Origin of the sequence: Bacteroides sp. AM44-19 (genome assembly GCF_003603395.1) — a bacterium.
In the GTDB taxonomy this organism is placed as follows: Bacteria; Bacteroidota; Bacteroidia; order Bacteroidales; family Bacteroidaceae; genus Bacteroides; species Bacteroides uniformis.
In genome coordinates this window covers 748,269-805,939 of sequence record NZ_QTNB01000001.1, presented here as the reverse complement: position 1 = coordinate 805,939, position 57,671 = coordinate 748,269, and the positions used below count along the sequence as shown (strand labels likewise).

The following is a 57,671-nucleotide window of genomic DNA, read 5'->3' as shown; positions in this document are numbered from 1 at the left end:
CATTGTATCAGTTCTTCCCGAAATGCGTACCAGGGGAAGATGCCGTTGGAGTACGCCAGGATGAGGCGGTCAATGGATAGGTCACCGCCCACAGCGAGCAACCCGTCGGGGTCGCCGTAGTGAGGGTCGGGGAAAGCAAGTTTATCCGTCAGTTGAAAGACCATATCGTTATTCGGTTGCGGGTTGTAGTTTCAATGCTCCGTTTTCCACTTGCACGCGGACTTTTCCTCCTGCCTTCAATGTACCGAACAGAATTTCGCGCATCAGCAAGGGTTTCAAGTGGGCGGCTATCACGCGGTCCATCTCCCGGGCGCCGTATTCGGGAATAAAACCCCGTTGGAGCAGCCATTCGTGTGCTTCCTGGCTCAATACCATTTCCACCTGGCGGGAAGACAGCTTGCTGCCTAGTTCTCCGAGTTTCTTGTCGAGGATAAGTGATGCCATCGGGCGGTCCATGTCATGGAAGACCACCGTGGCAGAGAGGCGGTTGATGAATTCGGGCTTAAAGGTTTTCTTGACTTGTTTCAGCATGGCTTCTCCGGCGGTGACCTGACTGTTGAAGCCGATGGACGCTTGGCGGGCATATTGTGCTCCGGCATTGGAGGTCATGATGAGGACCACGTGTCGGCAGTCGGCTTTCCGTCCTTTGTTGTCGGTCAGTACGGCATAGTCCATTACTTGCAGCAGGATGTTGAATACGTCGGGATGCGCTTTTTCTATTTCATCGAGCAATAGTACGCAGTTTGGAGTCTTGCGTATGGCGTCGGTCAGCAGGCCGCCGTCCTCGTAACCCACGTAGCCGGCAGGCGAGCCAATCAGTTTGGCTACGGTATGCTTTTCGGTATATTCGCTCATGTCAAAACGTTGCAGGGCAATACCCAGCTCGGCGGCGAGCACTTTGGCAACTTCGGTCTTTCCTACTCCGGTGGGGCCTACAAAGAGCAGGCTTGCCAGCGGTTTGTTTTCGTCCAGCAGTCCGGCTTTGGACATTTGCACAGCTTCCACCACCTGACGGACGGCTTCTTCCTGCCCGTAGATGCGGGAGCTGATGCGTTCGTGCAGGCTTTCCAAGGCGACGGTGTCCTCCTCTTTCATGGCGAGGGCATTGACTTTGCAGGTACGTGCCAGTATGTCGGTTATCAGTGCCTTGTCCACGGTCTGTTCTCCGGAGTCTGCGGGGTGTATTTCCCGGTAAGCTCCTGCTTCGTCCACCAGGTCGATGGCTTTGTCGGGCAGGAAACGGTCGCTGATGTAGCGGGCGCTTGCCTTTACGGCGTAGGGGATGACGTCGGGCTCGTAGGTGACGCCGTGGTAGGTTTCGTATTTCTCTTTCAGGCCTTCTACGATATGTATGGCTTCTTCAATGTTCGGTTCCAGTATGTCTATCTGCTGGAAGCGGCGTACCAGTCCCTTGCTGCGTGCGAAGTAGCGGTTGTACTCGTCGTAGGTGGTAGAGCCGATGAAACGTATTGCCCCGGTTTCCAGATAGGGTTTCAGCATGTTGGAGGCATCCATAGAGCCTTCGCCCGTGCGTCCGGCGCCTATCAGGTTGTGTATCTCGTCGATGTAGACGATGGCATTTCCCTCACGACCGATGCCTTCCATGATACTTTTCAGCCGCTTCTCGAAATCGCCGCGATATTGTGTGCCTGCCAGTAGACTGCCCAAGTCCAGCTCATAGATGCGGAAGCCGGCAAGCCGTTCGGGGACGTTGCCCGCTTCGATACGGGCGGCAAGCCCATAGGCAAGGGCTGTTTTGCCTACACCGGGTTCGCCCACATGCAACGGGTTGTTCTTTTCTTTGCGGCAGAGCACTTGTATGGTTCGCTCCAACTCCATCTCCCTGCCGATAAGCGGGTTGTGGTCTGCCAGATGGTCGTTGAGGCAGGTCACGTAGTTACGCCACGGTTCTGTTTTCTCTTGTTCATCGGGAGATGGCATACCGCCTGCTTCTTCTGCCAGCTCCGCTTCTTCGTAGTGGGTAATGAGCAGACTGAGGAATTCGGGCAGGTCGCCGCCGACTGCTTCCTTTAGGAAATGGCATGCCCAGGAATCTTCCAGTTGCAGCAAGCCTTGTATCAGATGAGGAACATCCAGCTCTTCGGCGCTGGAATACTCTGTCACCGTATAGGCATGTTGCAGGAGTGAGCTGAGCTGGACGGAAAGTCCCAACTCGTATTCCACATTGTCGGGGACAGTGTCCACTTCTTCCGTCAGATAGTTTTCCAGCGAGATGCTGAGCTCCACATAATTGTAGAAGGTATCTTGCAGGGTGTGGATAAAGGGTTCCTGCTCTATAATGGCGCTCAGCAGATGTTCGGGCATGATGAACTCGTGCCGGTAAGACTCGGCCTTTCTTTGTGCGGAAGCGAATGCTTGGTTTACGAATATCGTATTTTTTATATCCATATTGTTTCTTTCTTCTTATTCTTCTTCCTCCGGGGTGACGGTGAGCCGGAGGGGGAAACCTTCATTGCGTGCCATGCGGGTGGCTTTCTGTACTTTGGAGTGGGCGATGTCGTATGAGTAGATGCCCACTACCGCGGAGTTGCTCTTGTGCACCTGCAGCATCAGTGTTTCCGCTTCTACCGATGATTTGTAAAAGACGGTGGTGAGTACTTTTACCACAAACTCCATGGTGGTGAAGTCATCATTGTAGATGGTGACTTTAAAGCGTCGGGGTTCCCGTAATTCTATGCGTTCTTTTTCTTTGAAAGAAGATTGCTGTTGTTCCATTTCTTTTTAAAAACTACTGTTAAGACATTGTTCTACCGTTGTGTGGGCAACGAAAACTCCTGCCAGTCATATTCGTCTCCGTACTCGTCGGCTATGGCTATGCGTATGGTGACGTTACCCGTCTTTATCCGTTCTCCGGCACTGATGTTGGCGGTGTATTTCACACCGTTGCGCGGAGTTATTTGCTCTATCATGACCGACGGCGATATGTAAATACGCTTCATGCCCGTGGTTTCCGCCACCACCGGCACTACGTTGTAGGCTGTTTTGTTTCCTTCGTTCATGATTTCAAAAATCACTTTACAGTTTTCGCCCGAATTGATGACGTGGTTGCGGCTGTCGTCAATGAAACGTATATTCCGTATCCTCAAGTGGTCGATGGCCGATGCTTGCGGCTGTCTTCCGGATTGCGGGGGATAGGGCTGTGTCCTTTCTATCCGGTAGCTGTACTCCTCCTGCTTTTTGGGGGCTGTGGCTGCATTGGCAATGGCAGCTCCCGCAATGGTTCCTATGATGGTGCCGATGGCAGAACCCCGGTATCCTCCCCGCCAGCCTCCGTTACTGTCACCTATCAGCCCGCCGATGGCACCGCCTACATTACTTCCGATGGCAGCTCCTGCGAGCACTGCGTTAGGGTCGCCTGCAGCCATCTGGCTTGTGCCGCATCCGCTGAGGATGATGGTTGCTGCCAGGATTCCTATAAAAGACTTTTTCATGTTCATATCCTATAATTATTATGTTGGGCAGATTGTTTTATAAAAGGGCTATTCCCAGTAAATCATCTTTTTGGTCATGCCTCCGTCAATGGTGATGTTTTCGCCATTGATGAAGTCGTTTTCGTCTTGACATAGGAATACGCACATACGGGCAATATCTTCCGGTTTACCAACCCGTCCGGAGGGATGTTGCGAATGGTCTTCTGCCCGTAATTGTTCATAATCGTGTGTCTGAATCCAGCCCGGAGAGATGGAGTTGACCGTGATGTGCCACTCTGCAAGCGATAAAGCCAACGCATGCGTCAACGAATAGATGCCTCCTTTGGAAGCTGCATATCCTTCACTGCCCGGTTCACTCATCAGATAGCGCGTAGAACAGAGATTAATGATTCTTCCGTAGGTATTCGTGTTGTTTTGACTTTTGCGGTGTACTGCCAACGCATGTGAAGTAATGAACACCGGACGTAAATTCACAGACAATATTTTATCGAAAGTCTCCACACTCGTTTCTGTGATGGGAGAGAATTCACTGATGCCGGCATTGTTTATAATGATGTCAATATCCCCCCATTCCTTGAAAATATTTTGCAGGCACAGTTCCAATGCTTCTTTGCTGTTTAGGTCGACGGGATAGAATTGTGCTCCGGTGGCTTGGGCGGTTTGCTGCCCTTTCAGTTCATTCTTGTCACAAAAGGCTACTTGGTAATTAAGCTTGCAGAAAGCTTCTACAATGGCTTTGCCAATACCCCCTGCACCTCCGGTAACGAACACTTTCTTTCCACCTTTTTTGAGGGGAAGTGTCGGCTTATGTAGCGTTTGTGCCTTACCGGATTTTTTCGCTTTCTCCCAAGCTGCTTTGCGTGCCCGGTATTGCTCGTACTGATTTTCAAGATAATTATCGGCCATATATGTTTCCGGTTTTATTGTTTAACTGCCTTTTCTCCGAATAAGTTCACTATATTGATACAAGCCTTCATCTCTCTTCCTCCTTTTTTCCTTGAATTCTCTTTACTTGTTCCTCTATTTCCTCAATCGAAGGCAGTTGACTTTTAATATCTTCGGGAATCAGCTTAGACAGCTCATACTCTGATATGCCGATAGGCTGATTTGTTGATTCCAGTGCATATTGCGCCATTACTTGGTTTTTTGTCTTGCAGATAAGCAAGCCGATGGTGGGGGTATCGCCAGGTTTACATTTTAGATGGTTTACGGCACTGATATAAGTACCGAGTTGACCTATAAATTCAGGTTTGAACTTCTGCACTTTTAGCTCGATTACGCAATAACAACGCAGTTCCAAGTGGTAAAAAAGCAAGTCGGGATAGATTGTTTCATCGCCTACTTCCAAAGGCATTTGACGCCCTACGAATGCAAATCCTTTACCCAATTCAAGCAGAAAACGAGTGATATTTTGTGTCAAAACCTTTTCTAACTCTAATTCTTGAAAATCTTTGGTAATGGTCAGGAAATCGAAGTTATAGGGGTCTTTGAGTGTCTGTAGAGCTAGGTCACTTTGCGGTTTTGGTAGCAGACGACTGAAATTGTTTACCGCTTTGCCTTGCCGCTCATAGAGATTGGTATCAAGAAAGTTGAGCAAAACGGCACGACTCCAGCCGTTTTCTACAGTTTCATTCAGATAGAATAGAGCCTTATCCACTTCCTTGCATTGGGAGATGATATAGAGATGATGCCCCCAAGGGATGGAGAAAAATTTCTCTTCACCTAATTTGGAAACAACTTGTTGCCAAATTGTATATGGCTCATTATAAAATAGATACCACTGCTTTATACTGCGTATGTTTCTATATGAGAACCCTTTCATATCAGGAAATTCTGCCATCAGCTCACGACTCAACTCTTCGAGAAATCCGCTTCCCCAAGTCATTTCTTTCTGCCGTTCTATAATTTCTGCCCCCAGTTGCCAGTAAAGGTGAAGCAGTTCGCTGTTCACGCGTACAGCCGCTTTAATCTGTGCACTACGAATGTCTTGTTTTAGGTGGTTTACCCAATCCTTGAACGGTTGATTTATAGATAGTGCTGTTTTCATATTTTTATTTTCTTCATCGTCATATTCGATGTTTCTATTTCACAAAGTTAAGAAAAAGAATTTATTTCAACTGTAATCCTTTCCGTCTTTTCTACCTCTCCACTTTTACCACACAATATACCATCTCCCCCTCTCTTTCCTTTACCTCATCCCGTGTTGCTGCAATATCCTTCCGAACACGTTCACCCGTTTTGCAGAGAATAGGTATCGCACTATGTCGCTGTATTTCCTCCTATATTTTCGCAGGCGATAATTATTCCCCTTGTAGGGCTTCAAAAGGGAATCCGTCTGTTTCCCTAAGGAGAACGGTTTGTTTCAATATGGAGAACAGTTTGTTTCATTAGTAGGAAACAGTTTGTTCCGTTAAAGAAAACAGTTTGTTTTATTGAGTGCGAACAGTTTGTTTCATAGTATGTGAACACTTTGTTTCTTACTGTTGTAACAAAGTGTTCACCGTTGTGAACTAAAGTGTTATCTATATTTTCAGTGATAAAATGACATGAAAAGGGGGCTGAAGATTACCTTTCTACCATTTGTATTCCTCGCTGTAAGAGTCGAAAGCCGGTTCTCCCGGAATGTTGTATTGGTGGAAAGTTCTGCGGATATAGTTCTGGTCTTCGGGGGAAAGGTAAGATTCTTCCCGGTAGAAGCGGTAGTATTTTCCGCGGCCGAAATGGGCTATCAACTGGCTTTTCAGAGGTTGGAGATTCTTGTAGGGAACTTCATCGAGCAAGTGGCTGATTCCCCATGCGACATGTATCTTTTGTGTCGATTGGAAATAGGCGCATTGGCTGCTATCCTCTGGAATACACAGTGGATTGATGATGCGGATGGACGGGTACTCGGGGGTATCGCGAAGGGCGGCTAAGCGATGCAGGCAGTTGTCGGCTTTCGGGCATTGGTTGTTGAAACAGCGTGAGTAGTTGGCAGGTGCTAAAGGTTTCTCGGAAGAATGTTTCATGTTTATATATACTTTGATGAAGCGACAAAGATAGCACTAACTTTTTGATATAGCCTTCTGTTCTCTTGTTTGAAATGCCCCCTCATTGAAAAAACAGCAGCCGGAACCACTGAATTCAGTAATTCCGGCTGTACCGTTCTTTCTTATAAGTATGGATGGACTATTTCACCTGGATGATGTCATAATTCAAGTCACTCACAGCTTCCTGCAGGCTGTCGTTGACAAGGCGCAGGGTTGTGTCGTTCACTACTACGAAGTACACCGGAGTGTCCCCGTCGTTCGGGGTCAGCTTGATGGCTGTTTTCTTCTTGTTGTCGACGTCTTTCTGGATAACTTCTTTCTTTCCTTTGGAAGTAAAGCTCTTGTTCTTTCCGGGGCCTTCGGCATCCAGATAAGTTGTTACCAGCGTGTAGCCGCTTTCTCCGTCGGGACCTACACTGTCTACGCTCAATACATACTGGATGCCCGGACCGTCGGCGGCGGGAAGGATTCCTTCGTATACGGCTACGGCAGACGAGTCATTGCCGGTAACAGCCATTACACTTTCGTCCATGGCGACGGCGTCATTGTTCTGAGTTCCTTTTGATTGGCAGGATACCAATGCAGCGGCAAGGGCTGCAATCATCATTACTTTTTTCATTGCTTTAATGGTTTAAGTTAATTATAAAGACGCAATAGCGTTTGTTATTCATCTTCTTCTTTCTTGATGACGAGCAGCTTGTCCACCCGTCCGCGGTCCATATCCACCACTTCGAAGTCCAGGTTTTTGTAGCTGAACAAGTCTCCGGCTTTCGGCACCCGTCCTATCAAGAACATGGCAAGACCGCTCAAGGTGGTGAAGTCTTCTTCTTTCAGGTCATCATAGTTCATAATGCCCATCGCCTCCATAAAGTCATCCAGATTCATGGAAGCTTCCACCAGCATGGAACCGTCTTGACGAACAACGATTTCCTCTTCTTCCGTTTCATTCTCTTCGAGGATGTCTCCGAAGATGCTTTCCGTCAAATCGTGCAGGGTGATGATACCTTCTGTATTTCCATACTCGTCTACAACAACTCCGAACTTGTTTTTGTTCTTCTTAAACAGCTCTAAAACTTTCTTTGCATACAAACTTTCCGGAATAAACAAAGCAGGGCGTGCAATACTACGTAAGTTGAAGGGTTGTTCGCCGCCCATCATCAAGATGATGTCCTTTACGGAAACCACACCGATAATCTCGTCCTTTCCCCGCTCCACCAGGAGATATTTGCTGAAGTGTTCTTCGTGGATGATACGCAGCACCTCTTCCGGTGTGTCTGTGGGATGGAGCACGACGATGTCGCGGCGATAGGTCATCAGGTCATTCGCTCTTTTGTCCGAGAAGCGGAACACGTCACGCAACATTTCCGTTTCGTCTTTGTCGATGACGCCTTGTTCCGAGCTTTGGTGCAGAATCATCTTCAGTTCGTCTTGTGTCATTTGGCGTTCTTCGCCGCTGTTCAGTCCGATGAGTTTGTTCATCAGTTTGGTGGAAGCGCTCAGCAGGCATACAAACGGATAGGAAATCTTGGTCAGCACAATCATGAAGGGGCTGAGCATGGTGGCCCATCGTTCCGGGTTGTTCAAGGCGATGGACTTGGGCACCAGTTCGCCTATGATGAGCGACAGATAGGTGATGATGGCTACTACGGTAATCATGGCGAGAGTCTTGGCATAGGCGGCTACTCCCGGAATGAGGGCGAACAGCGGTTCTACGTCATCAGCGATGGTGGCACCACCATAGGCACCGGATACGATACCGATAAGAGTAATACCGATTTGGATGGTGGAGAGGAATTTTTCGGGTTCTTCCAGTTGTTTCAATACTCCTTTGGCTCTTTTGTTCCCTTTTCCGACAAGAGTTTCAAGGCGTGCTTTACTTGAGGAGACTAAAGCGATTTCATACATGGCAAAAATGCCGTTCAGAATAAGTAAAAGTAGAATGATAATAAACTCCATAGTGGATTTTGAATAGTTTGTGAGGCAAAGATAATGATTTTTCAGTATTTATTGTTAATATTGCCATCCGTTAGAAAAAATAAACAATAAATAGATGAAAAAAAGAATTATTGCCTTGGGGCTTTTATGGTGTCTGTCTGCCGTAATGTTGCAGGCGGCACGTGTAGACACGGTGTTGGTAAGAAGTGCAGCCATGAATAAGGATGTAAAAGTTGTGTATGTATTGCCTGATAAGGCTATCGGCAAGCAGGCTTGTCCGGTGGTTTATCTGTTGCACGGTTATGGCGGCAATGCGCGGAGCTGGGTGCAACTGAAGCCGGAATTGCCGCAGATGGCGGATGAGAAAGGAATCATATTTGTATGTCCGGACGGCAAGAACAGTTGGTATTGGGACAGTCCGGAGAATCCTGCCTACCGTTATGAGACTTTTGTCACCTCGGAATTGGTGAAGTATACAGACGGGAACTATGCTACCATTCCCGATAGCAAGGCGCGTGCCATCAGTGGATTGAGTATGGGCGGCCACGGTGCTTTGTGGAGTGCTATCCGTCATAAGGATGTGTTCGGTGCGGCGGGCAGTATGAGTGGAGGAGTGGATATACGGCCGTTCCCCCAGAATTGGGAAATGAACAAGCAGTTGGGAGAGTTTGCTGCCAACAAGGCATCTTGGGATGCGCATACGGTGGTCAACCAGTTGGATAAGATTGTAAATGGAGACTTGGCGCTAATCATCGACTGCGGTGAGGCCGATTTCTTTCTTGAAGTGAACAAGGACTTGCACAACCGGCTGCTGGCAAGGAAGATAGACCATGACTTCATCACCCGTCCCGGTGGACATACCGGAACGTATTGGAACAACTCCATAGACTATCACGTCCTTTTCTTCGACAAGTTCTTTAAGAAGTAAGTAGTTTATTATTCGATGGTATAGTTCACGGTGCGTGTGTAGTCCTGCTCGTAGCCGTTCCTTATATGCCTGACGACTGCATGGCAGGAAGTGACGATACCCCGGTTATCTAACGTATAAGTATAGGTGGTGGTCTCTTCACTTTCTCCGTTGCTGTCCGGGATGAGTTGGGTAATCAGATAGTTTGCAGGTTCTCCCAATATCTTCCCGTATATGGCAACCGCATGCATGGAAAGCGGATACATGTCCGTAATGAATAGGCTTGGTATTTCGGAGATATTTGCAATTTCATTGCCTGATGGTGTGGTAGCCGTACTGTTGTGCTCAAAAGTGTCAACCTTTTGCTGTATGCGCAATGCCCGGAAGTTGCTGTAGTCTATTGTAATGAATGAGTATTCTTTTCCGTCGTCCAGCTTTTCTGTGATGTTTTCCAGATAGTATTTGTCTTCGGTGTTGATGAGGTAGGAGAAGGTGTAAGTACGGGTATTTCCTGCCATATCCTGACTGGTACAAGTGGTGGCATAACCTTTGTCATTCAGCGTGTAGGTTGATACTGTACCTGCTTCGTCGGTTATCACGGCTTGATGGTCCTTGTATTCGACAGTAGTGGTATTCTCTATCTCGAAGAGTTCGTCTCCTGCTGTAAAGCTCTGTTTGCCGGTGTAGCTGGTCAGCCTGCCTGCACTGTTGTAAAGGTAGGTGTGGGTGGCAGTAACCGGTTGCGCATCGCTCTCTATCACTTCTTTGAGTTCGATTTTGGAGAAAGGAGTGGTGGGGTAGGTTGACGGCTCCGGTTCTGGCGTATCATTGCCATTGTTATCATCGCTGCAAGCTGCCAGTCCGCCGAGCAACAGCAGGCTGAACATGATTCCCGAAAATCGGGTGATGATTGTAACTCTTCTGTTTAGTTTCATCCTATTGGTCTTTTTATTTGATGCGTACGGCATGGCTTGCCCGACGTTCAATGGAGTTTGCGAGAGTGGTCACTCTTAAAGAACGGGTATCTTCTTGTGCGGGCGGTTGTATGCTTCCGTCGATGGCGCCGAGTGCAGTGCTCAATAAGGCTTCGTTGGTATCTCCAAAGGGCAGGAAACGTGACATGTCGCTCATCTCATTCACTACATATCCCGAGTAGGCTGGTTGGAATCCGGATTCATAATCAGATTTCCCTTCCGAATTGTATATCTTGCAGACGATGGGATTCATCGTTATCATCAGTTCGGGGCTGGAGAAATTCCTGGAACCTACATTCTTGCCTACGGTAGTACCGCCGATGATGACAACATCCATATACGGGTCGAGGCAGTTAATCACCATTTCGGAGGCAGAGGCAGTCTGGCTGCTGGTAAGTACGTAGAGAGTATTCAGGTTTAGGTTTGCTCCGTTTCCGATGAGTCCGGAGTTCAGGGTGAACGGTACTATCTGCGGATTGAAGCGGTTGTTGAAGTCCAGGTATCCCAATTCTTGCCCCAAGGCGGAGGAAGGTGCGAGCATGGTACACAGCAATTCTGCGCAACTCAGTAATCCACCGTTGTTGTAGCGCAAGTCAAGGATGAATTCGTTGACTTGCTGTGATGCGAAATATTGGAATGCGCTGCGCAGGTCGTTGTCATATTCATTACTGTTGTCCGTGGGGCCGGAACTGAAGTGGTTGTAGACCAGATAACCTATTTTCTTGCTGCCTGATGTATATACATTCTTATAGTGCACCGGGTTGTCGTTGACGGGACGCGCCGATGCTATCTGTCTGGGTTTGTCGTAAGCAACGATGGCATTTTTCTCCACGTCGTAATAACCTACTGTAAGTTCCATGGCACTACTTCCATACAGTTTCTTATAATTCTGTTCAGTAATAAAGTTCCCGTCCATCTTCATAATCCAGTCACCCCGTTTCAGCCCGATTTCCGAGGCCGGGCTTCCGTCGGCAACGTAAAGAATCTGTGCAACAATGGCATTCTCTTCTCCTTCTACTTCTATCTGGTTGGTAGTGAACTGGAATCCGTAGCTGTAATCCGTATAGGGGATGCTGCGGGTAGTGGTGACGCTGACCAGACTGTCGATGGTGGAGAATTTGTCTTCTTCGGATTTGAGCGAGGCAAAGAAAGTGAAAGGGGCTTGAAAATAGTTCAGGTCGTTGGTATGGGGGATAGCGTCTACCCAATAGTACCACACACGCATGGTATCGTCAATCCAGCGGTCTGTCTGGGTCTGTCCGGCATACTCTTTCCAGCGGTCCACCCCGCAGGAAGTCAGATAAATGGGAAGAATCAGGGTTCCCAATATGAGTATCAGTATATTTCTTGCTTTCATGGGGGCAAAGATAGTGCAAATTGAGTGCAGAACTTTCATGCTTGCATGAAAAAGTTTTGCCGAAATGCAGTCTATCTTATCTAAAGATAGAAAATTGCTTGCTTATCTACCACAATTGTGGTATAAAATTCCCTAATCTGTGTCATTGTCTGCCCCGGCTTATCGCTCTATCTTTGCAACATCCGAATGAGAAACGGTTTATTCACCTAAAATACAAACGACAATGGAAACAAAGAAATTGCACTTTGAGACTCTACAACTTCACGTTGGACAAGAACAACCCGACCCGGCAACTGATGCCCGCGCCGTACCTATCTATCAGACAACTTCGTATGTATTCCGTAATTCGGCCCATGCGGCAGCCCGCTTTGGCTTGCAGGACCCGGGGAATATTTACGGGCGGTTGACGAATTCCACCCAGGATGTGTTCGAGAAACGTGTGGCGGCTCTGGAAGGCGGTGTTGCCGGATTGGCCGTAGCCTCGGGTGCGGCAGCCATCACTTATGCCTTTGAGAATATCACCCGTGCAGGCGACCATATCGTGGCAGCTAAGACCATCTACGGTGGAACGTATAATCTGCTGGCCCACACATTGCCTGCCTACGGGGTTACCACTACTTTTGTGGACCCGGGCAATCTGGACAATTTCGAGAAAGCGATTCAGGAGAATACCAAGGCAGTATTCATTGAAACGCTGGGAAATCCGAATTGCAACATCATTGACATTGATGCCGTTGCTGAAATAGCACACCGTCACCGGATTCCTCTGATTATAGATAACACCTTCGGTACTCCTTACTTGATTCGTCCCATAGAGCATGGGGCAGATATTGTAGTCCATTCGGCAACGAAGTTCATCGGAGGGCATGGTACGTCCTTGGGTGGTGTTATTGTAGATAGCGGCAAGTTCGACTGGGTGGCCTCGGGGAAGTTTCCCCAACTGACGGAACCGGACCCGAGTTATCATGGAGTACGTTTCGTCGACGCTGCCGGTCCTGCTGCCTATGCCATCCGTATCCGTGCCGTATTGTTGCGTGATACCGGTGCCACAATCAGTCCTTTCAATGCTTTCATTCTGTTGCAAGGATTGGAGACGTTGTCGCTTCGCGTGGAACGTCATGTGGAGAATGCCTTGAAAGTGGTTGAATTCTTGAAGAAGCATCCCAAAGTGGTTGCCGTGAACCACCCGTCCCTGCCCGAACATCCTGACCACGCGCTTTACGGGAAATACTTTCCGAATGGAGGCGGTTCTATCTTTACGTTTGAGGTGCGGGGCGGTGTGAAGGAAGCGCAGACGTTTATTGACAGTTTACAGATATTCTCGTTGCTTGCCAATGTGGCTGATGTGAAATCCCTGGTTATCCATCCTGCCACCACTACCCATTCCCAATTGAGTGCACGGGAATTGGAAGAACAAGGCATCAAACCGGGCACGGTCCGCCTCTCCATCGGGACAGAACATATCGATGATTTGCTGGACGACTTGTCCCAGGCATTTGACAGAATTTAAAAGAATAACAGTATACGATAGAATGAATATTGCTGTATTATTGTCGGGAGGTGTAGACAGCTCCGTGGTGGTACATCTCCTTTGCGAACAAGGTTACCGTCCTTCTCTATTTTATATCAAAATAGGGAGGGACGATGCCGATTATATGGACTGCTCTGCGGAAGAGGATATGGAGATGGCTTCTGCCATTGCCCGGCGTTATGGATTATCGTTGGAAGTAGTGGACCTGCACCGGGAGTATTGGGACCAGGTGGCGGCTTATGCCATTGATAAAATAAGACGTGGCTTGACTCCCAATCCGGATGTGATGTGCAACAAGCTGATAAAGTTCGGGTGCTTTGAGCAACGTGTGGGGAAGGATTTCGATATCACGGCAACCGGGCACTACGCCACTACGGTGTTGAGGGATGGAAAGACATGGCTCGGTACCGCTGCCGATTCCGTGAAAGACCAGACCGACTTTCTGGCACAGATAGATTATCTGCAAGTTTCCAAACTGATGTTTCCATTGGGCAGACTGATGAAGAATGAGGTTCGTGACATAGCCCTGCGTGCCGGATTGCCCAGCGCCAGACGTCGTGACAGTCAGGGCATCTGCTTTCTGGGAAAGATTGATTATAATGATTTTGTGCGCCGTTTCCTTGGCGAAAGGGAAGGGGATATTGTGGAGTTGGAAACGGGTAGAAAGTTGGGCAAGCATCGGGGCTATTGGTTTCATACCATCGGCCAGCGTAAAGGATTGGGGTTGGGTGGAGGACCGTGGTTTGTTGTCCGCAAGGATGTGGAGGAGAATGTGATTTACGTGTCCCGCGGATGTGATACGGCATTGCAATACGGCTATGAATTCCGTATGTACGATTTTCATTTCATTACGGATAATCCCTGGAAGGGAGCGCAGGAAGAGGTGGAGGTGACTTTCAAGATACGCCATACGCCGGAGTTTGTCAAAGGCAGGTTGCAAAAGGAGGCGGAGGGTTACCGCATTGTTTCGGAAGAAAAGCTGCAAGGCATTGCTCCGGGCCAGTTCGGAGTGGTGTATGATGCTGATGCCCGGCTGTGTGTCGGGAGCGGGGAGATTTATATATAATATTCCACCAAGTCTACGATGCCTGCCTTCATGGCATATTTGGTGGCTTCGTGCGCATTGTTTACACCCAGTTTCCGGAAGATATTCTTCCGGTGGCTGTTTACCGTATGGAAGCTGAGGTTTCGTTCGGCAGCTATTTCTTTGGTTGTTTTCCCCAGGGCTATCTCTTTTAGGATGCTCCGTTCGGCAGTAGTCAGTAAATCATCTTTGATGGTAGGATGAGTGGGGGAGGAGGAACCGTTGCCTGCGAGCAGCAGGTTACTGACGTGATTACAGATGAATCGCTCCTTGCGTGAGGCGCATTGTAGTGCGGTCAGTATCTCTTCTTTGGAATTATCCTTCAGCGCTACGCCGAATGCCATGCTGCTGAACAATACCTGGCGCAGGAACGGTAGGCTCAATTCGTCGGAAAAGAGTAGCCAATCGGCTTCCTTGAAGCGTTCGTGAAGTACCATTAGCTCTTCGGCTCCCGAAAAATCAAAAAGGGTATAGTCCAGAATGACAACGGCGGTGGGATGCAGGCGTAGTTGCTGTATCAGTTCTGCCTTGTTGTCGGCTTCCAGCAGCAGGGAGGTGTCTTTCTGTCTGCCCAATAGGAACATCATGCCTGCTTTGGTGATATCTTGATTGTCTGCAATGATAAATTCTCTCATGACATTGGTATATAAAAAACTCCGCTACAAATGTACACTTTTTAGTGTGATTTGTGGCGGAGTGGGAATATATATATTTATATAAGGGTTTTACCAGGAACGTCCCTTGAATATGTTGGATTGTTCCAGCGGAACCAGGTTCCCGCTCAAAGTCATGGTGTTGGAGTTGAAGTTCGGGCTGATGGTTACGGTTGCGTTGTTCCCGCCATCGGTCAGCGTAAGGAATATCTGGGCGGAAATGCCGATACCCTGGATGCTGAAGTTACAATTCACGTTGCCCCGTTTGTCGGTAGTCATTTGGATGTCCGATACGGTTCCGTCTACTGTTACACCGCCAATGCCGTTAGGACCTGGGTATACGGTGTTGAAGGCTACCTGCACGGTGCCACGTCCTTGGTTGACCAATACGAAGTTGGTGTTGGAGTTTACAAATGCGGTCTGTCCGTTGCGGAACATCACTTGGTCTGCCTCCATTACGAACTGGTGAGCTTTCAAGGCTGCCATTGCGTCATCGTACGAAATGGCATCCTGTGCTTGTTCTTCAGCTTTCAGGCGTGCACGTTCTGCGTCTCTTTGGGCTTTACGGTCTGCGCGCTTTTCAGCTCTACTCTCTTGTGCATACATGGTCGTTGTTGCCATGCTTACCAATACTACTGCTGCTAATGCAATAAACTTTTTCATAATCGAATCTTTTTTTGTTTAGGTTTAAATAAATTGTTCGTTATAAGTTTATTGCAAGAACAATGCCTATCCAGGATTGTTCACCGGTTTTTTAATTATTTTATATCCGATAGCAGCAATAAAGATACTCATTACCGGACTGATAAGGTTGAAGAAGCAATAGGGAAGGTAGGTCAGTGTGGGTACACTCAAAATGGTGGCTTGCGTCATGCCGCAGGTGTTCCATGGGATAAGCGGGGAGGTGACGGTAACGGCATCTTCCGTGGTACGGCTAAGTAGCCGGCTTTCGTAGCCTTTCTTTGCGTAAACGTTGCTGAACATGTTTCCGGTGAGGATAATGCTGATGTACTGGTCTGCCGTGGCAAGGTTCAGGAACAATCCGGAACATACGGTGGATGCTACCATGCTGGCTGTATTCTTCATGAAGCGGACGAATAGGGAAGTGATGCTTCCTAGCATGCCGCTTGCCGTCATGGCTCCACCGAAACACATGGCGCAGATGATGAGCCAGATGGTATTCATCATTCCTGCCATACCTCGTGTGGCAATCAGTTCTGTCAACATGTCACTGTCAGTTTGTAGACTGGTACTGCCATAGAATGTCATCATTATCCCTTTGAACATATTCCCACCTTCCGCTATCTCATTCAGTAGTCCCGGTTGGAAGATGAAGGCGAATATCCCTGCCAGCAGAGTGGAGAGAAAGAGTGTGATGACGGAAGGCACTCTCCGGGCAATCAGTATTCCCGTAATCACGGGAACAGCCAGTAACCAGGGAGTAATGTTGAATTTGGCGTCCAATGCTGCCGTAAATTCCGCGATCTGTTGTGTATTGTTCGTTTCGTGTGTGAGTCCCATTACTGTAAAGATGACAAGGGTGATGAGGAGAGAGGGGACGGTGGTGATCATCATATAGCGGATATGGCTGAATAACGGTGTTTCCGTTACGGATGAGGCAAGGACTGTGGTATCCGATAACGGTGAAATTTTGTCTCCGAAATAGGCTCCCGAAATGATGGCACCGGCTATCCATCCCTCTTCAAAACCTTGTGCCTTACCTATGCCCAAAAGGGCGATACCGATGGTGGCGATAGTGGTCCATGAACTTCCCGTCATTACTGATACCAATGCACAAATAATGCAGGTAGAAGCAAGGAAAAAATTCGGATGGATAATCTGCATACCATAATATATAAGGGTAGGTACCACCCCACTTATCATCCATGTGCCGCTCAAAGCACCGATAATCAATAGAATAATGATAGCTGTGGCAACACCTGAAATGTTGTTGGTGATGGCAAGTTCATAATCTTTCCAAGGGATGCGGTAGAAAGCCATGCCGATAAAGACACACATACCAGTGGTGGCAAGCAGGGAAATCTGGCTTCCTCCACTCAAGGCGTCACTTCCGAAAGTATGGATGGTGGCGAACAGCATTCCTACGAGAAAAGCGATGGGAAATAGAGAAACGAGTGGAGAGGGTATTTTCTTTGCTGAATTCATAGGGTTGTTTTTGACTATGCTTGGTTGACGAATCTATTATCAATCTGTCGTTTATAGTTTGATGCGACAAAGGTATAACAATTCTGTTCAATATCTTCCTTATCCTTTGCATGACAAATAAAAATTATCAAATCTTTGCGTTTGCTTGGAAAAATGATAGTATCCTTGTTATTTCTTGCTGTAAAGGGTGATGGACAACGATATTATTGTTAAAATAACGCCGGTGCCGACCACGCCACTCCATCCCCAAGTCTGCCAACTGCTTCCTGCAAGGAAGGTACCCAAAGAGCCGCCGATGAAGTAAGTGGTCATGAAAATCGTATTTACCCGATTGGAGGCAGACGGGTAGATGTCGAAAATACTGGTCTGGTTGCTGAGTTGGATACATTGCATGCCTATGTCTATAAGAATGACACCGGTAATGATACCTGCATAGTTGTTTCCGCAGAAAAAGAGCGAGGCCCATGCAAGCAGAATCATTCCGCAACCGATAAAGTTGAAATTGCGTATGCCTACTTTTTTTACATATTTTCCTACAAAAGATGCGGTTAAGGCTCCGGCAATGCCGCAGAGCCCTAGTATGCCGATGACATCGCTGGATGCATGGAACGGGGCTTCTCCCATTTTGAATGCAAGGCAGGACCACATGGCAAGGAATGAGCCAAAGGCCAGTCCCGCACGTATCGAGTAGATTCGTAGAGAGGGGTATTTTCTTACTAATGAGAAAAGAGACTTCATCAGCCCAGAATATTTGCCTTGGAAAGTCGGTTGTATGTCCGGTAGTACCTTTAATACAACGATAGCGCATAGTAACATCATTCCAGCGGCGATGAAGTACATTTCACGCCAGCCAAGCACTTCACCCACAAATCCGCTGACAACACGTGATGCAAGTATTCCAGTCAGTAATCCTGAGATGACGACACCTACATTCCGTCCCTTGTTTTCGGGGCGTGAGAATTGCGAGGCAATCGGTACAAATATTTGGGGTATCATGGAGCAGATGCCGGTAATGAGTGATGCTGCCCAGATGATGTAGATGTTCGGTGCCATGGCAATGGCTAGAAGGGAAAATATGAGTAGGAAGAAATTCGTCAGGATGATATTCTTGCGTCGATAGAGGTCTCCTAATGGGACGATGAACAATAATCCCAGCGCATATCCGATTTGTGTAATCATGGCAATGAGGTTCGTTTTGAATTCAGAAACTCCCAATTCATTCCGCATGATATTAAGCAGGGGTTGGTTGTAATACAAGTTGGCTACGGACACGCCAGCTACGATAGCAAGTGTCCAGAGTATATGTGCCGGTAATCCTCCGTTTTCTTTCAGTTCTTGTTTCATGCTGCAAAGATAATGTCTTTCTGTTTCATGCGCAAGATATGTGAGTATGATAAGAATATGTGTGAAGTGGTATCATCTTTTTAGCCTTTCCGTTTGTTATACTATTATTTTGTTTGAGAATAATTGATTGGAGCTATCTTGGATAAGCAGAATGTTGTATTGATATTTAAAGATATGTTGGGCATGGGAAATGAATGGTTTAGAGAGTTGCTGGGTATGAAATGCAGGTGGACGGAATGCAGGCTCTGCTAGCAAACGAGGGTTGGTAAGGTGAATTCGATGATTCAAGGAACCTGCCGTTCCCCCATTAGACCGCCTCCTGATGACATACTTGGGATTATCCTGTTATTGACTGAAAACTCGGGTATATATTAGTACGAATCATTATTACTTAAACTTATAATAGTATGAAACATTTATCGATAATAATAATAGTAGTGTCATTATTCATTTTCCTGCTGTCCATCGGCGTATATTATAAGGTTCCCTGGTCTGTTCTGCCAATAGTGGCTAGTGGAATCTGTATATTATGTTGGCTTTTGTTCCATTTGCTCTGTATCAGTGAAGAAAGAGATTTACTGAAAGAGGGAAATCAGTATTTCATTGATACCTTTCAAAACATACGTAATCCCATTTCTTTGATTAAGACACCGTTAGGGGCAGTTTACGAAGGAGACTGTCCGGAAGACATAAAGAAGGAACTGGCAGTTGCACTTCATCATATAGGCGGGCTGGAGCAGCACTTGATAGCGTTAATGGAGTTGAAACGACTATTTGGCAATTCTGGTAGCCTGGTAGTTGCAGAACATGAAATCGGCGCATTTATGAGGAAGAAAGTGTCTTTTTTACAGTCTCATGTGGATGGGTTGCAGATGAAGCTGGATTTGGTTCCGGATTTTGACTATGCAAGCGCTTGGTTTGATCCGGGAAAGATATCTCCGGTTATCGACCGGTTTGTATTGAGTGCCATCGAGTGTTCTCTGCCGGAAACGCACCTCTCGATGCAGGTTTCGTTGAAGGGAGATTACTGGGCAATCAGGATTAAGGATACAGGCAACAAGCGATTTCTGAAATGTTGCAGATGGTACTCGTCGCGGCTTCCTATTCTGCGACCTCTGCATGGCAAGCAGTATGGCATGGGCGGTGTGTTTTTTGACAAGTTGATGAATATGTGTGACGGGAAAATACTGACTTTGGAAAAGGAGGCTCTGCTTCGATTTCCCATAAGATGTTCGTGTGCGGTTTCGGGGGTGTATACATCCTTAAATATTCCGGACACTTTTCAGGTGAATGAATCGGAAATGGCTTTCCATGGTTTCTCGAAGAAAAAAAATATGGATAGACCTTTAGTGATACTTGCTGATAATGACAAGGGATTCAAGGATTATCTTGAGAAACGTTTATCGGAATGTTTTGTAGTGAGGAGCTTTGATGACGGTCAGGAAGCATTGGAGGTAATATGTGAAGAGTATCCGGATTTGGTGATTTGTGATATCATGTTGAAAGGTATGAGCGGTGAGGAACTTTCTTCTAAACTGAAGACGTCGAGGGACACCTCCTTTATTCCGGTGATATTGATGGGGGCGCACATTGATGTGAAACGGCGGGAAAAGCGTTGTTCTTCTCAGGCTGATCTCTTTGTATGTAAGCCCTTTAATCTGGAGGACCTTAAAGTGGAAATATCCATATTGATAAATAATAGCCGTTTTCTTCGGAAGACATTTCTTCAGAAAGTTTTTGGAGAAGATTTTTTAACGAAACCTATGGAGCGGGCTCAGCAGGATGCCAATCTGGCATTTTTGAATGAAGTGAAGCTTTACATTATGGAGAATATGGATAAAGAGGATTTGACAGTAGATGATATTGCCTCCAGGATGTGCATGAGCCGGACAACCTTTTATAATAAGTGGAAGTTGTTGACGGGAGAAGCACCCAAATATTTGATTTCGAGAATCAGGATGGAGAAGGCACGGGAACTTTTGGAAAGCGGAAAATTTTCTGTGACTATGGTTGCTGAAATGGTGGGTATGCGAAATATGAAAAACTTCAGAGGCAGGTATAAGGAGTATTTTGGAAAAACACCGAAGGAGTTTATGAAAAAAGTATGATATTTATCTGAAGAAAACTTTCATAGAAAGGCTGTCACATATTAGATAATGGACAGCCTTTGTTTTGAAATGGGAGATAGGAGAACTGAACATCCTAAGCTATCTATAAAGGAAAATCTCTCATCGTTTTGTTTTGGGGATAACTGGGTATATATGATTAGCTTTACTTGCCGATGCAGCATATTAGACCAGTTGACTACCAATGTTTTATAAATAAAATGGTAGAAAAGTCCGTTTTGCACTTCTTTTTCTTCGCTGAACGAGTACAAAATTAGTGCATTTTTTCGGATTATGAAAGCAAGTGAAAAACTTTGTGTGAAATCATTTTTGAAGGGCTGATTTGAGGTGTATTTGGGGATATATGGAATATGTTGCATCGCATTTTGTTGGTGGTGATGTTCGTGGTTATTTTGTTGACAATTTCTCCAAGGTTGAAGATGATGTAGCGTATTATAACGGTGCTGACCAAAAGAAAAAATAGTTTGCTTGCCGAATGTTTTTCTTTCTCCCTCTTTTTAACTTTACTTTAATGGACGTATATATGAATACGAGGATAAAGTAAAGTCGTTTTTTCTTTTGGTTGGCAAAATAGTTTTATCAAATCCTATGAAACAATGGTTGAAAATAAAACCGTTATAGGTGTCCTTCACTTATAACAGTTTAAAATGTAACTGTTATGGAAGATGTATATTCGTTCTCCGATGCTCACGCTGCGAATAAGTATGTAAGCCATATCTTTTGTTAAAATAGCCTTATTCCCATGGGGTGGTTTGAACCCAACCCATGGGAAATACTCTACTTGGTATATAGCAGTCATTAAAGTCAAGTTGGAAATGTGGTTACTCCTTTTGGGGTTGGCAAAATAGTTCTTTGACATGATGCGTGAATGAGGAACAGATTGCATCTATATAACAAACAATATTTCGTTAATTAGGTATATATAGCGATAATAAACAATATAATAGCACTTAGCTCTGGGAGTTTCTGCTCAAAATGGATTATGTGCATGGTTAATTATGCAATGATGTGTGTTTTTCTATGTGTAATACATCATTAAATAAATAAAAAGTATTATCTTTGCGTATTATATGATAGGTTGATTATGGCAAAGAATACAATGGGTACTAAGTTGCCCCGAAAATTGGAGCAGAAGATGCAGATAGTAGGGGAGCAGATTAAGTTGGCTCGCTTGCGTCGGAATTTGAGTGTGGCTCAGGTGGCCGAACGTGCTACCTGTTCTCCGCTAACCATATCCCGAATCGAGAAAGGTGCACCGACTGTGGCAATCGGCATTTATTTGCGTGTGCTGTATGCTTTGCAGCTTGACGATGATATTCTGTGGCTGGCGAAAGAAGATAAATTGGGGAAAGCCTTGCAGGATTTGAGTTTGAAGACAAGGGAGCGTGCATCTAAAAAAGAATAGGGATGAAGAAACTGTATGTATATGCTGATTTTGACTGGCTGAAGGAGATAGAACTCATTGGCGAGTTGGGCTACGAATCACTTCGTGGCTCTGACAGTTATTGCTTTACATTCAGCGATGATTGGTTGAAAAAGCATGGAGATTTGTTTTTGAGCGATGATTTGAACAATTATCCGGGACAACAATATACGCAGCCGGGGAAGGATATATTCGGATGTTTTTCTGATGCTTTGCCTGATCGTTGGGGACGGACTCTGTTGTTGCGACGTGAGCAGCTTGCAGCAATAGAAGAAAATCGGCCAGTACGAAGATTGTCTTCATTCGATTTCCTGACCGGCATTGATGACTTCTCCCGAATGGGTGCTTTCCGTTTTAAGGAAGACACTGATGGAGAGTTTATAAATGTAAGTGAGTCGTTGAAAATTCCGCCTTTGACGGATATTAGGGAATTGATTGCGGCCAGTGCGGAGATTGAGAGAAGCGAAGAGGATAATGTGTTGCCAGACAGAAAGTGGATTACGCAACTTGTGCAACCGGGTTCTTCATTGGGTGGAGCAAGACCGAAAGCCAGTGTGATAGATACGGATAAAACGCTTTATGTCGCCAAGTTTACTTCTCGTAATGATGATTACGATGCCGGACTTTGGGAACATTTCAGCCATTTGCTTGCAGCAAAAGCCGGTATAAATGCAGCAAAAACAAAAGTTATTGCCACAGGCGAAAAATATCACACCTTGCTTTCAGAACGTTTTGACAGAACCAAAGATGGAAAACGGATTCATTTTGCTTCTGCAATGACTTTGTTGGGACTGAATGACGGAGATAATGCAACTACAGGGCATGGTTATTTGGATATAGTGGATTTCATTATTCAAAACTGTACGGATGTTGAGTACAATTTGCAGGAACTCTATCGCCGTGTGGCTTTCAATATCTGCATTGGCAACAGCGATGACCATTTCCGCAATCATGGTTTTCTTTTGACTGCAAAAGGCTGGACGCTCTCACCTGCATACGATATGAATCCCACTCTGAACGAATATCAAAGTCTGCTTATTTCGGCAACTTCCAACAAGGCAGACCTCGGCATTTTGCTTGATGCTTGTGTGCACTATATGCTCAACAGAAAAACAGTTGAACATATTGTTTCAGAGGTTATTAATGTTGTGAAAGGGTGGCGAGGGTTGGCGGTACGGTTAGGTATATCTAAGCGAGAAATGGATATGTTTAGAGGGGTGTTGGATGAGAGGTGTAAAATGAATTTTTAGTAATGTTATTGTTTTGTAAATATGGCTTCAGAAACTAAGCGTGAAAAGACAAGAGTTTGTTGTCTAGATTTAGATGAGGATTGTTTGAACTTGTTAAAAGACAGATTTGATGTTTATGACGGAAGTTTGGGAAAACCTATTGATGTGTCTGGGAAAAATCATGGTGGTTTGAACTTATTACTCAATTATGAATTACCTCAAAATATACATGAATATGATATATTTATCGAGGATATGATAAGGCCTGATAGGATTCCGTATAATACAGAAGAAAATACGAGGACAGAGATTTTAGGTTCAAAAGCATATTATTTTATCAGTAATGCTCCGCAAACAATATTTGATCCATGCCCATATGGTAGTTCAATTCTGAATTATAGTCTTCATAAAGACAGAAATAGACCAGCCATAAGAATAGCATTTCAAGCCCCATATCAGTTAGTAAAATATGTCATTAGGGATATAAATGATTATTATTCCAGTCAGAGTATAGAGCATAATAACTATGAGCATTTGGTGGATTGTTGCTCTTCTAATATGGTTGGTACAGAGGTGAAATTATGTGATTGTATATTATCAAGAGTATTGTTTGAACCTTTTCTTAATGATGTTTCTTATTGTCAGATATATGAACATCCAACAGTATGGGATAATAACGGCGAAAAAAGAGTAAAAGATGACCAATTCTTACCTTTGTTAATGAATAGAACTGGAGGTGTTGTTTCTTACTTCTTTATGAGTAAGAACGATATAATTTTGGTATTGCCTCAAACAAAAAGGAAGCGAGAATTGTTACAAAAGGTAATGCAAGAGTTTCTGTTTAAATATTTTTCTGGATATTTTCCAGAAGTAGAAGAGTCGTTATGGTTAAATCAGTCAATTTATTATTTACCAGGGCAAGAAGAATTGCTTAGAGAAAAAGAGGAGTTAATTGCGGAATATAATGAACGTCTGATTGCTTTGGAAGAAAAAATAGAAATGAATAGTAACGAATATTCATTTTTGCATAAACTTCTTACTGCAACAGGGGATGAGTTAGTTGAAGCTTGTCTTGAATATTTTAAATGGTTAGGATTTAAAGATGTAATTGATAAAGACAAGGAACTCGATAAGGAATTCAATGAGGAGGATATTCAAATTAATACAGAAGATAAAGGATTGCTCCTTGTGGAAATAAAAGGTATTAATGGAACCTCAACAGATGCACAATGTAGTCAAATCTTTAAGAATGTTTTTCGCAGAAGGGAAGAACAACAAAGATTTGATGTCTTTGGATTGTATATTGTTAATAATGAAAGAGGTGTAGAACCTCTTTCCAGAACAATTCCTCCATTTAATCAGCAGCAGATCAAGGATGCGGTAAATGAAAAAAGAGGATTGTGCTATACGTGGCAATTGTTTAATCTGTATTTCGAGATAGAAGATGGGATCATAACTAAACAAGAAGCCCAAAGTATACTATTTAATAATGGCTTAATAGATTTTAGGCCAAAAGTAAATGAAGTGGCCGTGCCACATAAGTATTATGGACAACATACCATAGTATGCCTGAAAATTGACAACGTAAAAATTAGTGTTGGGGATTTTTTCTTTTACGAGGAAGATGGTAGGTGGAAGAAGTTAAAAATATTAACTATTAAAGATGGAGATGAAAAATTTCAATCCGTATCAAAAGGAAATTACGGATTTGAACTAGATAGGCGATGCCCTAATAAAAAGATGTTATACGTAAAGCAATAAAATATTATAGTTCTATTGTACAATAGGTGATTCTTGAGTTTTGGCTGTCAAACAACAACCTGAAAGTTGTGTAATCTCGATTATTTATAGTACCTTTGCCTACAAAATAAGGCAAAGGTATTTTTGATGCATACAATGGCTGAAGACAAGATAGACAACGCTTTAGGAGAAGGAATGAATATAATGGAAAATAAGAGCGAGGATTGGATTTGCCATTCACAGGCTATAGCAGCAATCATGTCAAACCGAATGGAGGAACTTGGTATGACACAACGAGCTTTGGCTGAGAAAATGAATTGTACCCAGCAGTATGTTTCTAAAGTGTTGAAAGGTCGTGAAAATTTGTCGTTGGAAACCTTATGCAAAATAGAAAATGCATTAGACATCAAGATATTGCAAGCTAGAATAAATAAGTAGTAACACCATAGCAGGACAAGAATATGTCAACACAAAGCGAAGCGGCGTTGGAAGCCGGACTGATAGCCACACTCCGACAAATGGACTATGAGTATGTCCAGATTGTCGAGGAAGATAATCTTTATGTTAATTTCAAACGTCAGTTGGAGATTCATAACAAGAAACAACTGGCGGAAGTTGGTCGTACTTCATTTACGGATGAAGAGTTTGAGAAGATATTAATTTATCTTGAAGGTGGAACTCGCTTTGAAAAGGCCAAGAAACTTCGTGACCTCTATCCGCTTGATATGGTAAATGGACAACGGATTTGGGTGGAATTTCTCAATCGTACCCAATGGTGTCAGAATGAGTTTCAGGTCTCGAATCAGATTACTGTTGAAGGACGGAAAAAATGCCGCTATGATGTGACTATACTTATCAATGGTTTACCATTGGTTCAGATAGAGTTAAAGCGCAGGGGAGTAGAACTCAAACAGGCATATAATCAGATACAACGCTATCATAAGACTTCGTTCCACGGATTGTTCGACTATATTCAATTGTTTGTTATATCAAATGGTGTCAATACCCGCTATTTTGCCAACAATCCTAATAGCGGTTATAAGTTTACATTCAATTGGACGGATGCAGCCAATCATCCGTTTAATGAATTGGATAAGTTTGCCGTATTCTTCTTGGAAAAATGTACGCTTGGCAAAATAATAGGGAAATATATCGTGCTGCACGAGGGCGACAAATGTTTGATGGTGCTTCGTCCTTATCAGTTCTATGCCGTAGAGAAAATTCTAGATCGTGTGCAGAACTCCAACGATAACGGCTATATATGGCATACAACAGGAGCCGGAAAGACATTGACTTCGTTCAAGGCTGCCCAACTTGTGTCAGAGTTGGATGATGTGGATAAGGTTATGTTTGTTGTTGACCGACATGACCTTGATACTCAGACTCAATCGGAATATGAAGCGTTTGAGCCGGGAGCTGTGGATAGTACTGATAATACGGATGAACTTGTGAAGCGACTTCAAAGCAATTCTAAGATTATCATCACTACCATTCAGAAACTCAATGCCGCAGTCAGCAAGACGTGGTATAGCAACAAGATTGAAACTATTCGCCACTCACGTATCGTGATGATATTTGATGAGTGTCATCGTAGCCACTTTGGGGATAGTCATAAGAAGATTATGAAGTTCTTTGACAATGCTCAAATCTTTGGCTTCACGGGAACACCTATTTTTACTGAAAATGCGGTAGATGGGCATACCACTAAGGAGATATTCGGAAATTGTCTTCATAAATATCTTATTAAGGATGCCATAGCCGATGAAAACGTGCTTGGATTCCTTGTGGAGTATTATCACGGCAACGAAGTTGTTGACAACGACAATCAAGCTCGTATGGAGGAAATCGCCAAGTTTATCCTTAACAATTTCAACAAATCCACATTCGACGGAGAGTTTGATGCCTTGTTTGCTGTGCAATCCGTGTCGATGCTCATACGATATTACAAGATATTCAAATCGTTGAATCCGAAAATCCGTATAGGTGCTGTGTTTACTTACGCTGCCAACAATAGTCTGGATGATGAACAGACCGGCATGGGTACAGGGCAGTATGCAAAAGAGGGTGTGGGTGAGGCTGATGAACTGCAAACAATTATGGACGATTATAACAATATGTTCGGCACTGCTTTTACTACAGAAAACTTCCGTGCCTACTATGATGACATCAATCTGCGCATGAAAAAGAAGAAAGCGGATATGAAACCGCTTGACCTTTGTCTTGTCGTGGGTATGTTCCTTACCGGTTTCGACAGTAAAAAACTGAATACGCTCTATGTAGATAAGAATATGGAATATCACGGTTTGCTGCAAGCATTCAGTCGTACCAACCGAGTATTGAACGAGAAGAAACGTTTCGGTAAAATCGTTTGCTTCCGTGACTTGAAAAATAATGTTGATACGTCTATTAAATTGTTCAGCAACTCTGATAATTCTGAAGATATAGTACGTCCACCGTTTGAGGATGTAAAAAAGGAATATAAATGCTTGGCAACAGAGTTCCTGAAAAAATATCCTACACCCAGCAGTATAGATTTTCTGCAAAGCGAAAATGACAAGAAAAATTTTGTTCTGGCATTTCGTGATATTATCCGTAAACATGCGGAAATCCAGATATACGAAGATTATAGCGAGGATGCGGAAGATCTTGGTATGACTGAGCAGCAATTCAACGACTATAAGAGTAAGTATCTTGACATTACAGTCGGGTTTATAGAACCGCCTGTAATTCCATCTGTAGTTGCAGAAGACCCTGTTCCGTATGGGAACAGTCAGGGATTAGAGGATATAGATTTCTGTCTTGAACTTCTACATAGCGACATTATCAATGTGGCTTACATTCTTGAACTCATTGCAGAACTTGACCCATATAGCAATGATTATTCAGAGAAAAGGCAACATATCATTGACACAATGATTAAGGATGCCGGGATGCGAGGCAAAGCCAAACTCATTGATGGCTTTATTCGGAAAAATGTTGATGAAGATAAGGAAAACTTCATGAGCGGACGTAGTAAGGCTGATGGTACAAGTGAATTGGAAGAGCGTTTGAATCAATATATTGTATCTGAACGCAATAAGGCTGTAAAAGATTTGTCGGATGATGAACAAATTCCTACCGAGGTGCTGAATCTATACATAAAGGAGTATGACTATTTGCAAAAGGAACAGCCGGAAATCATACAAAAGGCATTGAAAGAAAAACATCTTGGTCTTATAAAAACAAGAAAGGCGTTGACGAGAATCATGGAGAGATTGCGTAATATAATAAGAACATTTAATTGGGAGTAAATACGTATATGGTAAAAACAAATGAACCCGGATATGTGTATATCTTGACTAATCCAAGTTTTCGTGAGGATTGGGTTAAGATTGGCAAAAGCGCACGCCCTGTTGATATACGTTCCAAGGAACTTGACAATACGGCAGTTCCGTTGCCTTTTGAGATACATGCAACCATTAAAACGGTTAAATATAATGAGGTGGAAAAACTCGTGCATAAGATAATCGACAATTTGACTGATTTTCGTATTCGTCAGAACAGAGAATTTTTTAATGTCGCTCCGCAAAAAGCATTGGAAATTTTTAAAGAAATAGCACAAACTATAGATGATGCCGTAATAACAGAATATGAGAATAATCAACCTTTGCGTAGCGATAACTTTATATCTCAATCTGTTCAAAATGAATTGCCAAGAAAATGTACTAATAGCAGAAAAGACTATACAAAATATTCACTTAATGGAGTTGGTTCTTATGGGAAAGGTAGATTAGCATTAGAAGTAGTTCGACTTTTTATCGAGTCTACCTCTGTTGATTATAAAGAGCTAATTAATTTGTTGCCTAAACACTTAGTTAAAACCGTTGAAGAAGTCGGAAATTGGAAACTTAAAACGTCAGATACGCATAAAAGATGGTTTGAAAAAGATATTCTTATGTCTAATGATGGTGTCAGGTTTGTTGTATCATCACAGCATGGTAAGAATAATATAGGTCGTATTTTAGAGTTTGCGAATAAATTTGGTTTTGTAATTAAAGAATTATAATAAATATGAGCGAAGAACTGCAACAGAAACTCCGTGACCAGCTTTGGGAGGTCGCAAATCGTTTGCGTGGCAATATGTCGGCAAGCGACTTTATGTATTTCACATTGGGTTTTATTTTCTATAAATACTTATCTGAGAAAATAGAAAAGTATGCCAACAATGCCTTGGTGGATGATGAAATAACCTTTAAGGAATTGTGGGAAATGGATGATACCGATGTAGTCGAGTTACAAGAGGAAGTAAAGAATCAATGCTTGGAAAATATAGGTTACTTCATTGAACCGAAATTCTTGTTTTCGTCCGTAATAGAGGCCATCAAGCGGAAAGAGAACATTTTACCTATACTTGAACGTTCATTGAAGCGTATCGAAGACAGCACTCTTGGACAGGACAGCGAAGAGGATTTCGGAGGATTGTTTTCAGATATAGACTTGGCTTCACCTAAATTGGGTAAAACAGCCAATGATAAAAATACACTCGTCAGCAATGTGCTTCTTGCATTGGACGATATAGACTTTAGCGTAGAGGCATCACAGGAAATTGACATCTTGGGTGATGCTTACGAATATATGATTTCGCAGTTTGCGGCAGGAGCCGGGAAAAAAGCCGGGGAATTCTATACTCCGCAGGAAGTTAGCCGTATTTTGGCAGAGATTGTTTCCATTGGACACCAGCGTTTGCGCAATGTATATGACCCTACTTGTGGTAGTGGCTCATTGCTTCTTCGTGCTGCAAGTATTGGAAATGCGGTTGATATTTACGGACAGGAAAAGAATCCGACGACCTACAACCTCGCCAGAATGAATATGTTGCTTCACGGTATCAGATTCAGCAATTTCAAGATTGAAAACGGCGATACGCTTGAATGGGATGTCTTTGGCGACACTCAGTTTGATGCGGTAGTCGCAAATCCTCCATTCTCTGCCGAATGGAGTGCTGCCGACAAATTTAATACCGATGACCGTTTCAGCAAAGCAGGGCGACTTGCGCCAAAGAAGACAGCAGATTATGCTTTTATCCTACACATGATTTATCACTTGAACGAAGGTGGTACGATGGCTTGTGTCGCTCCACACGGTGTTTTGTTCCGTGGTAATGCAGAAGGGGTAATACGCCGTTTCCTGATAGAGAAGAAAAACTATATCGATGCCATTATCGGTTTGCCGGCTAATATATTCTATGGTACAAGTATTCCGACCTGTATTCTTGTGATGAAGAAATGCCGTAAGGAAGATGATAATATTCTGTTCATAGATGCGAGCAAGGAGTTTGAGAAAGTCAAGACACAAAACAAACTGCGTAAAGAGCATATTGACAAGATTGTTGATACCTATCGCGAGCGAAAAGAAATAGAAAAGTACAGCCATCTTGCCACTTTACAGGAGGTTGCCGATAACGACTATAATCTGAATATTCCTCGTTATGTCGATACTTTTGAAGAGGAAGAACCTATTGACATTAAAGCTGTAATGGCAGAAATCAAGGAGTTGGAAGCCAAACGTGCCGAACTAGATAAGGAGATTGAAGTATATCTTAAAGAATTGGGACTGGTTGAATAATAGTGTTATGGCAGAGATAGATAACATCCCGGAAATGCGTCCTTCATTCGACAATATCCGCCGTCACGATGAGAGCGAAAATGAATATTGGAGTTCACGTGACCTATGCGCTGCTATGGGTTATTCGGCTTATTGGAAATTCCAAAAAGTCATAGACAAAGCAATCAAAGTCGCAGGCATAAAAGGAATGAATATTGATGAGCATTTCAACCAAGCGGTTGATATGGTGAAGATAGGCAGTGGCTCGTTCCGTAAAGTCAGTATCTTCCGCTTGTCACGTATGGCGTGTATGATTATTGCTGAAAATGCTGATGCAAAAAAAGTATTGGTACAACAGGCAAGAGATTACTTTTCTCAAACCATATCTACTAACGAATTGGTGCTTAACTCATATAGTTCCAATCTGTTACTGTATAAAACCGCACAAGGAGAAGTTCGAGTAGAGGTAATATTCAATAGTGAAACATTCTGGATGTCGCAAAAGCGCATGGCGGACTTGTTTGGGGTGGATGTACGAACCATCAACTATCATCTTGGACAGATTTATGAATCCAGTGAACTTACCAAAGAGGCAACTATCCGAAAAATTGGGATAGTTCAATCCGAGGGAGAACGAGACGTGGAGCGTACACCGTTGTTCTATAATTTGGATGCTATCATAGCGGTAGGTTATCGTGTCAATAGCTATCAAGCCACTCAGTTTCGTATTTGGGCTACGTCTGTTTTGAAGGAATTTGTCATTAAAGGGTATGCTCTTGATGATGAAAGACTAAAACAGGGAAAGCATTTTGGCAAAGATTATTTTGATGATTTGCTGGAGCGTATTCGTGAGATACGCACATCGGAACGCAGATACTACCAGAAGATAACAGACATCTATGCGGAATGCAGTGCTGATTACGACCCGAAATCGGATTGTACTAAATTGTTCTTCAAAATGGTGCAAAATATGATGCATTTGGCTGTGACTAATCGTACCGCTGCTGAAATAGTGTATGAACGTGCCGACTCTGAAATGCCCCATATGGGATTGACCACTTGGAAGAAAGCTCCCGATGGTAGAGTTCAGAAGTCCGATACGATTGTGGCAAAGAACTATTTGTCAGACAAAGAGATTTCCGAACTTAACGGCGTAACTAACGCATTCCTTGAATTTGCAGAGCTTCGTGCCCAACGTCACATTATAACAACGATGGAAGATTGGAAGCAACGTCTTGAACAGTTTCTTGGCACTATGGATTATAAGGCACAAGATACTGCCGGTAAAGTTTCACAAGAAGCAGCACGAGAGAAGGCGTATGGCGAGTACGAGAAATATAAAGTGATTCAAGACCGTTCTTTTATCTCTGATTTCGACCGGTTTAATAATGGCGACAAATTGTTGCCGTTTGATATTAACCCTGATAAAGAATAATGATTATGGCAAATAATAACGAAAATAAAATCCTCAATGTTCCCCATTTGAGATTCCCAGAGTTTATAGAGGAATGGGAAATATGTAAAGTGTCTGAGCTATTGGATTTCTATTCAACCAATTCTCTGAGTTGGGAACAACTTGAATATGGGGAGAAAGCCATGATGAACTTACATTATGGACTCATTCATGTTGGGCTTCCTACTATGGTGGATTTGAGAAGAGATAAACTACCCAATGTCAAAGAAGGTAATATGCCTAAAAACTTTGAATTGTGTAAAGAGGGAGATGTAGCCTTTGCTGATGCTTCGGAAGATACGAATGAGGTTGCTAAAGCCATTGAGTTTTTTAATCTTGATAATAAGGATATTGTTTGTGGTTTACACACAATTCATGGGCGAGACAATAAAAATAAAACTGTTGTCGGCTTCAAAGGATATGCTTTTTCGTCATCTGCATTTCATAATCAGATTAGACGAATAGCACAGGGAACAAAAATCTATTCCATCAGCACAAAGAATTTTTCCGAGTGTTATGTTGGTATTCCATCCAAAGCGGAGCAAACTAAAATAGCTACACTGTTACGACTAATAGATGAACGCATCGCCACCCAAAACAAAATCATTGAGAAACTGCAATCCTTAATTAAGGGACTAAACAATACGCTGCAATATGATACTGGAGGAAAATCTGTTTGTCTCGGAGATATTTTGTTGGAACGGTCGGAACGCTCACAAACGAATAATCAACATGAGGTACTGAGTTCCACTGTTAAGGGTATATTCTCTCAACGAGAGTATTTTTCAAAAGACATCGCAAGTGAAAACAATGTGGGTTATAAAATCATTCGGCTTCATGATGTTGTTTTAAGTCCTCAAAATTTATGGATGGGGAATATCAATTACAATGATAGATTTGAAATTGGGATAGTTTCTCCTTCTTACAAAGTATTTTCAATAGCAGATGGTTACGACAATCAGTTTGTGGCTGCAATGTTAAAGACTCATCGTGCCTTATACAGCTATATGATGGTATCAGAGCAAGGCGCAAGTATCGTTAGACGCAATTTAAATATGGAGGCTTTCTCGCAGCTTGTATTCAAAATACCTTCTCTTGATAAACAAAGAGAAATAGGCTATGCAATATCATTATTGAAGTCCCAATTAAAAACAGCGAATAAGATTATTAAAGCTTATACATCACAAAAGCAGTATCTGCTCCGTCAAATGTTTATATAAACATCTGGCGGAGTAAGTATTGCTTCAACCTATTATAAGAACCATTCAATGCAATTTGGCTTGATAATTTTCTTTCTAAAGATTGCATTAATTTTGCTATATGGCATTGAATGCTCTTGTTGGGAATTGGTAACCTTAAATCACTGAGAGTCGATAGTACTATATAAGGAGTGTTGCTTGAACTCTTTTCTATTGCAATTCTTTTGGGCAGCAATACTTTCAACGCCCATTTAATGTACTGGATATTTTCGGAGAATATATCTAACACATAAGTTCTTTGATAAGCATTAAACTTTCCGTGATAATAATTGATATATCCTAAATTAGCGCCATTACCAGAGATTAGTAAAGCTTCTGTATCAAAAGCAAAGCTATCAATTTTGAATGGTTGTTCTGCACAAGTAAAAAATGGATAAATCCCATTATCTACCTGTGCATTTGCATCTAGTTTTCCTGTTGTAATTTGACAAATATCACCAAGTTTTACATATGTGTTTCCACTTGTTGATTCTTTAATGCAATGCTGTGCAATTCCCTTAATTAAGGATTGTTTGTGTTATAGGTCTGCGATTAGTAAACATTTGTTTGCACGAAAAGATTTGTTAGAAACTACTATATGCTTGTCGAATATTGCGACATTGAAAAATGGTTACGCATTCCAGAGTGGTAAGTATAATGCACTGGGCAAATGGAAAATCCTCACAATAACAAATGTGCCTGGCGAGCGATATATAAACGATGAAGATTGCAATTGCATAATCAACTTGCCGAACGATATACAAGACCACCAAGTATTAAAAGAAGGAGATATTTTAATATCTCTTACGGGTAATGTTGGGCGTGTTTCTCTTTGTAAGAATGGAGACTATTTACTCAACCAACGAGTTGGTTTGTTGCAACTTTCAAAAAATGTAAATCGAGAGTTCCTATATCAAATTCTATCTTCTCAAAGATTTGAGAATAGTATGATAGCTTGTGGTCAAGGTGCTGCCCAAATGAATATTGGTAAAGGGGATGTAGAAAGCTATGTGTTACCGTATTCCTCAAATGGTAATAACATTCTTTGGGTCGCAAAAATACTACACTCATACGATGAGCGCATCATTAATGAGCTACGAAGACTAACCTTGTTAACCATGCAGAAGCAATATCTCCTTACCCAGATGTTCATATAAACATCTGGGACAAAAGATAGTTCTTTTGCTTATTGAATAGTTTAAGTACTGATAACTCATTGTCGATTTTTACATCAATGCCTTGCAGTGTTGACGCAATTTCCATATTGCGACTATGTCCATAAATTGGAATCATTATTCCGCGAATAATATCAGCGTTGATATTGCTTTGTGTTCCAGTTTCAAGATACTTGTGGATGTAGCGATACTTAAAGTATGACAAGTAGTAGTACAGATAATCCAATAAACCTTTGTCTTTTAGTTGCATTGCAAACATTGCCTGGCTTGTTGTAGTAGGTATTTCATTTATAGTTACCAAGCCAACTGATGCGTACATTGACATTATTAAACTATACTTTGGAACTACCCATGCCGAAGAGTTTTCTAATCCACTTTGGCTCAAATGATTTTCTGTATATCGGACATACTTACCTTGTTTTGTTATATCGTTAATACTCAAGAATGGTATTTCTCCATTATAGTATTCTTTATTTGTGGAAGTCGGAGTACCACCAGCCTTGCCTTTTGAGAATAAAGTATCTAATCTACACCATCCATTAGGCTCTTGAGCAAATACCTGTTTACTAATCGCAGACTTTAGCTTTTTCAAATCCTCAATGATTTTGTTTTGAGTAGCAATACGCTCATCTATCAACGACAATAACTCTGCTATCTTTTGTTGCTCAACATCAGATGGAACTGACACTTGAATTTTACGAACTTCATTTGCCGAAATTTCTAAAAAGGTTGACCCACAAGACTTCCTGATTAGATCTTTCTTCTTTGTTTGTATCAGATAATAGAGAAAATCAACATTGCATTTTTTAGATACAAGACATTGAAAACCTTGGTTTGTAGCACATTCTCTGAGAGATAATGAGCATTCTCCAATGGTGGCACGAGAACTTAAAAGTATCGTATTGGGAGGCAAAAGTTTTGCGCTGGAATTGTTTAACCCCACTTCTGTTATGGTACGCAAACTTGAATCAACATATTTATTTTTACCTATTTCAGAAGGGGTAAACCATTGTATTTCTCCATCCCAATATGATTTTACAGTAGTATCAGGCGTTCCACCGCCAATAACAACCGCTAAATCGTTTATTGATTTTGTTACCCATTCCCCACTAAACTCAGGGAATCTCAAATGGGGAACATTGCCCATTATATTTCTCTAATTATAGGAAACCCCTAAAAAAGCAATTATGACAAAGAAATCAATTAGAGAAATTGCGATGGCTTGGCGAGAAGACAAGCGTCCGTATGTGAAGCAATCAACATTTGCAGCTTATATGTTGATTCTGGAAAACCATCTTTTACCATATTTTGGTGAAAGTGATGCGTTAAGCGAGAAAGCGGTACAAGATTTTGTACTACAAAAACTCAATGGTGGTATGAGTGTAAAATCGGTAAAGGACATTCTTATTGTGCTCAAAATGGTGATGAAGTTCGGAGTAAAACACGAATGGATGAATTATTCAGAATGGGACATAAAATATCCTACAACAGAAAAGAACAAGGAGCTGGAGGTGTTGACTGTAGCCCATCACAAGAAAATATTGGACTACATTCGTCAAAATTTCACATTCCGTAATTTAGGCATCTATATAAGCCTAAGCACCGGACTTCGTATTGGTGAAGTTTGTGCTTTACGCTGGAGTGACATTGATGTCGATAGCGGAACTATCAGCGTTCAGCGTACCATAGAGCGTATTTATATTATCGAAGGTGAAATGAAACATACTGAGCTGGTTATCAATACGCCTAAAACAAAGAACTCCTGCCGTGAAATTCCTATGAGCAAGGAGTTGCTTGCATTGGTGAAACCACTGAAAAAAGTGGTAAATGCGGATTACTACATACTCACCAATGAACCATTGCCCACAGAACCACGAACATATCGCAATTATTACAAACGGTTGATGGAGCACCTTGGTATCCCCAAATTGAAATTTCATGGGCTTAGGCATAGCTTTGCGACTCGCTGTATAGAAAGCAATTGTGACTATAAAACAGTCAGTGTATTGCTGGGACACTCAAATATCAGTACCACGCTCAATCTTTATGTCCATCCAAATATGGAACAAAAGAAACGTTGTATCGCCAAGATGTTCAAGTCGCTTGGCAAATAGCATTTTACTGGTATGTAACTTCTGTGCGATCATTTGGAGAAAAACGGTCTAAGTTAGCAAGTCCAAGTGAAAATGCACTAAGCTCAGTCATTGTTAAATAAAACGTAGAAGATGCCCGACATGTACCCGACAAGTTCAAAGAAAATAGCTATGTTGATTGAAGTATAGCTTGTATGCACTTTTAGTTCAAATGTCAAATCGCAGAACTATACAACAATTCCGTAACCACCGTAACAGTTACGGCGGTTACAGGATTGTTATAGCCTATGATACGACCAAACAAATGCCAATGATAGTTGCTTTCTAAAGATTCGTAAACTTTCAATTACGTCCATTTATCCAAAATCTTCGGTACGATTATAGCCATGGCAATCCCCAAAATTGCAATAAGAATATAGATAACGACTGCTTTCCATATCAACGCTGAATGCAATATTTCTGCATTGGCCACTATCATGCTGACGAAAAAAGAAGATAGGGCTACCAGTATTATAATGGTGATATAAAATGTGGTAGCCGGAATATGGATGGCATTGTCGGCTTTCTTTATTCTCCGCTCGGCTTCCTTGCATTTGCTTTCAATCTGACTGAGAAAATCACATAGAAGCCTTGCGCCAAATTCTACTGCCATCTTCTGCATTTCTTCAGAAATGATAGGTTTACACTCTCGTATAGAGTTGGACAGATTTTTAACATCCGTTCTCAACTTGAACACGTTGTCATTCAGCTTGACAAGTTCTTGTGCATTGATATCGAGTAGGCGATTTTCTTCCTCCTGATATTCATTCTTAGGATTGGACTTTATGGATTCCGCTTCTGCCATTTCTGCGGAAAAATCAAATTTCTTCTTCATGCGCTTATCGTTTTAATCCTATTTTCGTTTTCTTTCCTAACGAACGACTGGCAGCACGAGCGCATCTGCGAGCCCATTGCAAATCGTCTTCGTCTTTATCTCTCCATGGAAGCTCGCTTTGCGAACCTCCGCCACCTCCGCCGGTTGCTACATTCGACGTATCAAGCAGTCCGACAAAAATAGCCACGGCCATATCAGCCAGTTCATGCGAGTTGGAAACGAACCTGTAATTAAATTCGTCGTTGAAGCAGTCAAGCACTTTTTCCGGAATATAGAACTTGTGTTCCTTATCTTTATGGGTAAGGGTGTAGGGAATCATATCCGAATGGTCTGGGCGATATTGGGTGTAGTCAATAGGTGCAGCCTTATGTTCTGCTATTTGTTGAACCTCTAAGGGTGTATTGTTTCTAATGGCAATTGCTGGCTGATGGTACAGTTTCTCCCATGTCGCAGGAAGTTTCGAGACCATTAGGTTCCTGCCGACTCCCAATTCGGAAGCCTTGTATTTGGTATTCCCATGCACGAGTGCATATCCACGAAGAATACCCTTCTTGTCCTCTCTTTCATGGACGGTATAACCTTTCCGTATAAGAGCACTCTTGTATTCATCCCATGACCATGATGGCATTGCTTTCAACACCTCCATACAGTCCCGGTTCACTTGTGGAATGTTCCAATTTCGGATTTGCGCTGCAGTTGTCCAGCCTCGTTTCTTTGCCACTCGCTCGGCTGCACGTTGTGCACGAAGATGAATGTTATGGTCGTTGTTGATATTGCCATCTTCATCCAAACGGCAAATCGCAGCATGGAGGTGAGGGACTTCGCCTTTGGATTCCGTATGCAACCAAACTGAGTATTTGCTGCCCGCCAAATTGGTCGGACAGGAACGGACTTTTCCGTTCTTGCCAGTAATCACTTGTCTGTCGAACTCCTCGGCGAATTCCTGCCAAAGTGTTTGCCAATCTTCAATGTCATAGAATTGGGTATGTTCGGGCGATGGGCTCAACTCGATTCTGATTACAGAATTCTTTATAGGCCGATATTGGGATAAGGTCAACTGCATGGAGTTCCATATCCCCATAGCGTCTGGTTGAGAGGGTAACAGATTGTCCACTACTCGATAGATTTTCTCCGGATGTTTCTTGTGCTGTGATTCTCCGGTAATATAACGGAGGTCGTTTATTCCGTGCGATATTGCTTTGGCTTTTGCAATCATTCTTCTTTGGATTTAGGGTTAGACGGAATGTTGTTCTTCTCTTTTGCAGCATTCAAGAACTGGCAGACACTTTCGGCTACATTGCCAAGCTCCTTAAGCCAACCGACCATGAACGGAATCTGATTGAACATTATCATGCGTTGCTTTGTGGACATTCCATGAAGTGCAGATGTATATTTTACGAGGTCTGACCGACAATCGTCCAGATTCTGCAACAGAGCAGCTTCTTTTCTCGTGAGTCTTGCTTTGGGTTTGAAGTTATACGCGCGTGATAATATGTAGTCACTTACGGTCATGCCGCATTGTTCGGCCAGTGATTTTATATGTTCTTTCTGGCTGGGAGTGACTTTAGCTCCGATAAAGACGCTTCTTGTCTCGTCAGAGGAACTGGATGAATTTTCAATATTTTCTTTCATATAAATAGTTCTATAATGGTGAATAGGTGCGAGCTTGCGAGTACCGCACCGGCGGAGTCTATGAGCCGGCGAGAGCGCCAATGTACAACCGTAACGTAGTGAGGTTATACCTTGGCATATCTCGCAACAGTTACCTGTTGATACTTTCCGGCAAACCATATCGGATGTACATAGCGAACTGGCATCCGGATGGTATAAGATACATCTCTAAAAGAGGGGAGAGAATGAATGTTTTCAACTACTATCTTCACAACTTTGCTTTATCCTTATATGTATGCCCCGATAATAAAGTAAAGTCAAACTTAGTAATGGTATTCGGGGTTGATTTGATACTCTTTCCCCACTTTTATTACCATGCGTTTGTTTCTGAGAAAAGTAGCGACCTTGACCGCTTTGTTGTGACCGAGATTTACGTCTTGCAATCCATACCCTATTTTCAGTCGTTCCAGATAGTCATTGTAGTTGCTGATGTTGCCGTTTGCAAAGGCGGCATCCAACGCAGCCTGATGTACATTCTCAGGGATTTCCTTGTACGGTTCAAACGGCTCTTTGGTTGGTCGTCCGATCTTTTTCTCTTTGGGCAGATAGGACTCTACCAGTTCGGGTATGGCTTCCTCGTTTATGCGGAAAGCGAAAGGCTCAAACTCACGGTCACGGATATGGACGGCTTCGACCACGCTTACAGTCTTGTCCTCTTTATCCACTTCGATCTGCATGATGGTTTCCGCTTTGTTGTTAAGTTCCGTGCCGATGTGACCACGGGCATGTTCATCATTCTTGTTCTGATGCAAGACGGTATGAATATGGATTTGCCTGTCATCCGTCCACTGCATGAATTTGGAGATTATATTGGTGGCTTCATTCGGAGAATTGATGTCATACATAAAATCCCTGATGCCATCTATAATGACCAGACCCAAATTCGGAATTGTGCCAATGGCCTGTTCGACTATTGCAAGCCTCATTTCGGGAGAATATTTGCGCAGACCTAACATAATCAGATTGTCAGAATCGGCATCCTTTGGTAATCCGGCCAAACATAGAATGCGTTGTAGCACCTTTTGGCAATGAGGCTCTCCTTGTTCGGTGTCGATATACAATATCGTCCGTTTATTTTCCGGGAACGATGAACGGTAATGGAGTACTGTGCCATTGGCCAATGCGGAAGCGGCAATGGCTGAAACATTGAAAGTCTTCTTGCTTTTGGCTTTACCGATGGATGCACTGAAGTTGCCCAATGTTCCGATAATGGAGTTATCCACCATCAACACCACAGGCGACTGTTCATATGTGTTGGTTACGCTCACGGTAGCCTCCTTTATGTAAATAGCCAGTTCCTCGGCTGTCGGAATGTTATTGTTCGTCTTCTCCATAGCTTACCAATTTTTATTGTTTGGTTTACGACGATGGGAAGCGAGCAGCGCATCATTCTCTTCCTCGAAACTTTGCGGAATAACGGTCTTACGGGACGACTCCAACCATTTATCCAGCTCATCACGATAGATGTAGAGGTGCTTGCCTTGTTTTATAACCGGAATATCGTCCTTTTTAACTTTGTAATAAAAGGTCGATAGCGGCATTTTGAGATAGGCGCAAGCCTCCTGCACGGTCATGGGGACGTGCGTGTTCTCCTTGACCTCGTTCTGCTTGGAAAGTTTCTCTGTCAGCAGACTTTCCATACTTGCAATTCGGTCGCATAACTCTCCCAGCACTTCGGGAAGGTCATTGAATGTGAATTGATTCTTAGACATGATTCAAATGTTTTATTTGTTAAACATGCTGCAAACCAACACAATGATCCTATGCAGACCTTCGTCAGCAGAGGGTAATTTTCCCGTCAGCGACGGAATCATTTCAGTCGGTCAGAACCAGCTGTCTCATCGTCTGCTTTTTTGAGGCAATTGAAATAATACTCTCCTTTTAGGGGAATATCAAGTGGGATTTTACAAATACCTGTAGTCCGTAGATTTTTTGATAAATAAAACAGAGTAGCATTTTTCAATTCGTGTGGGAATATGGTTTTTATGAATTCTGCGCATTTTTCCACCGAGATATTCAACCTTATACCGATATTCCATACAAAATGCCGTATATCGAGAGTGTTTAATGGGTTGTCGAATTTGGAACGTATGGACTTGTATAAATCACATTGCCCATGGGCAAAGCACTCTATGTTTTCGTGAAGTGTAATAAGGTCGTCTTTTGAAAGGAACTCAGCCATACTATATGTGGTATATTCGTGCATAACACGCATAATGTCAGCTTGCTGCTCTGCCTTTTCCCGTTCTATTTCAGCTATGCGTTCGTCATAACCATCTGTGTAATCATTCCTTGCTGTCGGCACTTCTATAACTTCTACTTCCGCGGTAATGGTATCAGATGGCTGCGTGATTTCAGGTGGGATGGATTCTTTTTGCTTGCCAAAAGAAATACATACGTTATTCTTGATAAGGTAGCGATAGAAAAATCTTTGAGAGAACGCACATGAAAGAGTTAAGATCACAATACTCAATATAATAGGTGTGGTATATTCCATCAGGTTTATTTGATGGCAGTTGTAAAGATAAGTGGCGATTACCGAGTATGAAGTAACGCTTACCGCAAGTATGAAACTTGCCTTTTTTCTGTGAATTTGAATACTATCTGTCATAATCTATTGTTGTTTAGATGAAATGATAGTGCAAAGTTATAAGCACATTTCCAGATAGTTATAAATAAGTGCAGTAAATCGGTCAATTTTTAAGAAAATATAGTCTTAGAGTATGATAATCTCTCGAAAATCATACTCTAAGACTATGTAATGGGGCAAAATAGGGGAGTTCAACCCTTGCGTGTCAAAGTGATTTTCTTGCTGGCTTCACGCTTGTTGCTGTCCACGACTTTCATGTAACGCATCGTGGTGGTGATGCTTTTGTGCGCCATCAAGCTTTGTATGGTACGGATGTCTGTACCGGCAGCACCTTGGAGGGTTGCGAATGTTCTCCGATATGAATGGAATGTTATGTTCTTGGTTATTCCGGCAGAACGAATCCACTCTTTCATTGGTACTTGTGTCCAACTACGCATAAGTTCCTTGAATACCAGACCTTTCTTCTCAGAACTGTATCCTATCAGTCCTAATGCCTCCTCGCTGATGGGAATGATGTCTTCCGCTTTGTTTTTCTGTGTGATGATATGCACACATTTCCCTCCGGCAGAGTAGTCCACTATGTCTTCCCAGCGCAGGGCTAGGATGTCGCTGATGCGCAAGCTGGTCATACAGGAAAACAGCGATGCGATTTTCACAATAGGCTTTTTACATGGCGTTTCAGCTAACTGGTATAATTCTTCAACAGATAAAGCTTCTTTCATAGTGTCTTCTGTTTCAATCTTTTCCAAGAAGTCATTGACATTGGTCTTTATCATCCCTTTACGATATAGTATTTTCAAGAATCCTCTGAAAGTAGACCAGTATCCTGATGCTGAGTTTCGTGTGATACGTCCGTTGCGTCTTAGTTTCTTGGCGCTCAGCAGATATTCCCGAAACTTGTTGCACAGGTCGATGTCAATCTCTTCAAAAGTGCATTTGCCGTGTACGAAGTTCTTGAAATGGAGATAGACGAACTCCCATTTCTGGTCGTGCTTGCGGAGCTGCTGGCGATAGTACTCCAAGAAATCACCCTTTAGTTTGTACCTGTCGAAGAAATCATAGCGTTCATTTACAACCGATTCAAACCTACGGCAACGGATGGCTTCGGCTTTCTCGGTCATTACATCGTTGAAATTCTGCTCACGTTTGTTCTTCGGGTTGGCATAGATATAAATGCCAAGCGACTCGTGACGGATTACTTTCATCGTTTCCTTGTCTCTATATCCCGGATAATAATCCAGATAGAATGACAACATTTTGTTCTTTAGAGGTCTTGTCCTCAATGTTACAGTTTTACATTCGTGCATACTCTACTATATTATATTGTTGTTAATAATTTGCTGCAAACCAACGAAATGGTTCTATACAGACCTATAATCGTCAGGAGTAATTTTCCTGTCTGTATGGAATAATTTTTCAGGTGACGGATTTTTCAGCCATCACCTTGTCAAAATCCTCTTTCAGCAGGAACATGGATTTGCCGTGGTGCATTTTTCGGATGTTGTTATAGCGTGCATAGTTATAGACATCATCTCTGCGCAAACCATATTTTTCCATCGCCTCGGCTACGCTGTAATACTTTTCGCGTTGGTCGAAACCTCCGTTCTTGATAGTGTCGATATGGTCTTTGGAGTATTGAACCTTGCCGTAAACTACACGGGAGGGGATTTTGTGGCGATGCACAAACGAGCATCTGGCATCTTTGCTCATGTCGTATATTTCTTCCATCTGTTCTGCGCCAATCCATTCTTTGATATTGTCAGCTGCCTTATATTTGACGAAGAAACGGTTTACTGCCAACTGTTCGTAGTAGTTGAATCCTCCGTGACTGATTTTAGGAATGTCGTTTTCACGGCACAGCCTGCAAATAGTTTTCTTGGTCATCTGATATGTGACTGCAATCTGTTCTGACGAATAATATCCGTCGGGGATTGTAAAAGGTTCTTTCTGCTCCTGCTGGCCGGATTTGCTTTCGCGCTTCTTGGGTGTATATGTACCGTTCCGGTGTTCACGATATACCTTGTCAAATTCGGTGCGCAATACCATAGTCCGGCTTCCTTGTTTGAACCTCGTTATATCGTATTTGTTGACATAGTAGCTGATGTTTATCTTGGTAAGCCCGTATTTCTCGGTGATTTCCGAATAGGTATAATAGTCAGGATTCAACTTGTCCTGCTTTTCTTTGATAGCGTCTATATGGGCACGGGAATAATACACCTCGTGGTGGCGGTTGATTCGGGGAATATTGTGCCGCAGGGCAAAGGTGACAACGGCATTACGGCTCATACCGTATTTTCCCATGACCTGCTCCGGTGTGTAATAACAGTCCAGATTGATTTCTTCGGCAAGGTCGGCAAAATACTTGTCTATGAGGGTGCGGTTGTAGAACACACGGCTACCTTCTGCAACCTTTGGGATGTTGTATAGTCTGCAGCGACGGTACAGGGTTTTCTTCTGGATTTGGTATTTCTCCAAAATCTCATTCGTGGTGTAATAGAGGACGGTCTGCTTCCGTCCATAGCTGCGTTTCTTGTAGTCGGGCGCATTGTCGAACATCTTTTCAATGTCGGATTTGCGTATGATGGTACGCCCACGAAGTTGCAACGCCCGAATGATACCGGTAGCCATGTGTCGGTAGATGGTGGCACGACTGATACCTAAAAGGGTAGCGGCTTCGGCAGGGGAGAGGAACGGTTTGCCTCCCACAATGCCAACTTCCTGCATTGGCTGCTCGTTTTGCCTCGCTTCGTATTCCTGCAATTTCTGCTTGCGCTTCTTGTCTTTATACGCTTTTTCTGTACACGATTTGCTGCAAAACCGTGTTACCATCGTGTGTGCTATAAATGGTTTGCCGCACCACTGGCATTTTCTCTGTACCTCCATATATTAGTCGCCTTTAATTTCGTCGATTTCGTCTCAACGCGTCTCACAATTTCTCACAGCGTCTCACGCTGTGTCTTCTATAGCGGTTCCGCTCATTCTCATAGCGTCTCACATCGTGCCTAAGATGTCGCTATGATGAGTGCGAGGAGCCCGCTTATTTGTTCGGCGGTAGAATTATGGTACAAAAAGATGCTGAAAATTGGCAGTCTGTCAGAATTGACTGGAATAGACACAAAAATAAAAGTCGCTGGATTTCAGCGACTTTATTCTAAATGGTTATGGTTGCTTATGGCTGTTTACAAGCCATCATTTGCCGATGCAAAAATGTTCAAAAATATTCCCAAGTACCATGTCGTTCGTAACTTCCCCCGCAATATCGCTTAGATGGAAAATACATTCGCGGATATCTTGTGAAACAAAATCTCCGGATAGATTTTCTGCTAGCCCTTGTTGGACCCGGTGGATGGCTTCCAAGGCATGGGTCAAAGCCTCGTAGTGGCGTATATTCGTGACAATGACATCGTTTTGGGTAACCGTGGGCAGGTTAGCGGCAGAGATTAGCATTTGCTGAAGCTTGTCGAGGTTGGTACGCCCTTTGGCAGAGATGGAGATGCATTGCACATTAGTAGCGGCCAGGGTGAAACTGGGGGTGAGGATGGTTGAGGCATCCTGCACCAGATCGGCCTTGTTGAATACGAGAATGAGCCGTTTCCCTTCGCAACGGGGAAGTATCTGGGCAGTTAGTTGTGGTATCCGTGAGACGGCATTCGTGGCATCAACTACCCAGAGCACGATTTCCGCCTGCTCCAATTTCTGGAAGGTTCGCTCAATTCCTAGGCTCTCGATGGTGTCGCTCGTTTCGCGTATGCCTGCCGTATCAATAAACCGGAAAGTTATCCCGCCAAGATTGACTGTGTCTTCTATCACATCTCGGGTTGTCCCGTGTATGTCGCTTACAATGGCTCGTTCCTCGTTTAGTAGTGCATTCAGCAGGGTGGATTTACCAGCATTCGTTTCGCCGATGATGGCTACGGGCACACCGTTCTTGATGGCATTGCCTACACTGAAGGATTGTACTAAACGGGAAATTACCTGCTCTATGCCGTCTGCTAGGAGACATAGCTCGGAGCGGTCTGCAAATTCCAGTTCTTCGTGGTCGCTGAAGTCCAGCTCCAGTTCTATGAGTGATGTGAAGTGCAGCAATTGGTCGCGTAGTGAGGCCAGCTCTTTACTGAACCCACCGCGCATTTGGCTCATGGCGAGGCGGTGAGTGGCGGCAGAGGTGGAGGCGATGAGGTCGGCCACGGCTTCGGCCTGGCTTAGGTCCATTTTGCCGCCCAAGAAGGCCCGTTGCGTGTACTCACCGGGAGCGGCCAGGCGGCAACCATTACCGATGAGCAGTTGCAACACCTTCTGAAGAATATAGCTCGAACCGTGGCACATGATTTCCGTGCTATCCTCGCCCGTGTACGAGTGGGGGGCACGGAATAAGCTTACAAGTACTTCGTCTATGATGTTTTCTTCTTCATGGATATGACCGAAGGTAAGTGTGTATGGCTTGGCATCCTTCAGCTTCTTCCCCTTCCGGGCAGGGGTAAATATGCGGGATGTTATCTCTATGGCATCCGGTCCGGAGACACGGATGCATCCTATGGCTCCCCCTTGGGCGGTGGCTATGGCACAAATGGTATCTTGGTTCATTTTATCCGGCTTATTTTTATTCAGCAAAGATAATGGTTTCTTTACAAAAAAGAGAGATGGTGATTCAACTTATGGGCTTTTATCGTAACTTTGTGCAAATCGATAATGGATAGATGCTTATAAAGCCTAATCCGCCTCTGTGCCCATTGTGGGTATAGCAGGACATTGCTACACTATACAGACCAGCAACGGGCACGTCAGGCAGGATGTGATGAAGTCATTACTAAACCTTACTCCTAGGATTGGCTGAAGGAAAGGGAGGAGCATTTCTTGAAGGATACTTAGATACGGTCGAGTACTGTTTTGATAAGAGTATCTATCGTATTTTTGTATCCCGTGTTCGCTTCTTTTATCAGGCGGTTGGCAATGACCATGCATACCGTCATGGCCTTGTGTCCCATCAGACGGCTCAAGCCTGCCAAGGCAGAACTTTCCATCTCGAAGTTGGTGATATGGTAGCCGTTGTATTCAAATTTTTCAATCTTCTCGTTCTGATGCGGGTCGGCAAGCGGCACGCGTAACTCGCGTCCTTGAGGTCCGAAGAAGCCCCCGGCGGCAATCGTTACGCCACGTACCATGTCGTCTTGTGCGATGCGGTCTATCAGTTCAGCACTTGCATCAATGACGTAGGGGGCAGGGGCACACATGTTGCCGGACCATCCCATATGGTTGAGGAAGGCACGCTCCATGGGTAGGTCGCACACGGAGTTGCGTCCGGCATAGAAGTTGAGCAGACCGTCGAAACCGATGGATTTTTCAGAACATACAAATGTACCCACCGGAGTGTAGGGTTGCAAGCCGCCGCAGGTGCCGATACGTACCAGCTCAAGGCTACGTAGGCGGGGCTTTTCTTCGCGCGTCTCGAAGTCGATGTTTGCCAGGGCATCCAGTTCATTCATCACGATATCGATGTTGTCACATCCGATACCGGTGGAAACCACCGTAATACGTTTCCCTTGGTAAGTACCGGTGATAGTCTTGAACTCGCGGCTTTCCACTTCACATTCCTTGTTCTCGAAATGGGAGGCAACCAGTGCCACCCGTCCGGGGTCACCTACCAAGATGACTTTGTCTGCCAGCCATTCGGGCTTTACGTGAAGATGAAATACAGAACCGTCTTCATTGATGATCAGTTCGGAAGAGGCGAAATATTTTTTCATTTGATTGAGCTTTTAATCTTTTGTTTATAAATAGAAACGCCGGGAACCGATTCTTGTTCACCGGTTCCGGCGTTTCTGTCAGTTACTTTTCGAGTTATTTGCTCAACGGCTGGCTGGTATTGCCCGTCGTCGGTTTGGCAATGTTTTCGCGCATGGAAGTGTCGGCTTCTATATTCTTCATCCGGTAATAGTCCATGATACCCAGATTGCCGTTGCGGAATGCTTCGGCCATGGCCTTGGGTACTTCCGCTTCTGCCTCGATAACTTTGGCACGGGCTTCCTGGGCTTTTGCCTTCATTTCCTGCTCTGTGGCTACGGCCATGGCGCGGCGTTCCTCTGCCTTGGCTTGAGCAATGTTCTTGTCGGCATTGGCTTGGTCTATCTGCAGGGCGGCACCGATATTCTTACCTATGTCAATATCAGCAATGTCAATGGACAGAATTTCGAATGCTGTTCCGGCATCCAACCCCTTGCGCAATACCAGTTTGGAGATAGAATCCGGATTCTCCAATACAGACTTATGATTCTCTGACGAACCGATGGAAGACACAATACCCTCGCCTACACGGGCCAGAATCGTGTCTTCTCCGGCACCGCCCACCAATTGGCGGATATTGGCGCGCACCGTTACACGGGCCTTGGCAATCAGCTGGATACCGTCTTTGGCGACAGCTGTCACGGGAGGGGTGTCAATTACTTTGGGGTTAACGGACATCTGTACGGCTTCGAACACGTCACGGCCGGCAAGGTCGATGGCGGTTGCCATCTGGAACGGCAGCTCGATATTGGCTTTAGAGGCGGATACCAGTGCGTGTACCACCCGCTCTACGTGACCTCCGGCAAGGTAGTGCGCTTCCAGTTCGTCGCGCGTGATGTTTTGCAATCCTGCTTTATGAGCTTCAATCATGCCGGGCACAATGATATAAGGAGGGACATTACGGATGCGCATCAGGAAAAGTTGTACCAGCGAGATGTTTACTCCCGATACTTTGGCGGACAGCCACAAGAAGAACGGTACATAATGGAAGAAAAGTACCAGGAAAATAATGCCTCCTATAATGAGGAAGGCGGTTAAATACATTGTGCTTGGATCCATGAGATTAAATATTAATTGTTAGTTATAAATAATAGGTTGATTTCAGAAATTTCACTGCTTGAGCCGTTCCACTAAGAGGACTCCGTCGGCAATACGGTCTACGATAATCGGAGTCTTTTCGTTCAGGAAGCCGTCTGATGACTTTACTTCCACGATGTCTCCGTTGATTTCGGCATAGCCGATAAGAGCCAGGCGGGTAGTGGTTACGCCTATATCGCCTACCTTGACTTTTTCCTCGGCACTACGGTCTACTTTGGAGGTGATGTTTTTTTTCAATGCAATTTTGTCGAGTGTCTTGGAACGCATGAACCATACCAACGAGCCGATACAAGCCAGGGCAGATATGATAAGCGTAATGACACCTGCCGTGGTGCCCATATAGGCAAAGGCATAGTAATTGGCAAAGATGATGCAACCTCCTGCCAGAAAACCGGCAACGCTGATGCCCGGAATTACGAATAATTCCACTAAGAACAAGATTACTGCTCCTATAATCAATGAGGCGATAATGAGTATATCCATAGTTGTCTTTATTTGGTGGCTTGTTTTTCCAGGTTGCGCACTTGAATGGCAGTCTGCTCCATCTCAGTGGACAATTGCCGTACACGTTGCTCCAGGTCGAGGATGGCGGCGGACATCTTGTCCTTTTCCTGCTTGTCGGCTCGGGAGTATTCCGAACGCATATCTTCCAGTTTCTCCTGCAGTTGTTTGTGGCTCTGCTCCAGCTGATTGTATTTGCCATACGAGGCTTTGGCCTGCGGGGAACGGAAATCGTCCAGCTGGTAATAGGTGGAGTGGTCATCAATGACGAATTGGAAATCGTGCTTCTTGGTGGTCCGCGGCTTTGCGTTGGCAGCGGTCCGAAGCCTTTCTCGGGCGGCCTTTACCGCATCGGTGTCCGTCCATGTGTCCTTGATAGAGTGAAGTTGCGCCAATGATATCATCTTGTCCGGGTCCATCCCTTCGTAGTTGTACACTTGCTTGGATGAGTTGGGAATGAATACATAGATGCACACTTTGCCTTCGGGCTGGTAGCGGTCGGAGGCAAACCATCCCAAGTCGTTGAATTCGTCGATGACGTACATATAGTCGTTGTAGGGCGAATTGAACGGCATGCCCACATTTTCCGGCATCAGATAGGAGTCGGTATTCGTATTGTAACGGGTGACGAAAATATCATATCCTCCCATCGAGCCAGGGCCATCCGAAGCATAGTAGATAGTGATACCGTCCGTAAGTACATAGGGATAGTCTGCATTCATGGCCTCGTTGATGCTTCCGGGCAACAAGCTGCCATCACTCCATTTGTCCAGCAACTTGTTGCGCGAAAGGATACTGAGGGTGCTGTCCGGTTGCATTTCGCTATAATATAGCTTATTGCCCAGCTCCGTTTCGTATACCGTTCCGCCTTCCTTACCGGAATCATTGAAGTAGGTGTCGTACATGAACAGCTTGCCCGATTCGGGGCTGATTTTGTATGCATCCAGGAATTTTTCCTTGTCTACCACAAAGCTGTCGATGAAGCAGACCTCTTCCACGCCTTTCAGCATGCGCAAGTTGGATTTGCTTTTTTCCAATAATTGTTCGGCCTCTTCGGTGGAGCGTTTTCTCTTTCTCAGGTCGGAAATGTAGGTCTCATAAGTCTCGATGGCTTCTTCGAACCGATATAGATCATTGTATGCCCGGGCCAAATAGAGTTGCCCGCTGGGGACGCGTCTCTTGACGGCGCTTTCCAGGTGTTTCAAGGCTTCTGCGGGTTCGCCGGTTTCCAGGCAACATACACCGTACCATAGGTTGTAATTTCCATTGCCAGGTTGTGTCTTGACGAGTTTTTTGAAGGCGGGCTTGGCTTCTTCGTATTCTCCCTTCTCGTACAAGGCTTTGGCTTCTGCCAGGCTTTGTGCGGAAATTGTTATGCTCAAAAGGCCGAATAGAAAGAAAAGGATATATTTTTTATTCATATTGATACATGCTGATTTGTTCAGAAGGTCAAAAATACAAATTTATCGTGAATAAAGCTGGTTTCCGTAATTCTATTTTGTTAATTCTTCTTTAAATCGTTCTTTTGCCTTACTTTTGCAACCGGAAGAGCTATAATTCATAACTTATAACTCATAACTCGTATCAATGGCACAATTTACTGAAGAAGAAAAGATGTTGCGCCGCATAGACAAGCGGTTTAGCAAAGGTGTGGTGGAATATGGGCTGATAGAGGACGGCGATAAGATTCTCATCGGGCTTTCGGGAGGCAAGGACTCTTTGGCGCTGGTGGAATTGTTGGCACGGCGTGCCCGTGTCTATAAACCCCGTTTTTCCGTTGTCGCCGTACATGTAGTGATGAAGAATATACCTTATCAAAGCGATGTGGACTATCTGAGGGAGTACGTAGAGTCGTGGGGAGTGCCTTTTGTTCTCTTTGAAACGGAGTTTGATGCCACGACAGATACCCGCAAGTCTCCTTGTTTTCTTTGCTCTTGGAATAGGCGGAAGGCATTGTTTACCGTAGCCAAGGAGCAGGGATGCAATAAAATCGCGTTAGGCCATCACATGGATGATATTCTAGAGACCTTGCTGATGAATATCACCTATCAGGGAGCGTTCAGCTCCATGCCTCCTCGGCTGGTAATGAAGAAGTTTGATATGACGATTATCCGTCCGATGTGTCTGGTACATGAGGCGGATTTGATGGAGTTGGCGCAAGTGAGGGGGTATCGTAAGCAGGTGAAGAATTGTCCGTATGAGTCACAATCCAGCCGTAGTACAATGAAAGGCATTCTGAAACAGTTGGAGGAAATGAATCCTGAGGCACGCTATAGTCTATGGGGGAGTATGACGAATGTGCAGGAGGAATTGCTGCCTGCAATCATAAAACATTAACCATTAATTATTAAAAAATATATGAAAGCATTTTATACCATTTTGCTATTGATTGTATCTAATATTTTCATGACGTTTGCCTGGTATGGGCATCTGAAGCTACAAGAGACAAAAGTCATCTCCAACTGGCCGTTGTATGCCGTGGTGCTGTTTTCTTGGGTAATAGCTCTGGCTGAGTATTCTTGTCAGGTTCCGGCCAATCGGATAGGCTTTTTAGGCAATGGAGGCCCGTTCTCATTGATGCAACTCAAAGTGATTCAGGAAGTAATCACTTTGATAATCTTTACGGTGTTTACAACGGTTCTTTTCAAGGGGGAAACGCTGCATTGGAATCATTTTGCCGCTTTTGTATGTCTGGTACTGGCGGTATATTTTGTATTTTATAAATGATGGGTTAATCGCATTTGCACATTATTTCATATACTTCTCCATTCCTTTTGTTAAGAACGTTTGAAGCTTTCCTTCTTCATCCGTATAAATGAAACAGGCGTCGATATCCGGATGTGCATCCGCCACGCGTTCTGCTTCTTCCAGCCCCATCACCATGAATGCCGTGGCATAGGCGTCTGCACTCATGCAATCTTTGGCGATGACGGTGGCGGACAAGATGCTGTGCTGTACCGGATAGCCGGTACGCGGGTCGATGGTATGCGCATATTTCTTTCCGTCTTTATAGTAGTAGTTGCGATAATTGCCCGATGTAGCCATGCCTAAATCCGTAACTTGCAGCACTGCTTGCAGTTCCTGGTTCACTGCCAGTGAGTCGTCTATCGGCTTGTTCAAACCGATGCGCCAAGGTCCATTTTGAGGGTTTTGCCCGTGAACAACCACTTCTCCGCCTATATCGACCATAAAGTTGCGGATACCCTTTTTCTTCAGAAGTTGGGCTATGACATCTACTGCATATCCTTTTGCCACAGCGCTACACGAGAGCATTATACGTGGGTCTGTTTTCACCACTTTCCCTTCATCGGACAATTTTACTTTTTCGTATCCTGTCATCTCCAGCAGGCTGTCTATCATGGCAGAGTCGGGGAAATTACCCTTCTTGAACCCAAATCCCCAGGCATTGGCAAGAGGGGCAACGGTGATATCGAAGGCACCATCGGTCTCCCGGGAGATTTCCATGCTACGTCGGAAGACGTTGGTAAAGAATGTGTCGGGCACAATGTCCTCGTTGCGGTTGATGCGCGTAATGGTCGCCGTGTCATTGAAAGGGGACAAGGAACCGTCGAAACGTTTGAGTTCCGCTTCTATCTCTGCCTTCAGATTTTGGTCACATTGATAAGTCACTTTATATACCGTACCGAATATCAGTCCGTTATCCGTCTGATAAGGAGTGACTTGGTTGTGGCGGGCAAGTATCCAGATGGTTCCCAGTACCAGTAGGGCAATCCATAAAAAATTCCGTTGTACTTTCTTTTCCATATCCTATCTGAGTTTTTACTTTTTAATTAAAAGAAGAGATGCTCTACCAATATCTTGGTACCGATGATGACGAGGATAATCCCTCCCCAAAGTTCGGCGCGCAGTCTGCGGGCTATGCCACATCCGAAACGGATGCCGAACATCAGGCCGACCATCGACAAGGCGAATGATACAAAACCGATAATGCCGATGGGGGAAAGAATAGCCGAGAATTGCTTGATACCGAGGAATGCAAACGAAACACCTACCGCCAATGCATCGATGCTGGTTGCCACGGCCAGAGCGAGCACCACCTTCAGGCTGGTAGGGTCATACTCGTGCTTGCAATCTTCGTCCTTGAAGGATTCCATTATCATGCGTCCGCCCAGGAAGGCAAGGATACCGAATGCAATCCAATGGTCAATACTTTCTATCAGGTGGCTGAAAAAACTGGCGCCTATCCATCCCAGCAGAGGCATCAAAGCCTGGAAAAAGCCGAAGCTGATGGCCATCACCAGCATAGGGCGCAGCCGGGCGCGTTTCAATATAATTCCGCTGGCTATAGAAACGGCGAAACAATCCATCGCAAGTCCTACGGCCAGTAGCCAAATCTCTAACCCTGTCATAAGTCGCTTAAAGAGGTAGTTTATAAGTTATCGTATAGGTTACTCCCATCGTGTTGGAGCCATATTTCCCGAAACCGGGCACATACCACGGGTCACCGTATTCATCGGCCGAGGCAGACAATTTGAACTTGAAGCGTAGTGACCAGCCCATGTACAATGCCTTCCAGACGTGCGCCCGGATACCGACACAAAATTCCGCCCATTGCATGGAGCCTTTCATTCCTTTATGGTTATAGGGCAGGCTGCCTCCCCATATCTCGTCGTCCAGATTCGGATTGCCTACGATGCCACCATATATCGGGTCGTCCAGTCCCAAGGCGTCTACATCATACTTGAAGCTACTTACACCGTAACGCAAGCCTACGAGTAGCATGTGTCCGTGCTGCTTCTTGTATAGCGTGTTATAGTCCATTCCTATGCGGAAGTAGGGGGCGTTGCTTTTGTAGTGTATGCCTTTGTCACTCCAGGTGTCCGTGGAGCCATATCCCAGTTCGGCAATAGGGAAGAAGCGGTTCTTGAGGTTTACGTCCACGGCCACTTCGGAACTCAGGAAATCTCCTCCAAATACGGAGCTTCCGATTCCCCACAAGTCCAAGCCGACGGACATGCCGTTGTATAACGGATAGTGCACTTCTTCTTTCGCGTCCTTCTTCTCCTTCTTGGGAGGTGCTCCCTGGGGGGGAGCGGTAGGATTCCCGTTCTGCGCCCGTAGGGGGAGGAACATCAGCAGGCAGAGTGCCAGACTAATAGAATAACTTAAGATTTTCCTTTCCATAGATGCCTGCTTCATTGTCTTTGATGTATATCGAGTCCAGAGAGATGCGGGTGCACGTTACGTCTGTGATGGCCTGCTTCATCTGATAGCCGCAATCCATTGATAGGAAATAGGGGGTGTTGGTGTGGCGTATCACCATCGTGTCACTCTTGGTCCGGCTGTACTTGAATATCAGCTTGGTGGAATCCTCCGTATAGCGCAGTGGCAGGGAGATGTCGTGTACCTTCTTCTGGTTGTTGATGATGATGGAGTCGGTGCCGTATGCTGTCACGGTGAGCGAGTCGAGCGTGTCGTTCTCCACGTATTGGGTTTCGGGGTCTACTCTATAAAGAATGCAATTCACCATGGAGCGTGCTGTCATGGAACAGTCGGCCTCTTCCGAGCAGGAGATAGCTATGCTTACTATCGGACAAAGGATAGCTCCGAGTATGACAAGTCTGACTAATTTTTTCATCGTTAAATGGTTTTCTCTATTTGATATTTGTTTCGTTCCGGGGCATTACGTGAAATCAGCTCTCCGAGGAATCCTGCCACGAATAGTTGTGTGCCGATAATCATGGAGGTCAACGAGAGGTAGAAGTAGGGAGAGTCCGTTACAAGACGGTAGGGCATGCCATGGTGCATGTAGTACAACTTGCTGACACCTACTATGACCACGGCTATGAAGCCGAAGATGAACATCAATGAACCCAGCAATCCGAAAAAGTGCATGGGCTTGATGCCGAACCGGGAAAGGAACCAAAGGGAAAGCAAGTCCAGATACCCGTTTACAAATCGGTTCAGCCCGAACTTGGTCTTTCCGTATTTGCGTGCCTGGTGGTGCACCACTTTCTCGCCGATTTTCTTGAAGCCGGCGTTCTTGGCCAGGTAGGGGATGTAGCGGTGCATTTCGCCGTATACCTCTATATTCTTGACAACCTCTTTGCGATATGCCTTCAGTCCGCAATTAAAGTCGTGCAGGTTTTTGATGCCCGATACTTTGCGGGCGGTGGCATTGAACAATTTGGTGGGGAGGGTCTTCGACAACGGGTCGTAACGTTTCTGCTTCCAGCCCGATACGAGGTCGTAGCCCTCCTGGGTAATCATGCGGTAGAGTTCGGGTATTTCGTCGGGACTGTCCTGCAGGTCGGCGTCCATGGTTATCACGACGTCGCCTTGTGCTTGTTCGAAACCACAGAACAATGCCGGCGACTTCCCGTAGTTGCGGCGGAACTTAATGCCCCGTACCTTGTCCGGAGCTTGTGCCTGCAATTGCTCGATAACCTGCCACGAACGGTCGGTACTTCCGTCGTTAACGAAAATCACTTCGTATGAAAAGCCGTTGGCATTCATCACCCGCTCAATCCATGCGAACAATTCGGGGAGTGATTCTTCTTCATTATATAGTGGTACGACAACTGAAATATCCATTGATGTATGATTTTTCTATTTTACAATTGAAATAACATTTCTTTTTGCTGTTCCGTCACTCTGCCGGAGCGTCGTCTTTCTTGCGTCTCATCACGAACAAGGCGGTGGGGAAAGCCAGTATCGAACCCCAAAATACATTGGACGATATCATCTGTAGCGTAATGTCGATAGGGCTGAGCAGTCGGGCTGTCTCCAGAGCTTCCTGATAGGTGGCGATGTACGAATCCATTCCCGGCATGTTGCTTTGGGCAAGCGTGTCTACCATCGTTTCGCACGTGTTTATCACATATCCGTGGTCTATGAACCTGAAGTAGATGTAGTGTGCCACGGCGGCAAGCAGCGCAGCAAACATATACATGAAAACGGTGAATATCCATGCATGCAGGAAGCTGATGCCGCCTCCGCATACCTGATTACGATACATCCGTGCATAATAATATCCCATAAAAGGTACGCATAGCGTGAGTCCCATGAAAAGGAAAAGTAAAAAAGGAACCGACAGCCCCACAGGAAAGAGTATGAACTTCAATATCCAGAAACCTCCCATATAGGTACCGAACAGCATTGCGTATCGTTGCATGTAACCTCTATTTTCTGTCATCTTTCTTAGAAATAATGTGCAAAGGTACAAATATAGTTGGATTCAAGGGCAAGCCGATGTGTAGATTTTAAATAAATTAGAGGATTCTTTGCGGGGCAAAAAGAAAAAAGCAGGTAACACTTTCGTATCATCTGCTTTTCTTTCGAGCCTCTTGTCGGATTCGAACCAACGACCCCGAGATTACAAATCACGTGCTCTGGCCAACTGAGCTAAAGAGGCGGGTGGGTAAGCTTGCTATATCGCGCCGCTACAACCAACTACCTTTGCTGCGATCAAGCCCTGGAGGATTCGAAGGGAGCTGGCCGTATAGGACTTACCCGTTTTCGTTTTGCGGTTGCAAAGGTAGGCATTATTTTGAAATCTGCAATAGCTTGCGGCGATTTTTTTATTTGTTTTTTTAGATTCTCTATTCTATCCCTCTTCACGGCTCCTTATACAGATACTTTGGAGGGGAGGTACGGATTCTTTCCGGCATTACGATGGACAAATATTCCTTTTACTAAAAAGTATTCGTCCGATATGTGTAACCTTATCGTCCGACAGTTGTTGAATTATCGTCCGACAGCTGTCGGACGATAATTCAACAACTGTCGGACGAATACTTCTTAGTATACCGGAATCTAAAGTATAGTAATGCAAAAGATTGCCATTCGAGAAGAAAATAATAATCGGGGACGAAAAAACTGATAGGCTATTGTGCGCTACCTTGAAAATAAGCATTATTTTTGTGCAACTAACTATATAGTCATTATACGCATGAACAAACACATATTGTCATTCTACCTTTTTTTCTGCCTTTTTCTTTTTCTCCCTTTGGTCGAAGCAATTGCCGGCTGGAATAGCTTTATCGTCAATTTTGATAAAAGTGTTTATGGCAAGGGGACCCAGACTTGGCAGATAGCACCCTATGATGACAAGTGGGTATATTTCGCCAACAAGAACGGTATGGTGCAATTTGATGGCAATGTCTGGAATGTGTTTCCATTGAACAATGCTTCCGATGTGCGTTCCGTTCTGGCTTCTGCCACCCAAAAAAGAATTTATGTGGGGGGCATCAATGAGTTCGGCTATTATGAACCGGATGCGGACGGTTCTTTGGCCTATCATTGCATGTCCGATACTTTGGAGAGTTCCGTTCGTTTTCTTGGAAATGTGTGGGGCATCCATGAGACAGACAATATCTTGTATTTCCAAGGGGACGGGTGCGTGGTGAAGTTCCTGAACGGAAAATATACCGCCATTGAAATGAATGCCAAGATAGACTGTTCCAATATGGTCAATGGCATCCTTTACATCGGTACGGACAGAGGCGTATGGCTTTTGGTTGGAAACACTTTTTTCCCTCTTCAGGGGGCCGATGCGTTGGCTTCCAAGCGTATTCGTGGCATTATACCTTATAAGAAAGGTGTTCTGGTGGTGACTGCATACAACGGACTTTACTATTGTGACGGGCGTACGATGGAACCGTTTATCACCGGTGCCGAAGAGTTTATGCGTGAGAATGAAGT

54 protein-coding genes and 1 tRNA gene (2 of these 55 cut by a window edge) are annotated in these 57,671 nt (G+C 44.2%); 18 read left to right on the top strand and 37 right to left on the bottom strand.

Annotated features, from left to right (window positions below):
* The 9 genes from aat to DW947_RS03610 form a co-directional block, all read right to left on the bottom strand.
* A protein-coding gene (aat, locus tag DW947_RS03655) for a leucyl/phenylalanyl-tRNA--protein transferase (protein ID WP_005826481.1) crosses the window boundary here: on the bottom strand, positions 1-164 show its start. 487 nt of this gene lie to the left of the window's left edge; 164 of the gene's 651 nt are visible here — the first part of the coding sequence; it begins with the start codon at positions 162-164; its stop codon lies beyond the left edge, outside the window.
* Between the two features lie 4 nt (positions 165-168).
* Positions 169-2,409 (bottom strand): AAA family ATPase, encoded by a 2,241-nt coding sequence (locus tag DW947_RS03650; protein WP_118940688.1) that lies wholly within the window; start codon positions 2,407-2,409, stop codon positions 169-171.
* A 15-nt stretch (positions 2,410-2,424) separates the two neighbouring features.
* A complete protein-coding gene (locus DW947_RS03645; protein WP_008663802.1) occupies positions 2,425-2,736 on the bottom strand; it encodes an ATP-dependent Clp protease adaptor ClpS in 312 nt (103 codons plus the stop codon).
* Positions 2,737-2,768: 32 nt separating this feature from the next.
* The gene (locus DW947_RS03640) at positions 2,769-3,458 is read right to left on the bottom strand and encodes a glycine zipper family protein (protein WP_117749306.1); all 690 of its coding nucleotides are present in this window, start codon (positions 3,456-3,458) and stop codon (positions 2,769-2,771) included.
* A gap of 42 nt (positions 3,459-3,500) precedes the next feature.
* Entirely contained in the window at positions 3,501-4,358 is an 858-nt protein-coding gene (locus DW947_RS03635; RefSeq protein ID WP_057252729.1) for an SDR family NAD(P)-dependent oxidoreductase, read from the bottom strand.
* A 67-nt stretch (positions 4,359-4,425) separates the two neighbouring features.
* Positions 4,426-5,499, bottom strand: coding sequence for a YhcG family protein (locus tag DW947_RS03630; protein ID WP_057252723.1), 1,074 nt, complete (start codon positions 5,497-5,499; stop codon positions 4,426-4,428).
* Between the two features lie 526 nt (positions 5,500-6,025).
* Positions 6,026-6,460, bottom strand: a complete 435-nt coding sequence (locus DW947_RS03620) for a DUF6078 family protein (protein ID WP_008663796.1) — start codon at positions 6,458-6,460, stop codon at positions 6,026-6,028.
* 160 nt (positions 6,461-6,620) lie between these two features.
* A complete protein-coding gene (locus tag DW947_RS03615) occupies positions 6,621-7,100 on the bottom strand; it encodes a copper resistance protein NlpE N-terminal domain-containing protein (protein ID WP_005826499.1) in 480 nt (159 codons plus the stop codon).
* Positions 7,101-7,144: 44 nt separating this feature from the next.
* Entirely contained in the window at positions 7,145-8,437 is a 1,293-nt protein-coding gene (locus DW947_RS03610) for a hemolysin family protein (RefSeq protein ID WP_005826501.1), read from the bottom strand.
* A gap of 94 nt (positions 8,438-8,531) precedes the next feature.
* Here DW947_RS03610 and DW947_RS03605 point away from each other — a divergent pair, with 94 nt between their 5' ends.
* Positions 8,532-9,344, top strand: a complete 813-nt coding sequence (locus tag DW947_RS03605; RefSeq protein WP_057089159.1) for an alpha/beta hydrolase — start codon at positions 8,532-8,534, stop codon at positions 9,342-9,344.
* Between the two features lie 8 nt (positions 9,345-9,352).
* On the opposite strand, the gene DW947_RS03600 is transcribed toward DW947_RS03605, so the two are convergent.
* The gene (locus DW947_RS03600; RefSeq protein ID WP_005835902.1) at positions 9,353-10,258 is read right to left on the bottom strand and encodes a DUF4595 domain-containing protein; all 906 of its coding nucleotides are present in this window, start codon (positions 10,256-10,258) and stop codon (positions 9,353-9,355) included.
* Between the two features lie 13 nt (positions 10,259-10,271).
* Positions 10,272-11,693: a S41 family peptidase gene (locus tag DW947_RS03595; protein ID WP_117963481.1), complete on the bottom strand. Its 1,422-nt coding sequence runs from the start codon at positions 11,691-11,693 to the stop codon at positions 10,272-10,274.
* Positions 11,694-11,877: 184 nt separating this feature from the next.
* Here DW947_RS03595 and DW947_RS03590 point away from each other — a divergent pair, with 184 nt between their 5' ends.
* Together DW947_RS03590 and mnmA are read left to right on the top strand one after the other, a co-directional pair.
* Positions 11,878-13,164 carry an O-acetylhomoserine aminocarboxypropyltransferase/cysteine synthase family protein gene (locus tag DW947_RS03590; RefSeq protein ID WP_005835904.1) on the top strand — a complete coding sequence of 429 codons (1,287 nt, stop codon included), beginning with the start codon at positions 11,878-11,880 and terminating at the stop codon, positions 13,162-13,164.
* A gap of 22 nt (positions 13,165-13,186) precedes the next feature.
* The gene (gene mnmA / locus DW947_RS03585) at positions 13,187-14,251 is read left to right on the top strand and encodes a tRNA 2-thiouridine(34) synthase MnmA (RefSeq protein ID WP_005835905.1); all 1,065 of its coding nucleotides are present in this window, start codon (positions 13,187-13,189) and stop codon (positions 14,249-14,251) included.
* Here mnmA and DW947_RS03580 read toward each other — a convergent pair.
* From DW947_RS03580 to DW947_RS03565, 4 genes are all read right to left on the bottom strand, one after another.
* Positions 14,242-14,904: a response regulator transcription factor gene (locus DW947_RS03580; protein ID WP_005826511.1), complete on the bottom strand. Its 663-nt coding sequence runs from the start codon at positions 14,902-14,904 to the stop codon at positions 14,242-14,244. The two genes, mnmA and DW947_RS03580, sit on opposite strands and share 10 nt — an antisense overlap.
* 90 nt (positions 14,905-14,994) lie before the next feature.
* Positions 14,995-15,585 carry a DUF4251 domain-containing protein gene (locus DW947_RS03575; RefSeq protein ID WP_005826513.1) on the bottom strand — a complete coding sequence of 197 codons (591 nt, stop codon included), beginning with the start codon at positions 15,583-15,585 and terminating at the stop codon, positions 14,995-14,997.
* 66 nt (positions 15,586-15,651) lie between these two features.
* Positions 15,652-17,088, bottom strand: a complete 1,437-nt coding sequence (gene nhaC, locus DW947_RS03570) for a Na+/H+ antiporter NhaC (RefSeq protein ID WP_016273307.1) — start codon at positions 17,086-17,088, stop codon at positions 15,652-15,654.
* Positions 17,089-17,256: 168 nt separating this feature from the next.
* Complete coding sequence (locus DW947_RS03565; RefSeq protein ID WP_016273308.1) at positions 17,257-18,432, bottom strand: MFS transporter; 1,176 nt, start codon at positions 18,430-18,432, stop codon at positions 17,257-17,259.
* A gap of 407 nt (positions 18,433-18,839) precedes the next feature.
* Between DW947_RS03565 and DW947_RS03560 the strand changes: the two genes are divergently transcribed.
* The 10 genes from DW947_RS03560 (at position 18,840) to DW947_RS03515 (ending at position 33,206) form a co-directional block, all read left to right on the top strand.
* Positions 18,840-20,540 (top strand): response regulator, encoded by a 1,701-nt coding sequence (locus DW947_RS03560; protein ID WP_057281773.1) that lies wholly within the window; start codon positions 18,840-18,842, stop codon positions 20,538-20,540.
* A gap of 1,102 nt (positions 20,541-21,642) precedes the next feature.
* Entirely contained in the window at positions 21,643-21,963 is a 321-nt protein-coding gene (locus DW947_RS03555) for a helix-turn-helix domain-containing protein (protein ID WP_032556411.1), read from the top strand.
* A 2-nt stretch (positions 21,964-21,965) separates the two neighbouring features.
* A complete protein-coding gene (locus DW947_RS03550; RefSeq protein WP_032557991.1) occupies positions 21,966-23,231 on the top strand; it encodes a type II toxin-antitoxin system HipA family toxin in 1,266 nt (421 codons plus the stop codon).
* 21 nt (positions 23,232-23,252) lie between these two features.
* Complete coding sequence (locus DW947_RS03545) at positions 23,253-24,971, top strand: hypothetical protein (RefSeq protein WP_032556413.1); 1,719 nt, start codon at positions 23,253-23,255, stop codon at positions 24,969-24,971.
* A gap of 135 nt (positions 24,972-25,106) precedes the next feature.
* Positions 25,107-25,388, top strand: a complete 282-nt coding sequence (locus DW947_RS03540; protein WP_009125814.1) for a helix-turn-helix domain-containing protein — start codon at positions 25,107-25,109, stop codon at positions 25,386-25,388.
* 23 nt (positions 25,389-25,411) lie between these two features.
* Positions 25,412-28,240, top strand: a complete 2,829-nt coding sequence (locus DW947_RS03535; RefSeq protein ID WP_009125813.1) for a type I restriction endonuclease subunit R, EcoR124 family — start codon at positions 25,412-25,414, stop codon at positions 28,238-28,240.
* Between the two features lie 8 nt (positions 28,241-28,248).
* Positions 28,249-28,995 carry a GIY-YIG nuclease family protein gene (locus DW947_RS03530; RefSeq protein WP_009125812.1) on the top strand — a complete coding sequence of 249 codons (747 nt, stop codon included), beginning with the start codon at positions 28,249-28,251 and terminating at the stop codon, positions 28,993-28,995.
* 5 nt (positions 28,996-29,000) lie between these two features.
* On the top strand, positions 29,001-30,554 hold the full coding sequence (locus tag DW947_RS03525) for a type I restriction-modification system subunit M (protein WP_005864312.1): 1,554 nt from the start codon (positions 29,001-29,003) through the stop codon (positions 30,552-30,554).
* A 7-nt stretch (positions 30,555-30,561) separates the two neighbouring features.
* On the top strand, positions 30,562-31,968 hold the full coding sequence (gene rhuM / locus DW947_RS03520) for a RhuM family protein (protein ID WP_165859459.1): 1,407 nt from the start codon (positions 30,562-30,564) through the stop codon (positions 31,966-31,968).
* A 5-nt stretch (positions 31,969-31,973) separates the two neighbouring features.
* Positions 31,974-33,206, top strand: a complete 1,233-nt coding sequence (locus DW947_RS03515; protein ID WP_119958457.1) for a restriction endonuclease subunit S — start codon at positions 31,974-31,976, stop codon at positions 33,204-33,206.
* Here the strand turns inward: DW947_RS03515 and DW947_RS03510 are convergent.
* Positions 33,199-33,723 carry a restriction endonuclease subunit S gene (locus DW947_RS03510; RefSeq protein ID WP_224440865.1) on the bottom strand — a complete coding sequence of 175 codons (525 nt, stop codon included), beginning with the start codon at positions 33,721-33,723 and terminating at the stop codon, positions 33,199-33,201. The two genes, DW947_RS03515 and DW947_RS03510, sit on opposite strands and share 8 nt — an antisense overlap.
* Positions 33,724-33,805: 82 nt before the next feature.
* On the opposite strand from DW947_RS03510, the gene DW947_RS03505 reads away from it, so the two are divergent.
* Complete coding sequence (locus tag DW947_RS03505) at positions 33,806-34,381, top strand: restriction endonuclease subunit S (RefSeq protein ID WP_224440811.1); 576 nt, start codon at positions 33,806-33,808, stop codon at positions 34,379-34,381.
* On the opposite strand, the gene DW947_RS03500 is transcribed toward DW947_RS03505, so the two are convergent.
* Positions 34,374-35,546, bottom strand: a complete 1,173-nt coding sequence (locus tag DW947_RS03500) for a restriction endonuclease subunit S (protein ID WP_119958448.1) — start codon at positions 35,544-35,546, stop codon at positions 34,374-34,376. The genes DW947_RS03505 and DW947_RS03500 overlap by 8 nt on opposite strands.
* Before the next feature lie 40 nt (positions 35,547-35,586).
* On the opposite strand from DW947_RS03500, the gene DW947_RS03495 reads away from it, so the two are divergent.
* Positions 35,587-36,513 (top strand): tyrosine-type recombinase/integrase, encoded by a 927-nt coding sequence (locus DW947_RS03495; protein ID WP_005864322.1) that lies wholly within the window; start codon positions 35,587-35,589, stop codon positions 36,511-36,513.
* A 325-nt stretch (positions 36,514-36,838) separates the two neighbouring features.
* On the opposite strand, the gene DW947_RS03490 is transcribed toward DW947_RS03495, so the two are convergent.
* The 13 genes from DW947_RS03490 to DW947_RS03425 form a co-directional block, all read right to left on the bottom strand.
* Positions 36,839-37,366 carry a hypothetical protein gene (locus tag DW947_RS03490; protein WP_022471187.1) on the bottom strand — a complete coding sequence of 176 codons (528 nt, stop codon included), beginning with the start codon at positions 37,364-37,366 and terminating at the stop codon, positions 36,839-36,841.
* Between the two features lie 4 nt (positions 37,367-37,370).
* Positions 37,371-38,582: a relaxase gene (locus DW947_RS03485; protein WP_118940685.1), complete on the bottom strand. Its 1,212-nt coding sequence runs from the start codon at positions 38,580-38,582 to the stop codon at positions 37,371-37,373.
* The gene (locus DW947_RS03480; RefSeq protein WP_022471185.1) at positions 38,579-38,998 is read right to left on the bottom strand and encodes a plasmid mobilization protein; all 420 of its coding nucleotides are present in this window, start codon (positions 38,996-38,998) and stop codon (positions 38,579-38,581) included. Before DW947_RS03480 ends, DW947_RS03485 begins: the two co-directional genes overlap by 4 nt.
* 302 nt (positions 38,999-39,300) lie before the next feature.
* A complete protein-coding gene (locus DW947_RS03475; RefSeq protein WP_117974492.1) occupies positions 39,301-40,371 on the bottom strand; it encodes an AAA family ATPase in 1,071 nt (356 codons plus the stop codon).
* A gap of 3 nt (positions 40,372-40,374) precedes the next feature.
* Complete coding sequence (locus DW947_RS03470; protein ID WP_022471183.1) at positions 40,375-40,749, bottom strand: helix-turn-helix domain-containing protein; 375 nt, start codon at positions 40,747-40,749, stop codon at positions 40,375-40,377.
* Between the two features lie 98 nt (positions 40,750-40,847).
* On the bottom strand, positions 40,848-41,648 hold the full coding sequence (locus DW947_RS03465) for a hypothetical protein (RefSeq protein ID WP_022471182.1): 801 nt from the start codon (positions 41,646-41,648) through the stop codon (positions 40,848-40,850).
* Between the two features lie 170 nt (positions 41,649-41,818).
* The gene (locus DW947_RS03460) at positions 41,819-42,934 is read right to left on the bottom strand and encodes a tyrosine-type recombinase/integrase (protein ID WP_118940684.1); all 1,116 of its coding nucleotides are present in this window, start codon (positions 42,932-42,934) and stop codon (positions 41,819-41,821) included.
* A 109-nt stretch (positions 42,935-43,043) separates the two neighbouring features.
* Positions 43,044-44,510: a helix-turn-helix domain-containing protein gene (locus DW947_RS03455; protein ID WP_032556418.1), complete on the bottom strand. Its 1,467-nt coding sequence runs from the start codon at positions 44,508-44,510 to the stop codon at positions 43,044-43,046.
* Positions 44,511-44,816: 306 nt separating this feature from the next.
* Positions 44,817-46,211, bottom strand: a complete 1,395-nt coding sequence (gene mnmE, locus DW947_RS03445; protein WP_044468225.1) for a tRNA uridine-5-carboxymethylaminomethyl(34) synthesis GTPase MnmE — start codon at positions 46,209-46,211, stop codon at positions 44,817-44,819.
* A 281-nt stretch (positions 46,212-46,492) separates the two neighbouring features.
* Positions 46,493-47,371 (bottom strand): nucleoside phosphorylase, encoded by an 879-nt coding sequence (locus DW947_RS03440; protein WP_044468220.1) that lies wholly within the window; start codon positions 47,369-47,371, stop codon positions 46,493-46,495.
* Positions 47,372-47,465: 94 nt separating this feature from the next.
* Positions 47,466-48,467, bottom strand: a complete 1,002-nt coding sequence (gene floA / locus DW947_RS03435; protein WP_005826863.1) for a flotillin-like protein FloA — start codon at positions 48,465-48,467, stop codon at positions 47,466-47,468.
* A gap of 51 nt (positions 48,468-48,518) precedes the next feature.
* Complete coding sequence (locus DW947_RS03430) at positions 48,519-48,989, bottom strand: NfeD family protein (protein ID WP_005826862.1); 471 nt, start codon at positions 48,987-48,989, stop codon at positions 48,519-48,521.
* A gap of 8 nt (positions 48,990-48,997) precedes the next feature.
* Positions 48,998-50,428 (bottom strand): tetratricopeptide repeat protein, encoded by a 1,431-nt coding sequence (locus tag DW947_RS03425; RefSeq protein ID WP_117962575.1) that lies wholly within the window; start codon positions 50,426-50,428, stop codon positions 48,998-49,000.
* Between the two features lie 166 nt (positions 50,429-50,594).
* Here DW947_RS03425 and DW947_RS03420 point away from each other — a divergent pair, with 166 nt between their 5' ends.
* A complete protein-coding gene (locus DW947_RS03420) occupies positions 50,595-51,344 on the top strand; it encodes an ATP-binding protein (protein WP_016273338.1) in 750 nt (249 codons plus the stop codon).
* Positions 51,345-51,365: 21 nt separating this feature from the next.
* Complete coding sequence (locus DW947_RS03415; RefSeq protein WP_005826856.1) at positions 51,366-51,734, top strand: DMT family protein; 369 nt, start codon at positions 51,366-51,368, stop codon at positions 51,732-51,734.
* 21 nt (positions 51,735-51,755) lie between these two features.
* Here the strand turns inward: DW947_RS03415 and DW947_RS03410 are convergent, their stop codons facing one another.
* From DW947_RS03410 to DW947_RS03380, 7 genes are all read right to left on the bottom strand, one after another.
* Positions 51,756-52,772 carry an FAD:protein FMN transferase gene (locus DW947_RS03410; RefSeq protein WP_035449423.1) on the bottom strand — a complete coding sequence of 339 codons (1,017 nt, stop codon included), beginning with the start codon at positions 52,770-52,772 and terminating at the stop codon, positions 51,756-51,758.
* A gap of 26 nt (positions 52,773-52,798) precedes the next feature.
* Positions 52,799-53,377, bottom strand: coding sequence for a manganese efflux pump MntP family protein (locus DW947_RS03405; protein ID WP_005826852.1), 579 nt, complete (start codon positions 53,375-53,377; stop codon positions 52,799-52,801).
* A gap of 7 nt (positions 53,378-53,384) precedes the next feature.
* Complete coding sequence (locus tag DW947_RS03400) at positions 53,385-54,152, bottom strand: DUF6048 family protein (RefSeq protein ID WP_117887531.1); 768 nt, start codon at positions 54,150-54,152, stop codon at positions 53,385-53,387.
* On the bottom strand, positions 54,121-54,606 hold the full coding sequence (locus tag DW947_RS03395; protein WP_057088046.1) for a DUF6452 family protein: 486 nt from the start codon (positions 54,604-54,606) through the stop codon (positions 54,121-54,123). The genes DW947_RS03400 and DW947_RS03395 overlap by 32 nt, the downstream gene beginning before the upstream one ends.
* Positions 54,607-54,608: 2 nt before the next feature.
* Positions 54,609-55,562, bottom strand: a complete 954-nt coding sequence (locus DW947_RS03390) for a glycosyltransferase family 2 protein (protein WP_016273343.1) — start codon at positions 55,560-55,562, stop codon at positions 54,609-54,611.
* 55 nt (positions 55,563-55,617) lie between these two features.
* Positions 55,618-56,163, bottom strand: a complete 546-nt coding sequence (locus tag DW947_RS03385; protein WP_117962577.1) for a DUF4199 domain-containing protein — start codon at positions 56,161-56,163, stop codon at positions 55,618-55,620.
* 145 nt (positions 56,164-56,308) lie between these two features.
* Positions 56,309-56,382: transfer RNA gene (locus DW947_RS03380), tRNA-Thr, on the bottom strand.
* A gap of 537 nt (positions 56,383-56,919) precedes the next feature.
* Between DW947_RS03380 and DW947_RS03370 the strand changes: the two genes are divergently transcribed.
* Positions 56,920-57,671: the 5' end (the start) of a triple tyrosine motif-containing protein gene (locus DW947_RS03370; protein WP_117962632.1), read on the top strand. It continues 2,140 nt past the right edge of the window; only the first 752 of its 2,892 coding nucleotides appear in the window; its start codon is at positions 56,920-56,922; its stop codon lies off the right edge, out of view.

Bases quoted from the DNA above. Each gene is read 5' to 3' on its own strand.
- DW947_RS03650 (WP_118940688.1), bottom strand. From the start codon at position 2,409: ATGGATATAAAAAATACGATATTCGTAAACCAAGCATTCGCTTCCGCA.
- DW947_RS03645 (WP_008663802.1), bottom strand. From the start codon at position 2,736: ATGGAACAACAGCAATCTTCTTTCAAAGAAAAAGAACGCATAGAATTA.
- DW947_RS03640 (WP_117749306.1), bottom strand. From the start codon at position 3,458: ATGAACATGAAAAAGTCTTTTATAGGAATCCTGGCAGCAACCATCATC.
- DW947_RS03635 (WP_057252729.1), bottom strand. From the start codon at position 4,358: ATGGCCGATAATTATCTTGAAAATCAGTACGAGCAATACCGGGCACGC.
- DW947_RS03630 (WP_057252723.1), bottom strand. From the start codon at position 5,499: ATGAAAACAGCACTATCTATAAATCAACCGTTCAAGGATTGGGTAAAC.
- DW947_RS03620 (WP_008663796.1), bottom strand. From the start codon at position 6,460: ATGAAACATTCTTCCGAGAAACCTTTAGCACCTGCCAACTACTCACGC.
- DW947_RS03615 (WP_005826499.1), bottom strand. From the start codon at position 7,100: ATGAAAAAAGTAATGATGATTGCAGCCCTTGCCGCTGCATTGGTATCC.
- DW947_RS03610 (WP_005826501.1), bottom strand. From the start codon at position 8,437: ATGGAGTTTATTATCATTCTACTTTTACTTATTCTGAACGGCATTTTT.
- DW947_RS03605 (WP_057089159.1), top strand. From the start codon at position 8,532: ATGAAAAAAAGAATTATTGCCTTGGGGCTTTTATGGTGTCTGTCTGCC.
- DW947_RS03600 (WP_005835902.1), bottom strand. From the start codon at position 10,258: ATGAAACTAAACAGAAGAGTTACAATCATCACCCGATTTTCGGGAATC.
- DW947_RS03595 (WP_117963481.1), bottom strand. From the start codon at position 11,693: ATGAAAGTTCTGCACTCAATTTGCACTATCTTTGCCCCCATGAAAGCA.
- DW947_RS03590 (WP_005835904.1), top strand. From the start codon at position 11,878: ATGGAAACAAAGAAATTGCACTTTGAGACTCTACAACTTCACGTTGGA.
- mnmA (WP_005835905.1), top strand. From the start codon at position 13,187: ATGAATATTGCTGTATTATTGTCGGGAGGTGTAGACAGCTCCGTGGTG.
- DW947_RS03580 (WP_005826511.1), bottom strand. From the start codon at position 14,904: ATGAGAGAATTTATCATTGCAGACAATCAAGATATCACCAAAGCAGGC.
- DW947_RS03575 (WP_005826513.1), bottom strand. From the start codon at position 15,585: ATGAAAAAGTTTATTGCATTAGCAGCAGTAGTATTGGTAAGCATGGCA.
- nhaC (WP_016273307.1), bottom strand. From the start codon at position 17,088: ATGAATTCAGCAAAGAAAATACCCTCTCCACTCGTTTCTCTATTTCCC.
- DW947_RS03565 (WP_016273308.1), bottom strand. From the start codon at position 18,432: ATGAAACAAGAACTGAAAGAAAACGGAGGATTACCGGCACATATACTC.
- DW947_RS03560 (WP_057281773.1), top strand. From the start codon at position 18,840: ATGAAACATTTATCGATAATAATAATAGTAGTGTCATTATTCATTTTC.
- DW947_RS03555 (WP_032556411.1), top strand. From the start codon at position 21,643: ATGGCAAAGAATACAATGGGTACTAAGTTGCCCCGAAAATTGGAGCAG.
- DW947_RS03550 (WP_032557991.1), top strand. From the start codon at position 21,966: ATGAAGAAACTGTATGTATATGCTGATTTTGACTGGCTGAAGGAGATA.
- DW947_RS03545 (WP_032556413.1), top strand. From the start codon at position 23,253: ATGGCTTCAGAAACTAAGCGTGAAAAGACAAGAGTTTGTTGTCTAGAT.
- DW947_RS03540 (WP_009125814.1), top strand. From the start codon at position 25,107: ATGGCTGAAGACAAGATAGACAACGCTTTAGGAGAAGGAATGAATATA.
- DW947_RS03535 (WP_009125813.1), top strand. From the start codon at position 25,412: ATGTCAACACAAAGCGAAGCGGCGTTGGAAGCCGGACTGATAGCCACA.
- DW947_RS03530 (WP_009125812.1), top strand. From the start codon at position 28,249: ATGGTAAAAACAAATGAACCCGGATATGTGTATATCTTGACTAATCCA.
- DW947_RS03525 (WP_005864312.1), top strand. From the start codon at position 29,001: ATGAGCGAAGAACTGCAACAGAAACTCCGTGACCAGCTTTGGGAGGTC.
- rhuM (WP_165859459.1), top strand. From the start codon at position 30,562: ATGGCAGAGATAGATAACATCCCGGAAATGCGTCCTTCATTCGACAAT.
- DW947_RS03515 (WP_119958457.1), top strand. From the start codon at position 31,974: ATGGCAAATAATAACGAAAATAAAATCCTCAATGTTCCCCATTTGAGA.
- DW947_RS03500 (WP_119958448.1), bottom strand. From the start codon at position 35,546: ATGGGCAATGTTCCCCATTTGAGATTCCCTGAGTTTAGTGGGGAATGG.
- DW947_RS03495 (WP_005864322.1), top strand. From the start codon at position 35,587: ATGACAAAGAAATCAATTAGAGAAATTGCGATGGCTTGGCGAGAAGAC.
- DW947_RS03490 (WP_022471187.1), bottom strand. From the start codon at position 37,366: ATGAAGAAGAAATTTGATTTTTCCGCAGAAATGGCAGAAGCGGAATCC.
- DW947_RS03485 (WP_118940685.1), bottom strand. From the start codon at position 38,582: ATGATTGCAAAAGCCAAAGCAATATCGCACGGAATAAACGACCTCCGT.
- DW947_RS03480 (WP_022471185.1), bottom strand. From the start codon at position 38,998: ATGAAAGAAAATATTGAAAATTCATCCAGTTCCTCTGACGAGACAAGA.
- DW947_RS03475 (WP_117974492.1), bottom strand. From the start codon at position 40,371: ATGGAGAAGACGAACAATAACATTCCGACAGCCGAGGAACTGGCTATT.
- DW947_RS03470 (WP_022471183.1), bottom strand. From the start codon at position 40,749: ATGTCTAAGAATCAATTCACATTCAATGACCTTCCCGAAGTGCTGGGA.
- DW947_RS03465 (WP_022471182.1), bottom strand. From the start codon at position 41,648: ATGACAGATAGTATTCAAATTCACAGAAAAAAGGCAAGTTTCATACTT.
- DW947_RS03460 (WP_118940684.1), bottom strand. From the start codon at position 42,934: ATGCACGAATGTAAAACTGTAACATTGAGGACAAGACCTCTAAAGAAC.
- DW947_RS03455 (WP_032556418.1), bottom strand. From the start codon at position 44,510: ATGGAGGTACAGAGAAAATGCCAGTGGTGCGGCAAACCATTTATAGCA.
- mnmE (WP_044468225.1), bottom strand. From the start codon at position 46,211: ATGAACCAAGATACCATTTGTGCCATAGCCACCGCCCAAGGGGGAGCC.
- DW947_RS03440 (WP_044468220.1), bottom strand. From the start codon at position 47,371: ATGAAAAAATATTTCGCCTCTTCCGAACTGATCATCAATGAAGACGGT.
- floA (WP_005826863.1), bottom strand. From the start codon at position 48,467: ATGGATCCAAGCACAATGTATTTAACCGCCTTCCTCATTATAGGAGGC.
- DW947_RS03430 (WP_005826862.1), bottom strand. From the start codon at position 48,989: ATGGATATACTCATTATCGCCTCATTGATTATAGGAGCAGTAATCTTG.
- DW947_RS03425 (WP_117962575.1), bottom strand. From the start codon at position 50,428: ATGAATAAAAAATATATCCTTTTCTTTCTATTCGGCCTTTTGAGCATA.
- DW947_RS03420 (WP_016273338.1), top strand. From the start codon at position 50,595: ATGGCACAATTTACTGAAGAAGAAAAGATGTTGCGCCGCATAGACAAG.
- DW947_RS03415 (WP_005826856.1), top strand. From the start codon at position 51,366: ATGAAAGCATTTTATACCATTTTGCTATTGATTGTATCTAATATTTTC.
- DW947_RS03410 (WP_035449423.1), bottom strand. From the start codon at position 52,772: ATGGAAAAGAAAGTACAACGGAATTTTTTATGGATTGCCCTACTGGTA.
- DW947_RS03405 (WP_005826852.1), bottom strand. From the start codon at position 53,377: ATGACAGGGTTAGAGATTTGGCTACTGGCCGTAGGACTTGCGATGGAT.
- DW947_RS03400 (WP_117887531.1), bottom strand. From the start codon at position 54,152: ATGGAAAGGAAAATCTTAAGTTATTCTATTAGTCTGGCACTCTGCCTG.
- DW947_RS03395 (WP_057088046.1), bottom strand. From the start codon at position 54,606: ATGAAAAAATTAGTCAGACTTGTCATACTCGGAGCTATCCTTTGTCCG.
- DW947_RS03390 (WP_016273343.1), bottom strand. From the start codon at position 55,562: ATGGATATTTCAGTTGTCGTACCACTATATAATGAAGAAGAATCACTC.
- DW947_RS03385 (WP_117962577.1), bottom strand. From the start codon at position 56,163: ATGACAGAAAATAGAGGTTACATGCAACGATACGCAATGCTGTTCGGT.